Annotated in this window: 39 protein-coding genes, 4 tRNA genes, 3 rRNA genes and 1 pseudogene (2 of these 47 only partly in view); 37 read left to right on the forward strand and 10 right to left on the reverse strand. The window is 44.9% G+C overall.

The features are described 5' to 3' along the window. On the forward strand, window positions 1-263 hold the final stretch of the coding sequence (locus ONT08_RS13025) for a DUF418 domain-containing protein (protein WP_117587765.1). 877 nt of this gene lie to the left of the window's left edge; 263 of the gene's 1,140 nt are visible here — the last part of the coding sequence; the start codon falls outside the window, past its left edge; the stop codon is at window positions 261-263. A 36-nt stretch (window positions 264-299) separates the two neighbouring features. Here ONT08_RS13025 and ONT08_RS13030 read toward each other — a convergent pair whose 3' ends face one another. From ONT08_RS13030 to ONT08_RS13050, 5 genes are all read right to left on the reverse strand, one after another. Continuing rightward, window positions 300-1,226 (reverse strand): LysR substrate-binding domain-containing protein, encoded by a 927-nt coding sequence (locus ONT08_RS13030; RefSeq protein WP_264960147.1) that lies wholly within the window; start codon window positions 1,224-1,226, stop codon window positions 300-302. Window positions 1,227-1,267: 41 nt separating this feature from the next. Then, window positions 1,268-1,846: a 4Fe-4S binding protein gene (locus ONT08_RS13035; protein ID WP_118086052.1), complete on the reverse strand. Its 579-nt coding sequence runs from the start codon at window positions 1,844-1,846 to the stop codon at window positions 1,268-1,270. A 19-nt stretch (window positions 1,847-1,865) separates the two neighbouring features. After that, window positions 1,866-2,066 carry a 4Fe-4S binding protein gene (locus ONT08_RS13040; protein ID WP_117587763.1) on the reverse strand — a complete coding sequence of 67 codons (201 nt, stop codon included), beginning with the start codon at window positions 2,064-2,066 and terminating at the stop codon, window positions 1,866-1,868. 8 nt (window positions 2,067-2,074) lie between these two features. Beyond that, window positions 2,075-2,476: a C-GCAxxG-C-C family protein gene (locus ONT08_RS13045; RefSeq protein ID WP_264960148.1), complete on the reverse strand. Its 402-nt coding sequence runs from the start codon at window positions 2,474-2,476 to the stop codon at window positions 2,075-2,077. Window positions 2,477-2,654: 178 nt separating this feature from the next. Then, window positions 2,655-3,815: a dicarboxylate/amino acid:cation symporter gene (locus ONT08_RS13050; RefSeq protein WP_264960149.1), complete on the reverse strand. Its 1,161-nt coding sequence runs from the start codon at window positions 3,813-3,815 to the stop codon at window positions 2,655-2,657. A 479-nt stretch (window positions 3,816-4,294) separates the two neighbouring features. Here ONT08_RS13050 and ONT08_RS13055 point away from each other — a divergent pair, with 479 nt between their 5' ends. From ONT08_RS13055 to ONT08_RS13150, 20 genes and pseudogenes are all read left to right on the forward strand, one after another. Beyond that, window positions 4,295-6,286 (forward strand): glucosamine-6-phosphate deaminase, encoded by a 1,992-nt coding sequence (locus ONT08_RS13055; protein WP_264960150.1) that lies wholly within the window; start codon window positions 4,295-4,297, stop codon window positions 6,284-6,286. Between the two features lie 341 nt (window positions 6,287-6,627). Then, a complete protein-coding gene (locus ONT08_RS13060) occupies window positions 6,628-6,984 on the forward strand; it encodes a P-II family nitrogen regulator (RefSeq protein WP_264960151.1) in 357 nt (118 codons plus the stop codon). A gap of 166 nt (window positions 6,985-7,150) precedes the next feature. Then, window positions 7,151-8,413: an ammonium transporter gene (locus ONT08_RS13065; RefSeq protein WP_264960152.1), complete on the forward strand. Its 1,263-nt coding sequence runs from the start codon at window positions 7,151-7,153 to the stop codon at window positions 8,411-8,413. Window positions 8,414-8,614: 201 nt separating this feature from the next. Next, window positions 8,615-9,334, forward strand: coding sequence for a hypothetical protein (locus ONT08_RS13070; protein ID WP_264960153.1), 720 nt, complete (start codon window positions 8,615-8,617; stop codon window positions 9,332-9,334). A gap of 495 nt (window positions 9,335-9,829) precedes the next feature. Beyond that, window positions 9,830-11,617 (forward strand): asparagine synthase B, encoded by a 1,788-nt coding sequence (gene asnB, locus ONT08_RS13075; protein ID WP_118201470.1) that lies wholly within the window; start codon window positions 9,830-9,832, stop codon window positions 11,615-11,617. 81 nt (window positions 11,618-11,698) lie between these two features. Then, on the forward strand, window positions 11,699-16,222 hold the full coding sequence (gltB, locus tag ONT08_RS13080; protein WP_118191395.1) for a glutamate synthase large subunit: 4,524 nt from the start codon (window positions 11,699-11,701) through the stop codon (window positions 16,220-16,222). 92 nt (window positions 16,223-16,314) lie between these two features. Next, complete coding sequence (locus ONT08_RS13085) at window positions 16,315-17,658, forward strand: glutamate synthase subunit beta (protein WP_119236225.1); 1,344 nt, start codon at window positions 16,315-16,317, stop codon at window positions 17,656-17,658. Window positions 17,659-17,940: 282 nt separating this feature from the next. Next, a pseudogene (locus ONT08_RS13090) lies at window positions 17,941-18,554 on the forward strand (glycoside hydrolase family 43 protein); the annotation flags it as partial. 637 nt (window positions 18,555-19,191) lie between these two features. Beyond that, a 16S ribosomal RNA gene (locus ONT08_RS13095) occupies window positions 19,192-20,723 on the forward strand. A gap of 134 nt (window positions 20,724-20,857) precedes the next feature. After that, window positions 20,858-20,931: transfer RNA gene (locus tag ONT08_RS13100), tRNA-Ile, on the forward strand. A gap of 19 nt (window positions 20,932-20,950) precedes the next feature. After that, window positions 20,951-21,024, forward strand: a tRNA-Ala gene (locus ONT08_RS13105). A 219-nt stretch (window positions 21,025-21,243) separates the two neighbouring features. Beyond that, window positions 21,244-24,141: ribosomal RNA gene (locus ONT08_RS13110) — 23S ribosomal RNA — on the forward strand. Between the two features lie 107 nt (window positions 24,142-24,248). Continuing rightward, window positions 24,249-24,361: ribosomal RNA gene (rrf, locus tag ONT08_RS13115) — 5S ribosomal RNA — on the forward strand. The 16S, 23S and 5S rRNA genes sit together here with 2 tRNA genes alongside, the layout of an rRNA operon. Window positions 24,362-24,494: 133 nt before the next feature. Then, entirely contained in the window at window positions 24,495-25,661 is a 1,167-nt protein-coding gene (locus ONT08_RS13120) for a sensor histidine kinase (protein ID WP_117588050.1), read from the forward strand. Between the two features lie 104 nt (window positions 25,662-25,765). After that, window positions 25,766-26,284 (forward strand): YceD family protein, encoded by a 519-nt coding sequence (locus ONT08_RS13125; protein ID WP_118190142.1) that lies wholly within the window; start codon window positions 25,766-25,768, stop codon window positions 26,282-26,284. A gap of 28 nt (window positions 26,285-26,312) precedes the next feature. Further along, on the forward strand, window positions 26,313-26,498 hold the full coding sequence (gene rpmF, locus ONT08_RS13130; RefSeq protein ID WP_006848356.1) for a 50S ribosomal protein L32: 186 nt from the start codon (window positions 26,313-26,315) through the stop codon (window positions 26,496-26,498). Then, window positions 26,498-27,511 (forward strand): beta-ketoacyl-ACP synthase III, encoded by a 1,014-nt coding sequence (locus ONT08_RS13135; RefSeq protein ID WP_254974337.1) that lies wholly within the window; start codon window positions 26,498-26,500, stop codon window positions 27,509-27,511. The genes rpmF and ONT08_RS13135 overlap by 1 nt, the downstream gene beginning before the upstream one ends. A 146-nt stretch (window positions 27,512-27,657) precedes the next feature. After that, the gene (era, locus tag ONT08_RS13140; RefSeq protein ID WP_006848354.1) at window positions 27,658-28,539 is read left to right on the forward strand and encodes a GTPase Era; all 882 of its coding nucleotides are present in this window, start codon (window positions 27,658-27,660) and stop codon (window positions 28,537-28,539) included. Window positions 28,540-28,759: 220 nt separating this feature from the next. Continuing rightward, window positions 28,760-30,073 (forward strand): ribosome biogenesis GTPase Der, encoded by a 1,314-nt coding sequence (gene der / locus ONT08_RS13145; RefSeq protein ID WP_117588047.1) that lies wholly within the window; start codon window positions 28,760-28,762, stop codon window positions 30,071-30,073. Window positions 30,074-30,112: 39 nt separating this feature from the next. Continuing rightward, complete coding sequence (locus ONT08_RS13150; protein WP_117588046.1) at window positions 30,113-30,511, forward strand: hypothetical protein; 399 nt, start codon at window positions 30,113-30,115, stop codon at window positions 30,509-30,511. A 71-nt stretch (window positions 30,512-30,582) separates the two neighbouring features. Here the strand turns inward: ONT08_RS13150 and ONT08_RS13155 are convergent, their stop codons facing one another. Both ONT08_RS13155 and ONT08_RS13160 read right to left on the reverse strand, forming a co-directional pair. After that, the gene (locus ONT08_RS13155) at window positions 30,583-31,356 is read right to left on the reverse strand and encodes an ABC transporter ATP-binding protein (RefSeq protein WP_022121318.1); all 774 of its coding nucleotides are present in this window, start codon (window positions 31,354-31,356) and stop codon (window positions 30,583-30,585) included. Window positions 31,357-31,359: 3 nt separating this feature from the next. After that, window positions 31,360-32,106, reverse strand: a complete 747-nt coding sequence (locus ONT08_RS13160; protein ID WP_118085747.1) for an MlaE family ABC transporter permease — start codon at window positions 32,104-32,106, stop codon at window positions 31,360-31,362. 133 nt (window positions 32,107-32,239) lie between these two features. On the opposite strand from ONT08_RS13160, the gene lptB reads away from it, so the two are divergent. From lptB to asnS, 16 genes are all read left to right on the forward strand, one after another. Then, complete coding sequence (gene lptB / locus ONT08_RS13165; RefSeq protein ID WP_117587385.1) at window positions 32,240-33,064, forward strand: LPS export ABC transporter ATP-binding protein; 825 nt, start codon at window positions 32,240-32,242, stop codon at window positions 33,062-33,064. Window positions 33,065-33,196: 132 nt separating this feature from the next. Next, complete coding sequence (gene tig / locus ONT08_RS13170) at window positions 33,197-34,555, forward strand: trigger factor (protein ID WP_117587386.1); 1,359 nt, start codon at window positions 33,197-33,199, stop codon at window positions 34,553-34,555. 134 nt (window positions 34,556-34,689) lie between these two features. Next, window positions 34,690-35,352, forward strand: coding sequence for an ATP-dependent Clp endopeptidase proteolytic subunit ClpP (gene clpP / locus ONT08_RS13175; protein WP_117587387.1), 663 nt, complete (start codon window positions 34,690-34,692; stop codon window positions 35,350-35,352). Between the two features lie 65 nt (window positions 35,353-35,417). Next, window positions 35,418-36,647: an ATP-dependent Clp protease ATP-binding subunit ClpX gene (clpX, locus tag ONT08_RS13180; RefSeq protein ID WP_117587388.1), complete on the forward strand. Its 1,230-nt coding sequence runs from the start codon at window positions 35,418-35,420 to the stop codon at window positions 36,645-36,647. 71 nt (window positions 36,648-36,718) lie between these two features. Continuing rightward, window positions 36,719-38,899, forward strand: coding sequence for a DNA helicase RecQ (gene recQ / locus ONT08_RS13185; protein ID WP_117728554.1), 2,181 nt, complete (start codon window positions 36,719-36,721; stop codon window positions 38,897-38,899). Window positions 38,900-39,002: 103 nt separating this feature from the next. Further along, window positions 39,003-40,487 (forward strand): IMP dehydrogenase, encoded by a 1,485-nt coding sequence (gene guaB / locus ONT08_RS13190; protein ID WP_118085748.1) that lies wholly within the window; start codon window positions 39,003-39,005, stop codon window positions 40,485-40,487. Between the two features lie 14 nt (window positions 40,488-40,501). After that, window positions 40,502-41,488 (forward strand): peptidylprolyl isomerase, encoded by a 987-nt coding sequence (locus ONT08_RS13195; protein ID WP_254974341.1) that lies wholly within the window; start codon window positions 40,502-40,504, stop codon window positions 41,486-41,488. A 19-nt stretch (window positions 41,489-41,507) separates the two neighbouring features. Beyond that, window positions 41,508-42,962, forward strand: a complete 1,455-nt coding sequence (locus ONT08_RS13200; protein WP_006848341.1) for a peptidylprolyl isomerase — start codon at window positions 41,508-41,510, stop codon at window positions 42,960-42,962. A 50-nt stretch (window positions 42,963-43,012) separates the two neighbouring features. Further along, on the forward strand, window positions 43,013-44,614 hold the full coding sequence (locus tag ONT08_RS13205) for an OstA-like protein (protein WP_437181598.1): 1,602 nt from the start codon (window positions 43,013-43,015) through the stop codon (window positions 44,612-44,614). Between the two features lie 42 nt (window positions 44,615-44,656). Next, window positions 44,657-46,528 carry a DNA mismatch repair endonuclease MutL gene (mutL, locus tag ONT08_RS13210; protein ID WP_119237906.1) on the forward strand — a complete coding sequence of 624 codons (1,872 nt, stop codon included), beginning with the start codon at window positions 44,657-44,659 and terminating at the stop codon, window positions 46,526-46,528. 149 nt (window positions 46,529-46,677) lie between these two features. Next, window positions 46,678-47,850, forward strand: coding sequence for an OmpA family protein (locus ONT08_RS13215; protein ID WP_264960154.1), 1,173 nt, complete (start codon window positions 46,678-46,680; stop codon window positions 47,848-47,850). Window positions 47,851-48,186: 336 nt separating this feature from the next. Continuing rightward, a tRNA-Val gene (locus ONT08_RS13220) sits at window positions 48,187-48,261 on the forward strand. Between the two features lie 49 nt (window positions 48,262-48,310). Continuing rightward, window positions 48,311-48,385: transfer RNA gene (locus tag ONT08_RS13225), tRNA-Val, on the forward strand. A 129-nt stretch (window positions 48,386-48,514) separates the two neighbouring features. Beyond that, a complete protein-coding gene (gene purB, locus ONT08_RS13230) occupies window positions 48,515-49,861 on the forward strand; it encodes an adenylosuccinate lyase (RefSeq protein WP_117587393.1) in 1,347 nt (448 codons plus the stop codon). A 96-nt stretch (window positions 49,862-49,957) separates the two neighbouring features. Next, window positions 49,958-51,388: a pseudouridine synthase gene (locus tag ONT08_RS13235; protein WP_118085750.1), complete on the forward strand. Its 1,431-nt coding sequence runs from the start codon at window positions 49,958-49,960 to the stop codon at window positions 51,386-51,388. A gap of 18 nt (window positions 51,389-51,406) precedes the next feature. Beyond that, on the forward strand, window positions 51,407-52,834 hold the full coding sequence (gene asnS / locus ONT08_RS13240; RefSeq protein WP_117587394.1) for an asparagine--tRNA ligase: 1,428 nt from the start codon (window positions 51,407-51,409) through the stop codon (window positions 52,832-52,834). A gap of 83 nt (window positions 52,835-52,917) precedes the next feature. On the opposite strand, the gene ONT08_RS13245 is transcribed toward asnS, so the two are convergent. The 3 genes from ONT08_RS13245 to ONT08_RS13255 all read right to left on the reverse strand — a co-directional run. Next, entirely contained in the window at window positions 52,918-54,474 is a 1,557-nt protein-coding gene (locus ONT08_RS13245) for an ATP-binding protein (RefSeq protein ID WP_264960155.1), read from the reverse strand. 113 nt (window positions 54,475-54,587) lie between these two features. Next, window positions 54,588-56,339 carry an ATP-binding protein gene (locus tag ONT08_RS13250; protein WP_264960156.1) on the reverse strand — a complete coding sequence of 584 codons (1,752 nt, stop codon included), beginning with the start codon at window positions 56,337-56,339 and terminating at the stop codon, window positions 54,588-54,590. Window positions 56,340-56,521: 182 nt separating this feature from the next. Next, window positions 56,522-57,671, reverse strand: the 3' portion of a protein-coding gene (locus tag ONT08_RS13255) for an OmpA family protein (RefSeq protein WP_264960157.1). 2 nt of this gene lie beyond the right edge of the window; the window shows 1,150 of its 1,152 coding nt (coding positions 3-1,152); the start codon is cut by the window's right edge — 1 of its three bases falls inside, at window position 57,671; it ends in the stop codon at window positions 56,522-56,524.

The following is a 57,671-nucleotide window of genomic DNA, read 5'->3' on the forward strand; positions in this document are numbered from 1 at the left end:
AATGGTTCAGAAAGGGATTGTCGTTCCTGCGCCAGTTTGGCAAGATGAGTTTGACCAACTACTTTCTCCAGTCTATCATCGGTTGTGGACTGTTTGCTTATTATGGCTTCAATCTCCAGACGAAACTCGGCATCACCTATGCCTTCTTTGTGGGTATTGCCATGGTGGTAGTGCAATGCCTCTTCTCCAACCTCTGGCTCAAGTATCACTCCCATGGTCCTTTCGAGGGAATTTGGAAGAAGCTGACCTGGATTAAGTTCTAAATTTTCAAGTTTACTGTAAAACTGGAGTCTCCAGTTTTACAGTCTTATCCCATATTTCCAGTTGCCTTCATTCATCATCTGCGCTGGCATAAATTCTTTCATGCTGTTGATGATGGTGTTAAGCATCCGTTCTTTGATATAGTCTTCCCTAATGTATAGGGAGATGCGTCTCTGGGAAAGATAATCTCCTTCTATCTTTCTTACATTCTTGCGTTGTGCTTCATTTAGGAATTCGAGGTGCATCTCTGGAATGATGGTGAACCCGCCGTTCTCATCCACGATGCGAATTAAAGTTTCTATGCTGCCTGACTCATAGATGTGGTGCCCTTTGCTCCTTGCTTTACAGAAGGAGAAGGCACTATCGCGAAGGCATTGTGCTTCTTTCATAATCCACATGTTCTCATGTTCCAGATTCTCTGGCTTGAACACGGGCAGCTTGCGCCAGCAGTCTTCCGATAAATATACATAAAAGCGTTCTGTGTAAAGCGGAATCTCAAGTATTCCTTTACGAGGCAGGTCTGAAATGGCAATGCCAGCATCTATTTCTCCATCTTGCAAAACATGAAACATTTCTTCTGATTTCATCTCTTGAATAGAGAGGTTTACTTCAGGATAATCTTTTCTGTAATGCTTGATGAATTTGGGAAGAATGTAAGGAGCAATGGAGGGACCTACGGAGAGAGACAGAGATTTGCCAATCTGGTTCTTTTCTTCAGCCACGAGTTCTGTGATTTTCTCTAGCTCCAAAAGTGTCTTTTTAGCTTGAAGGATGATTTTCTCTCCTGCACTCGTTGGTGTTACCTGTTTGTTGGTGCGGTCGAAGATGCGCACATCGAGTTCTTCTTCTAACTTCAGCAGCATGGCGCTGAGTGTGGGTTGGGAAATATTGCACGAGTCTGCCGCCTTCGCAAAGTTGCGAAAGCGGTTGATTGCTGCGATATATTTGAGTTGTTGCAGATTCATTTTGCTTTGAGTTATCTTGCTTTAATTTATCTTGCTTTAATTTATCTTGCTTTGAGTTTACATATCAGCTGTGTCATGTTGCCCATAGGACAGAACACGCACCAGGTTCTTGGACGATAGATAATGGTGAGCAGAACGCCCACAATCAGCGAGGTGAGCATGATGCCGTAGAGACCGAAGGCAAACTGCGCCTTCCATGGCTCAATCTCTACCGGGTAAGCCCAATGCCATGGCACGTTGAAGGTCCATAGCAGGTGGATGGTCTGATGGAGATCTTCTGTGCCCTTTGCCACCATTGTGGTGAGGATGATCATCTGTATGAAGAAGAACATGAAGAACAGGAGGAAGCCATGGCGGAACCATTTAGACGAGAACCATCTTGGTGCCGCCTTCTTGCGCGACCATCCCAGGGTGTTTCCTATTTGCAGGAAGAGTTGTCCTCGTCCACAATAGTTGTTGCAATATCCCTTTCCACCTCCGAATATGGCCATGAGCAGCGGAATCAGAAAACAGATGACTCCGAGCCATGCGAACACGATATTGAAGAATCCGAGGATGAAATAGGTGGCAGATACGAGCCACAGGTAATCACTCCATTTCTTATTTTTCTGTTTTGCCATGCGAATCAATTTGATGAAATTAAACGGGTTGTCTTAAAACTTTATGGATTACTCCTGCCGGACAGTTTTTCTCGCAGATGCCGCAGCCTATGCACTTCTCCTCATCTATCTGGGCATAGCATCCCTTGTAGATGCTGATGGCATCCTTAGGACATACTTTCACGCAAACACCACATGCCACGCAGCGGTTTTGCTCGTTAATTGCTTTATACTTAGCCATATTGTTACTTACTTCTGAATACCTTCTTTTTCCAGTATCTCTTCCAGAAATTCAGATGCATCAGCCACGCAGAGCGGACACTCGCGAAGCACCTTGCCTGTGCCCACACCTTTCAGCAGTTTGCATTGTGTGGCACCATTGTGTTGCTTAAACTTATCCATTATCATTCTCATGCCCTTGATAGACTTCGCCTTGTCTTGTGTTGCGAGTCCAAGTACGATGCCAGCGCCAACGAGGGCTCCGCAGGTTCCCTCCATGTTACCCATACCTGCAGCAAAGGCATTGCCAGCGTTCTTGATGGTTTCCTCGTCCATACCGGTGAAGTCGTGGTAGGTGCAGAGCACAGCCTGTGTGCAATTATGTGAGCCACAACGTTTCTTTTCTGCTGCTATTTCTTTTCTTGTTTCCATTGTCATTTTTCTCTTTGTTTTTTTATTTTCTTATTTGTAATTTTGATTTCGGCTGCAAAGATAATACTTTTATTATAGATAAACGAAAGATTCTGGCTATAAGTTGATAGATGGTATCTATTGTGGCTTTTTGAAAAAAAAAGGTGTGTCATGGACTTATGACACACCTCTTTATTTTTTATTTATCCTTTCTGAATATCTTATCCACGACTATAGCAATGGCGCCATCGCCGGTTACATTGCAGGCGGTGCCGAAACTGTCCATCGCAATATAGAGGGCTATCATAAGTGCTTGCATATCAGCATTGAAACCTAAAACTGAGGCTAGCGGACCTAGCGCTGCCATGACGGCTCCTCCCGGAACTCCCGGAGCTGCTACCATGCAGATGGCAAGCACGAAGATGAAGTTGAGGAAGAGGGGGAGATTGCACGGCATACCATTGATGAGACAGATGGTGAGCGCACAACAGGTAATCTTCATCATTGATCCCGAGAGATGGATGGTGGCACAGAGCGGAATGGTGAATCCGGCAATGCCATCGGTGACGCCGTTTTTCAAGGTCTGCTTCAGAGTTACCGGAATGGTGGCTGCTGATGATGATGTGCCAAGTGCCGTGAAGTAGGATGGCAACATGTTGAATAACAGCTTAAAAGGATTCTTGTGGGACAAGCCGCCAGCCAACAGATATTCGTAAAGTAAGATGACGATATGAAGTACGAGAATCACGAGGATAATCTGTGCGAAGACCAGCAGAATGTGGTAGGCTTCGCCGGAGAAAGTCATGCCCAGGAAGATGCCGAAGATATAAAGGGGCAGTAGGGGAATGATGACTTTGGCAATGATACCTGATACGATTTCCTTGAATTCCTGAAAAACGTTCTGCATGGTGCGGCTGCCTTTGTGGGCAATGCCCAGTCCGGCAATGAACGAGAAAACGAGGGCACTCATCACATCTACCATGGCAGGTATCTTGATTTCGAAGAAGGGTTTGAGTTCTTCCACTTTATCTACTGCCACATGGGTAGAATTGGCAATCATGTTAGGAAAGAGTGCCGAGCCTGTGCCATAGGCAAGAAGACCCGCCAGGATGGTGTCGGCAAAGGCGATGCCCACAGTGCCAAGGAGGAGTTTTCCGGCTCCGTGACCGATGTCGGCAATGGCTGGCGTAACGAGACCGATGATGATGAGCGGTATCATAAAGCCCAGAAACTGGCTGAAGATGCCGTTGAAGGTGAGAAACGCTCTGACGGCCGCTTCATTGAAGAAATTGCCGAAGATTACACCCAACAGGATGGCAATGATGATTCTTGCCAAGAGTGGCATTTTGATTCTTTTCATATTCGTAAAATTGCTTTTTGCCTGCAAAGGTACGATATTTCTGACTTTTTTCCAAGTATTTTGGTTATAGATTATACTTTTTCTAACGAATAACCAGGAAAAAGCCCACTTTAAAAAGTAAGGCCTGTTTAAAATGTTTATATTTCACGAAAATAATCTCTGATTTATGCCGTAATCTGGAATATTTTTCGTATCTTTACACCATCAAACAGAATGACTATGTTTAAAAAGAAAGATCCGAATCCTCAGTTAGATATATTCACGGCTCCCTCAATGCAGTTAGGAAGTCGTGCTTCAAAGATCGATATTTGCCCTTTTCGGGTCTGTCAGAGAAGCTTTCGGCTCTTTCAAAGCGATTTCTCGAAAGATATTCACCTGCGGAGCCAATTGCTATGTTTCACTCAGAATGACCACACTGGTCATGCTGGATTCAAAATATGCCCCTTTTTAAAGTGGGCTCAGTAAATATAGATAAAGATATGAGACTCAATCTTAGTTCACAAATCGTACTCAATAAAGTACCTGTAGAGTTCTACAAGCCAAAGACGACTGTAGAATACTCTGAAATCTCCAGAATGGAGAAGATTCATACAGATATCTTTGCCTCTATGGCAGAAGGTGCCAGTCATGTAGCTAATAAAATAGAAACTGGTATCAAGACGGCACAGCAGGAAGGCAAATTCTATGTGATGGCGCTGGGCACCGGTTCTTCTCTCTATTCTGTATACGATGAACTCGTTCGCCGTTACAACGAGAAGACCCTGAGCTTCCGCAATGTTGTTGTATTCAATGCATACGAATATTATCCGCTCCAGAAGGACAGCTCTCTCCGTACCATCAACCAGTTGAAGGATCGTTTCCTTAATCATGTGGATGTGGCTGAGCAGAACATCTTTACACTGGATGGTTTTGTGGCACAGGATGCCGTACAGGACAGTTGCCGTCTTTATGAGCAGCGTATCAAGACCTTTGGTGGTCTCGATGTAGCCCTCATCGGTGTAGGCCGTTCGGGTAATATTGCAGCCAACGAGCCAGGTTCGGGCATCCAGTCGATGACCCGTATCATCCTCATCGGCAATACCTCTCGCGAAGAGATGGAGAACAGTGAGCAGACCAAGGAAACCATTCCTCCATGTTCGCTCACCATGGGTATCGCTACCTTACTCTCAGCCAAGAGCATCTATCTGACAGCCTGGGGCGAAGAGAAGGCAGAGATTATGCAGAAGGTGGTAGAGAACTCTATCACAGATACTCTGCCGGCATCATTCCTTCAGACTCATCCGAATGCTCATGTTGTCATCGACCTGGGTGCTGCTCACCATCTGACGCGTATCGAGCATCCATGGCTCGTAACTTCATGCCAGTGGAGTGATAAACTGGTGCGTTCGGCACTGGTATGGCTCTGCCAGAAACTCGGTAAGCCTATCCTGAAGTTGATCAATAAGGATTATAATGAGAACGGACTGAGCGAACTTCTGGCACTCTATGGTTCTGCCTACAATGCCAATATCAAGATTTTCAATGATTTGCAGCATACTATTACCGGATGGCCAGGTGGTAAGCCGAATGCCGATGATACCTATCGCCCAGAGCGTGCAACACCATTCCCTAAGAAGGTTATCGTATTCTCTCCACACCCAGATGATGATGTTATCTCTATGGGAGGAACCATCCGCCGACTGGTACAGCAGAACCACGATGTGCATGTAGCTTACGAAACATCAGGAAACATTGCTGTGGGTGATGAGGAAGTAACAAGATTCATGCACTTTATCAATGGCTTCAACCAGCTTTTTGCAGACTCAAAAGACAGCATCATCTCTAATAAATATAAGGAAATCAAGACCTTCTTTGCCAAGAAGAAGGAAAGTGACTTCGATACGAGAGATATCCTGACCATCAAGGGACTGATCCGGCGTGGTGAGGCTCGTATCGCTTGTACCTATAATGAAATTCCGCTTGACCATGTCCACTTCCTCGACCTGCCATTCTATGAGAGCGGCAAGATAGAAAAGTTGCCAATGACCGAGAAGGATGTGGAGATAGTGAGAGCGCTGTTGCAGAAGGTGCAGCCGCATCAGATTTATGTTGCCGGCGACCTTGCTGACCCTCACGGAACCCACAAGAAGTGTACTGATGCCGTTCTGGCAGCTATCGACGAAGAGAAGAAAGCGGGTGCAGAATGGTTGAAGGACTGTCGCATCTGGATGTATCGTGGTGCCTGGGCAGAATGGGAGATTGAGAATATCGAAATGTGTGTTCCTTTGAGCCCTGAGGAGTTGCGGGCAAAGCGTAACTCTATCCTCAAGCATCAGTCGCAGATGGAGAGTGCTCCTTTCTTGGGTAATGATGAGCGCCTGTTCTGGCAGAGAGCCGAGGACCGTAACCGTGCTACAGCATCGCTCTACGACCAGTTGGGTCTGGCATGCTATGAGGCCATGGAGGCTTTCGTGGAGTACAAGCCATTGTAATACCTTATTAATATATTTAACTGAACTTCCTGGTATGCGAAAGTTCAGTAAATAATAAAGTGACCCTAGTTTTAGGGTTGAGAGTTTGTTTTTAGGTTTGCCGCTTGAGGGGTCATTTAGGCCTTTCAAGCGTTTTTTTTATGGCTTGTTTCAAAATGAAACGAATAATGCGTAATTTGCTTTCATTTTGTTCTGTATTTCAAAAAGAACTATACAAAACAATAAGCAAATTAAAATATTAACATCAAAAAGCAAGTAATATTTTGAAATATTGAGCAAAATGTCGTACCTTTGCACCAGAAAATAAACAAAATGTAAATTAATTAATAGGAGAGATTGACATGAAAAAGATTGAAGCAATCATCCGTAAGACTAAGTTTGAGGATGTAAAAGAAGCTTTGCTTGCCGCCGACATCGAGTGGTTCTCTTACTACGATGTAAGAGGAGAGGGCAAGATGAGACAGGCTCGAATCTATCGTGGTGTTATGTATGATACCAGTAGTATCGAGCGAGTGTTGCTGAATGTTGTCGTGCGCGACAAGAACGTAGAGAAAACGATTAATGCCATCCAGAAGGCTGCCCGTACAGGCGAGATTGGTGATGGTCGAATCTTTGTAATTCCTGTAGAGGATACCGTAAGAATCCGTACAGGTGAAAGAGGCGATATCGCTCTCTATAATGCTGAGCAGGAGAAATAATATTTAATGTTAAGTGTTTAATGTTAAATGTTAACTGAATTGGATGAATTAATAGTAAAATCGGAATGTTTGGGAGTTAGGTGAGAGTATCGAGTGCTAAGTGGACGTATGCTAACTTAACATTTAACACTTAACATTTAACATTCCTTCTTAAAAGGTAAAGATTATGAGTGTACAGGATTTAGGAATTTCAGTAGATACCGTATGGATGCTCTTGGCAGCCATGTTGGTCTTTTTTATGCAGCCGGGATTTGCCCTCTGCGAGGCGGGCTTTACCCGTAGTAAAAATACAGCGAACATCTTGTTTAAGAACTTTGTCGACTTCATGGTCGGTTCTGTTCTCTTCTGGTTCGTAGGTTTCGGATTTATGTTTGGTAGCGATGGCGCCGGTTTCATCGGTATGCCTAACTTCGGCGATTTGTCTTTCTATACAAATGCAGCCGGTCTTCCTACTGAAGGCTTCCTGATGTTTGAAACCGTATTCTGCGCTACTAGTGCTACCATCGTTTCAGGTGCTATGGCAGAACGTACCAAGTTCTCCATGTACTGCATTTACTCATTCTTCATTTCATTGATTATCTACCCTGTAGAGGGTCATTGGACATGGGGTGGCGGTTGGCTTTGCAACAGCGAGGCAGGCTCATTCATGATGAACACCTTCGGTGCAGCCTTCCATGATTTCGCAGGTTCTGCCATCGTACATAGTGTTGGTGGTGTACTTGCCTTGGTTGGTGCTATCTGCTTAGGTCCTCGTCTTGGTAAGTATCGCAATGGTAAGAGTACTGCTATCCCAGGTCACAATCTGATGGCTGCTGCTCTTGGTGTATTCATCCTCTGGTTCGGATGGTTCGGATTCAACCCTGGTTCTCAGCTCGCTGCTTCTGGTGAGGTTAACCGTGTTGCTATCAGTCACGTATTCCTTACCACCAACCTGGCTGCAGTCTGCGGTGGTTTGGGTACCATGTTCACATCTTGGATCAAGTATGGCAAGCCATCATTCTCATTGACATTGAATGGTATCTTGGCTGGTTTGGTAGCCATTACTGCTGGTTGCGACTTGGTTAGTCCATTGGGTTCAGCCATCATCGGTCTCTTGGCAGGTATCATCTTGGTATTCTCTATCGAGTTCATTGATACCGTACTTCATATTGATGATCCTGTTGGCGCAAGTTCAGTACATGGTGTATGCGGTATCTTCGGTACCTTGATGACTGGTCTCTTCGCCCTTGATGGTGGCGCCTTCTATGGTGGTGGCTTCGGATTCTTCGGTGCTCAGTGCTTCGGTATCCTCTGCATCGACCTTTGGGCAGCCGTAACAGGTATCATCCTCTTCTGGGGTGTCAAGAAGATTGCTGGTCTCCGTGTTGATAAGCGAATCGAGGAAGAAGGTCTCGATATCTACGAGCATGGTGAGAGTTGCTACAACTAAAGATGCTTTCATATAACGAGCGAGAAAGATTTTTCAGCAGAAGTTTTGGCGAGCAGAGTTTTATTAGTGCCATTGAATAATGTACGCTGCATCTCAACAATATAAATAAATCGCAATTTATTTTGTGTTGTCTTCGATTTGCAGTACCTTTGCTGCCGAAACTTTAAAAAACAAAGAAGTATCACATTAAAAAGAGAGAATATGAAGAAGATTTTTGATATAAAGAAGATGGGTGCCCTTGCACTCGGTTTGGTTGCTTTTGCTCCTGCAGCTTCTGCTCAGGATGAGGTTGAAACTACCATCGCTGCAGATGTTGTAAACCAGTATTATTGGCGTGGTCAGTCACTGGGAGAAGTCTCTTTGCAGCCAACACTCTGTATTGGTTACAAGGGTTTGTCTCTGACAGCTTGGGGAAGTGTAGGTGTCTCTAAACCAGACGACACTAAGGAATTTGACCTTACCTTGGCTTATGAAACCGGTGGCTTCCATATCGGTGTAACCGATTACTGGTTCAACTCTCCTAACGAGAAGTATTTCGCCTATAAGGCACATGAAACTTCTCATGTGTTTGAGACAAACGTAGGTTATGACTTTGGTCCAGTTGCCTTGAACTGGTACACCAACTTTGCAGGCAATGATGGATTAAATAAGGATGGTGACCGTGCTTATTCTTCATATGTTGAGGCTACAGCCCCATTCAAGTTGGGCGGTTGTGATTGGGCAGCAAGTATAGGCGCAGTTCCATTTGCAACATCTTTCTATGGTGATGCCAATGGTTTTGCAGTTACCAATGTTTCACTGAAAGCTACCAAGGATTTGAAGATTACAGATTCTTTCTCTGTTCCAGTCTTCGCTCAGGTAGCTGCTAACCCTAGCACCGAAAAAGCTTACCTGGTAGTAGGTTTTACCTTGCAGCCATAATAGGCTCTTAGGTTTTTCGATATAATCTTACGTTGGTAGGTTTCAGTTTTTATTTTAAATGCCGATAGTTCCGTCAAAGAGCTATCGGCATTTCTTTGTATGATATGGGGGTAAGAAACTGTGTATAATGCCCTGGATGTTTTACTGCATATCTATGAGCGTATAATATGCCCTGGATACGCTTTGTTTATCTTAAAAATGATTGTATTTTACAAATTGTAATTAAATAGTATATTTTTCTTTTCAGTTTATCATATGTTTTAATCTAATATGCGTTAATATGTTATTGTTGTGATAAAGTAAAGACAAAATGCTACTAATCTTTTCTTTATTCTAACAAAAAGTTGTAATTTTGCACCCGAAACATAGCAAAAAGTAATTTTAAACTTTGCTTTTGCTTGGTTTGCTCCTAAAAGAATGGATTGGACATGCCAAGGTGAATAAGAGAGAACAAGAGTTAAAAATAACCGTAAAAGAAAAGAAAGGAAAAGATTTATGTGTGGAATCGTATCTATCTTCAATATTCAGGAGCAGACTCCTGAATTGCGACAGCAAGCGCTTCGTATGAGCCAGAAGATTCGCCATCGCGGACCAGACTGGAGTGGAATCTACTGTGGTGGTTCAGCTATCCTGGCACATGAGCGTCTGAGTATTGTAGACCCTGAAAGTGGTCGCCAACCTTTGTTTGCACCAGACAAAAAACAGGTGCTTGCCGTAAACGGTGAGATTTATAATCATCAGGACATCCGTGCTCGTTTTGCCGGCAAATACCAGTATCAGACCGGTTCCGACTGTGAGGTGATTCTTTCTCTCTATCGTGAGATGCGAGCAGATTCCGACTTTGATTCCTTAATATATAAAGGTGAGGATGCGCTCCACGCCCGTATCTCCAAGATGCTTGAAGAGCTGAACGGTATTTTTGCCTTCGCCCTTTACGATGCCGAACGTGATGAGTTTCTCATCGCCCGCGACCCTATCGGTGTTATTCCTCTTTATATTGGTTATGATAAGGATGGAAAAGTGCTGGTGGCAAGCGAGTTGAAGGCTCTGGAAGGTCAGTGCGACCACTACGAGCCATTCCTCCCGGGCCATTATTATTATAGCAAGAACCCTGGCATGAAGCGTTACTATACACGCGATTGGTTTGAGTATGCTGCCATGCAGAAAAAATATCAGATAGATGATGCCAAGAAGGCTGAAGAACAGCTGAAGGATGCTGAACCTCAGGAGAAAGCTGCGGTAAAGGAAATCCATGATGCTCTCGAAGCTTCTGTCAAACGCCAGTTGATGAGCGATGTACCTTACGGTGTCCTTCTCAGTGGTGGTCTTGATTCTTCTGTCATCTCTGCTGTAGCTGAGAAGTATTCTTCTACCCGTGTAGAGAATGGGGGAGAGACCAAGGCATATTGGCCACGTCTGCACTCCTTCGCTGTTGGTTTGAAGGGTGCGCCTGATCTGGCAAAGGCACGGTTGGTAGCCGAGCACATCGGAACCGTGCATCACGAAATCAACTATACCATTCAGGAAGGTCTGGATGCTATCCGTGATGTCATTTATTTTATCGAGACCTATGATGTTACCACTGTGCGTGCATCTACCCCGATGTATCTTTTAGCGAGAGTCATCCGAAGTATGGGTATCAAGATGGTGCTTTCGGGCGAGGGTGCCGACGAGGTATTCGGAGGTTATCTCTATTTCCATAAAGCACCGGATGCCAAGGCATTCCATGAGGAAACCGTACGAAAGTTGGGTAAACTCTATCTCTACGATTGTCTGAGAGCCAACAAGAGTTTGGCTGCATGGGGCATCGAGGGCCGTGTGCCTTTCCTCGACAAGGAGTTCCTGGATGTAGCGATGGGTATGAACCCGGTTTTGAAGATGTGTCCGGATAAGACCATCGAGAAAAAGGTGGTTCGTGAGGCATTTGCCGATTTGCTTCCAGAAGAAGTGGCATGGCGACAGAAGGAACAGTTCTCCGATGGTGTGGGCTATTCATGGATTGATACCCTGAAGCAGATTACCGCATCTGCCGTCAGCGATGAGCAGATGGCGCATGCTGCTGAGCGATTCCCTATCAACCCTCCACAGAATAAGGAGGAGTATTATTATCGTTCTATCTTCGCCGAGCATTTCCCAAGCGACAGCGCTGCCAAGAGCGTACCTAGTGTGCCTAGCGTAGCATGTTCTACAGCCGAAGCCCTTGCCTGGGATGCCTCATTCAAGAACCAGAACGACCCTAGCGGCAGAGCCGTGGCGGGAGTTCACGAACAGGCGTATAAATAAGTGAAGAGTGAAGAATCACTTTGTACTTCATATTTAAGTAATAAAAATAGTTAGAAATAACCGATATAAAACGAACAAGAAATGGAAAAAGGATTGTACAGTTCAGCCTATGAGCACGATGCGTGTGGCGTAGGTATGGTGGTGAATATCCACGGTAACAAGAGTCATGAGCTGGTCGATAACGCCTTGAAGGTACTCGAGAACATGCGTCATCGTGGTGCAGAGGGTGCCGATAACAAGACGGGTGATGGTGCCGGTATCATGCTCCAGATTCCACATGAGTTTATTCTTCTTCAGGGTATCCCAGTGCCAGAAAAAGGTAAATATGGTACGGGTCTCGTCTTCTTGCCTAAGGATGAGAAGAAACAGCAGGATATTCTCTCTATCATGATTGAGGAAATTGAACGCGAGGGATTGCAGCTGATGCATCTCCGCAATGTGCCTACTAACCCTGATTGTTTGGGTGAGGCTGCTTTGAGTAACGAACCAGCTATCAAACAGGTGTTTATCACAGGTGTTACAGATGATAAGGTGCCTGTCTTTGAGCGCACCCTCTATCTTATCCGTAAACGTATTGAGAAACGTGTCAGTGATCCTGATTTCTATATTTGTTCGTTGTCTAATTCGAACATCGTATATAAGGGTATGTTGAGCAGCCTCCAGTTGCGCCAATATTATCCTGACTTGACCAATAATTATTTCACAAGCGGTCTGGCTCTGGTTCACTCCCGCTTCTCTACCAACACCTTCCCAACATGGAGTCTGGCTCAGCCATTCCGTCTCCTTGCCCACAATGGTGAGATTAACACCATCCGTGGTAACCGTGCCTGGATGAAGGCTCGTGAGAGTGTGTTGAGCAGCGAGGCTTTGGGCGATATCCGTGAGATTTCTCCTATCGTCCAGCCTGATATGAGTGATTCGGCAAGTCTCGACAATGTCTTCGAGTTCTTCGTGATGAGCGGCCTGTCATTGCCTCATGCCATGGCTGTGATGGTGCCTGAGAGCTTCAACGACAAGAACCCTATCTCTGAGGATCTGAAGGCATTCTATGAGTACCACTCTATCCTGATGGAGCCATGGGATGGTCCTGCCGCCCTGCTCTTCAGCGATGGCCGTTATGCCGGTGGTATGCTCGATAGAAATGGTCTGCGCCCTGCACGCTATACCATCACCAAGAACGATATGATGGTAGTCGCATCTGAAGTAGGTGTGATGGATTTCGATCCTACTGAGATTGCCGAGAAGGGTCGTCTGCAGCCTGGTAAGATCCTCTTGATTGATACCCAGGAAGGCAAAATCTATTATGATGGTGAAATCAAGGAGCGACTGGCTGCCCAGCATCCATATCGCCAGTGGTTGAACACCAACCGTATTGAACTGGAGAAACTTCGCAGTGGTCGAAAGGTGGAAAATGGTGTGGACAACCTCACTCGCAAGGAATTGGAATTCGGTTTTGGCGAGGAAGATATCGACGGTACTATCATCCCAATGGCTACCAAGGGTCAGGAACCTACTGCTTCTATGGGTAATGATACTCCGCTTGCTGTGCTTTCTGACCAGCCACAGATTTTCTTCAACTACTTCCGTCAGCAGTTTGCTCAGGTTACCAACCCTGCTATCGACTCTATCCGTGAGAACCTCGTGATGAGTCTTACCGAGTATATCGGCCGTGTAGGTTCCGGCATTCTGAACCCAGACGAGAGCAACTGCAAGATGGTTCGTCTGCCACATCCTATCCTGACCAATACCCAGCTGGATATCCTTCAGAATATCCGCTACAAGGGATTTAATACAGTAAAACTCCACATGCTCTTCGAAACCGCCAAGGGCGAAGAAGGACTGCACGAGGCTTTGGATGAACTCTGCAAGCAGGCTGCCCAGAGCGTGGATGATGGCTACAACTACATCATCTTGAGCGACCGTGGCGTGGATGAAACTCATGCCGCCATTCCATCTCTGCTTGCTGTGAGTGCCGTACATCATTATCTGATTGATGCCGGCAAGCGTGTGCAGACAGCCCTCATCGTAGAGAGCGGTGAGATTCGTGAGGTAATGCATGCAGCCCTCCTGTTGGGTTACGGTGCATCAGCCCTCTGTCCATACTTGACATACGCCATCCTCGACGACCTTGTAAAGAAGGGAAAGATTCAGGAGGATTACCATACAGCCGAGCAGAACTACATCAAGGCTGTGAAGAAGGGCTTGTTCAAGATTATGGCTAAGATGGGTATCTCTACCATCCGAAGCTATCGTGGTGCCAAGATCTTCGAGAGCATCGGTTTGAGCGAGAGCCTTCTGAAGAGCTACTTCGGAACAGAGGTGAGCACCATCGGCGGTATCGGACTCGAGACCATCGCCCGTGATGCCATCCGCCTGCACGACAAGGCATTCGAGACCAAGAAGCTCGAGTTCCTGCCAAGTATGGGACAGTTCCACTACCGCAAGGACGGTATCAAGCACGCTTGGAACCCAGAGACCATCGCCACCCTGCAGCTCGCAACCCGCAAGGGCGATTATGATCTCTTCAAGAAATATACACATCTCGTTGACGATAAGCAGGAGCCTATCTTCATCCGCGACTTCTTCAGCTTCCGCAAGAATCCTATCTCTATAGATAAGGTGGAGCCGGTAGAGGAAATCGTGAAGCACTTCGTTACCGGTGCGATGAGTTTCGGTGCCCTCTCCAAAGAGGCTCACGAGGCAATGGCACTCGCCATGAACGCCCTCGGTGCCCGAAGCAATACCGGTGAAGGTGGTGAGGATAACGAGCGATTCCATTCTACACAGGATGGCATCAGCCTCTCAAGCAAGACCAAGCAGGTGGCTTCCGGTCGATTCGGTGTGACTACTGAATATTTGGTAAATGCAGAGGAAATCCAGATCAAGGTGGCACAGGGTGCTAAACCGGGTGAGGGTGGTCAGTTGCCTGGCTTCAAGGTTAACGAGGTCATCGCCAAGACCCGTCACTCTATCCCTGGCATCAGCTTGATTTCTCCTCCACCTCATCACGATATCTACAGTATCGAGGATTTGGCTCAGCTCATCTTCGACCTCAAGAACGTAAACCCTAAGGCGGCTATCTCTGTGAAGTTGGTTGCTGAGAGTGGTGTGGGTACCATCGCTGCCGGTGTGGCTAAGGCAAAGGCCGACCTCATCGTTATCTCTGGTGCTGAGGGTGGTACAGGTGCCAGCCCTGCATCAAGTATGCGTTTCGCTGGTATCTCTCCTGAAATCGGACTTTCTGAAACCCAGCAGACACTGGTGAAGAACGGTCTTCGCGGCCAGGTTCGCCTGCAGGTGGATGGTCAGTTGAAGAGCGGTCGTGACATCATCCTGATGGCTTTGCTCGGTGCTGAGGAATTCAGTTTCGGTACGGCAGCCCTCATCGTATTGGGTTGTGTCATGATGCGTAAGTGTAACTTGAATACCTGTCCTATGGGTGTTGCTACACAGGATCCTAAGCTCCGTGCGCACTTCCGTGGCAGCTACAAGTATCTTATCAACTACTTCCGCTTCCTCGCTGAGGAGGTTCGTGAGTATCTGGCAGAGATGGGTTACACCTCATTGAACGATATCATCGGTCATACCGAGCTCATCATCCGCAAGAAGGATGAGGAGATTGTTCCTACCGAGGGCTCGGATGCCGTAGAGCCAGAGGTGGCCAAGAGCATCAAGGAGAAGGCCGACTTGCTCGATTTCTCTCGTCTCTTGCATCGTGAGACAGGTCATTGCTCGCTCTATCATACTACCGAGCAGATTCATGACCTCGACAATGTACTCGACCAGCAGTTGATTCGTGGTGCACAGCGTGCCATCGAGAACCAGGAAGAGGTGAACCTCGATTTTGCCATCAAGAATACCGATCGTGCTGCCGGTGTGATGCTGAGCGGTATGATTGCCGAGAAATATGGTGAGGCTGGTCTTCCAGACAAGACCGTGAACGTGAAGTTCAAGGGTTCTGCAGGTCAGAGTTTCGGTGCCTTCTTGGTTAAGGGAGTGGATTTCAAGCTCGAAGGTGAGACCAATGACTATTTCGCCAAGGGACTTTCAGGAGGTCGTGTTTCCATCCTTCCTCCTATCCGCAGCAACTTCTCTGCCGAGGATAACATCATCGCCGGTAACACCGGTCTGTATGGTGCCACAAGTGGTGAGTTGTATATTAATGGTAAGGTAGGCGAGCGCTTCGGTGTTCGTAACTCCGGTGCCATCGCCGTGATTGAGGGTGCTGGCGACCACTGCTGCGAGTACATGACGGGCGGTAGAGTAGTAGTGCTCGGTGAAACCGGCCGTAACTTCGCCGCTGGTATGAGTGGTGGTGTTGCCTACGTATGGGATAAGAACCACAACTTCGATTACTTCTGTAACATGGATATGGTGGAGATTAACCTCGTGGAGGACAGCACCTATCGCAAGGAGTTGCACGAACTGATCCGTCAGCATTATCTCTACACTGGCAGTAAGCTCGCCCGTACCATGCTCGACGACTGGAACCACTACGTAGAGGATTTCATCCAGGTAGTGCCAATCGAGTACAAGCGAGTTCTCCAGGAGGAGCAGGTAAAGAAGTTGCAGCAGAAGATTGCGGATATGCAGCGAGATTATTAATAGTTAATAGTTTATAGTTGATAGGGACTTCCGTGCTCAAGGGCGTTAGCCTCTATAAACTATAAACTATAAATTATAAACTGAATATAACGATGGGAAATCCAAAAGCATTTTTGACTATACCTCGCAAGGAAGCAGGTTATAGACCAATTCACGATAGAATCCTCGACTTTAGCGAGGTAGAACAGACATTGAATAGTAACGACCGCCGACAGCAGGCTTCACGTTGCATGGATTGTGGCGTGCCTTTCTGCCACTGGGCTTGTCCGCTGGGCAACAAGGCACCGGAGTGGAATGATGCCCTCTACAAGGGCGACTGGGAGCAGGCTTACCGTCTCCTCAATTCCACCAACGACTTCCCGGAGTTCACAGGACGCATCTGTCCTGCACTCTGCGAGAAGGCTTGTGTGTTGAATCTCATGGATCATGAGCCAACCACCAACCGTGAGGATGAGTGTGCCATCGTGGAGCACGCCTTCTCTGAGGATTATGTGCATGTTGAGATTCCGGAGCGTAATGGCAAGACGGTGGCTGTCATCGGTGCCGGTCCTGCGGGACTGGTAGCTGCCAACCAGTTGAACCACAAGGGATATAAGGTAACAGTGTTCGAGGCACGTGAGAATGCCGGTGGCCTGTTGCGTTATGGTATTCCTAACTTCAAACTCAACAAGAGCATCATCGACCGCCGTCTTCGTCTTCTCGAAGAAGAGGGCATCGAATTCAAATACAATCAGCAGATTGATGTTACCAAGTTGCCAGAAGGCTTCGATGCCTACGTGGTATCTACCGGTACACCGACAGCTCGCGACCTGAAAATTCCTGGAAGAGAGTTGAAGGGTGTTTATTTCGCCCTCGAGCTGCTTTCTCAGCAGAACCGTATCCTCGCAGGTATGGAGTTCTCTAAGGACGAACTGGTTAACTGCAAGGGCAAGGATGTATTGGTAATCGGTGGTGGTGATACAGGTTCCGACTGTATCGGTACTGCTCATCGCCAGGGGTGCAAGAGCGTGACACAGATTGAGATCATGCCTAAGCCTGTAGAAGGCTCAGAGGATCCTAAGAATCCTTGGCCAAACTGGCCTCGCACTTTGAAGACCACCTCAAGTCATGAGGAAGGCTGTACTCGCCGCTGGAACATCAACTCTCTGGAGTTCCTGGGAAAGAACGGCAAGCTGACAGGTGTGAAGGTTCAGCCTATCGACTGGAAGCCAAACCCAGAGGGCGGTCGTCCATTGATGGTGCCAGCAGGTGAGCCAGAGATTATCAAGGCTGAGGCTGTGTTCTTGGCAATGGGCTTTCTAAAGCCACAGCAGCCTGAGTTTGCCGAGAATGTATTCGTGGCAGGCGATGCCGCCAGCGGCGCCTCTCTGGTAGTACGCGCCATGGCAAGCGGCAGAAAGATTGCTGCTCAGGTAGATAAGTTCCTGAACAAATAAATCGGTTATTTTTAACTATAAGTGTAGGGAGGTTGACCTCAGTGATGAGGTTTTCCTCCCTTTTTCTTTCCTCCCTCTCCTTTGTCTTCTGTTCCGCCCCCTTCTGCCCCCGTTCCAGGCGATTCCATCGCCTGTCCCATGAATAATAATCAATAAAAAAGACCATTATTTGTGAATTCTCCCCATATTTCCCTTAATAATTTGGCATTCCCAAATATAAAGTATAAATTTGCACTCAAAAACTTCAGCTAATAATAATTAAACTAAGGAAATAACAGCACAATGAAAAAGAAATTATTAGCTGTTCTCTTGGCGTTGGCAGCCTCTATGCCAATGACTGCACAGAATCTTGTAAAGGGAAATTATGGTTATCTCTATTGTCATATGAGCGATAAGGGGGGAGTGGACAGCCTACGCTATTTCCCGTGATGGTTACAACTATCAGGACATCAATGGCGGCAACCCTATCTTCAATCCAGAAGAGCATGCCCGCATTAAAGGCGGAACCCGTGATGCCTACATCACCTGTATGCATAATGGTAAAGGATACATCATGGTTACCACCGATATGTGCGTGCGCAAGAGTCACAAATGGGACAACTATGGTATCGATCTCCTGAAGAGTAAGGATTTGACGACCTGGACCAGCGTTACCTTCGATTTCCGCAAGGGCATGCAGAACTTCTGCGTTGCCGCCACAGCTACATCTCCTTATAAGGATTGGAGCACCATCAACCGGGTATGGGCACCTCAGATCTTTTAAGACATTCACCAAACTCACCACTCCAAAGCTACTCTTCGACTGGGGCTATGCTACCATCGATGCCGATATCAATTTTTTTAAGAGCGATGGTCTCTACCACATGCTCATCAAGAAAGAGGGTGGAAAGAGTGGTAAAAACTATTGAAATGGAATCAAGAATTAAAAAATATAGAAAAATAAGTGGATTTATTGTTAAGTGCATAGCTGGATAGAATGTTTAGGGGGGATGCTTGTGTAGGTTTAGGTAAGATAAAAAATATGTTATTGCGCGCGTACATTATGATAAAGAAGGAAAATTCGTATGCATGTCTCTCTATTCTACATGCTCCTAGTTAAATCTATCACAGGTGTATTTCCTAATTTGATATGTAGTTTTTATTTAGTCCTTTAAAATAGGCAGAAATAGCTTCTGAAACGGGTTCATTTGTTTATAGATGTTAAAATATAGCTAAAATCTCAACTTTTTTGCGAAAAGATTTGGTGGAATGAAAAATAGTTAGTACTTTTGCACTCGCTTTTGAGAAATACACTTTCTCTTAGCAACAAAAGAAAGAGTTCTTTGAAAGATTTTACATAAACAGACAAGTAGTACAAGAAGCGGTTAACTTCTTAGAAACAAGAAAGTTGACTGGGTAAAAGAAACGAACCGTCAAGCAATTGACAAGTCAGGTTTACTAAGCTTCAATAAACGAAAAAGGATATTCGTCCTAAGTACAGACAACAAACACCGACTTTCTTCTTCGGAAGAAATGAAGTAAAAATGATATTTTACAATGGAGAGTTTGATCCTGGCTCAGGATGAACGCTAGCTACAGGCTTAACACATGCAAGTCGAGGGGAAACGATATTGGAAGCTTGCTTCCGATAGGCGTCGACCGGCGCACGGGTGAGTAACGCGTATCCAACCTGCCCATCACTTGGGGATAACCTTGCGAAAGTAAGACTAATACCCAATGACGTCTCTAGAAGACATCTGAAAGAGATTAAAGATTTATCGGTGATGGATGGGGATGCGTCTGATTAGCTTGTTGGCGGGGTAACGGCCCACCAAGGCGACGATCAGTAGGGGTTCTGAGAGGAAGGTCCCCCACATTGGAACTGAGACACGGTCCAAACTCCTACGGGAGGCAGCAGTGAGGAATATTGGTCAATGGACGAGAGTCTGAACCAGCCAAGTAGCGTGCAGGAAGACGGCCCTATGGGTTGTAAACTGCTTTTATAAGGGAATAAAGTGAGTCTCGTGAGACTTTTTGCATGTACCTTATGAATAAGGACCGGCTAATTCCGTGCCAGCAGCCGCGGTAATACGGAAGGTCCGGGCGTTATCCGGATTTATTGGGTTTAAAGGGAGCGTAGGCCGGAGATTAAGCGTGTTGTGAAATGTAGACGCTCAACGTCTGCACTGCAGCGCGAACTGGTTTCCTTGAGTACGCACAAAGTGGGCGGAATTCGTGGTGTAGCGGTGAAATGCTTAGATATCACGAAGAACTCCGATTGCGAAGGCAGCTCACTGGAGCGCAACTGACGCTGAAGCTCGAAAGTGCGGGTATCGAACAGGATTAGATACCCTGGTAGTCCGCACGGTAAACGATGGATGCCCGCTGTTGGCCTGAATAGGTCAGCGGCCAAGCGAAAGCATTAAGCATCCCACCTGGGGAGTACGCCGGCAACGGTGAAACTCAAAGGAATTGACGGGGGCCCGCACAAGCGGAGGAACATGTGGTTTAATTCGATGATACGCGAGGAACCTTACCCGGGCTTGAATTGCAGAGGAAGGATTTGGAGACAATGACGCCCTTCGGGGCCTCTGTGAAGGTGCTGCATGGTTGTCGTCAGCTCGTGCCGTGAGGTGTCGGCTTAAGTGCCATAACGAGCGCAACCCCTCTCCTTAGTTGCCATCAGGTTAAGCTGGGCACTCTGGGGACACTGCCACCGTAAGGTGTGAGGAAGGTGGGGATGACGTCAAATCAGCACGGCCCTTACGTCCGGGGCTACACACGTGTTACAATGGCAGGTACAGAGAGACGGTCCCTTGCAAAACGGATCAAATCCTTAAAGCCTGTCTCAGTTCGGACTGGGGTCTGCAACCCGACCCCACGAAGCTGGATTCGCTAGTAATCGCGCATCAGCCATGGCGCGGTGAATACGTTCCCGGGCCTTGTACACACCGCCCGTCAAGCCATGAAAGCCGGGGGCGCCTAAAGTCCGTGACCGTAAGGAGCGGCCTAGGGCGAAACTGGTAATTGGGGCTAAGTCGTAACAAGGTAGCCGTACCGGAAGGTGCGGCTGGAACACCTCCTTTCTGGAGAGACGAATTTCCTATAGAAGATTTAGGAACATGACTTAAAAAGTTCGCTTCTCTTCTTGTACGCACCATCTGTTTAATTAAATAAGAGATAGAGAATGTTTGGCAGAGATGCTACTCTTTACCAACACAGTCCTATAGCTCAGTTGGTTAGAGCGCCACACTGATAATGTGGAGGTCGGCAGTTCAAATCTGCCTGGGACTACTTCTTTACTTCTCGATTTGGGGGATTAGCTCAGTTGGCTAGAGCACCTGCTTTGCAAGCAGGGGGTCAACGGTTCGAATCCGTTATTCTCCACTCCAAAGGAAAAGGCTGGTATGAAGTATTTTACTTTTTTACTCTTTTACCTTTAAAAGATCTTTGACATATTGACACAAGCAAAACTGTAAGTAATGAACTTTAGTTCAGACTAAAGTAAATCAAATCGCAAGATGAGATTTCACTTTGTTAGAATACAGCTGAAAGTATGAGCTACTTATTCGTTATTCGGAAACGAGTAACAAGAATACAGTCGTAAAGAAAGTAAGAAAGGGCGTATGGCGGATGCCTAGGCTCACGGAGGCGATGAAGGACGTGATAAGCTGCGATAAGCTTCGGGTAGGTGCAAATAACCCTTGATCCGGAGATTTCCGAATGGGACAACCTAGCCGTCTGAAGGACGGTTACTCTTACCAGTGTAAGAGAGCTAACGCAGGGAACTGAAACATCTTAGTACCTGCAGGAAGAGAAAATAAATGAATGATTCCCCCAGTAGTGGCGAGCGAACGGGGAACAGCCCAAACCAGTGGCGTCGCAAGGCGTGGCTGGGGTTGTAGGACCGCGACATTGTACTGAAATGGTGAGTGGAAGTATCTGGAAAGTTACATCACAGAAGGTGATAATCCTGTACACGAAGCCAGATCAGGCATAGCGGTATCCTGAGTAACGCGGGACACGAGGAATCCTGCGCGAATCTGCCGGGACCATCCGGTAAGGCTAAATACTCCCGTGAGACCGATAGCGAACGAGTACTGTGAAGGAAAGGTGAAAAGAACCCCGAGCAGGGGAGTGAAATAGTTCCTGAAACCATACGCCTACAAGCGGTCGGAGCACAGCAATGTGTGACGGCGTGCCTTTTGCATAATGATCCTACGAGTTACCGTCACTGGCGAGGTTGAGTGTCATGAGACACGTAGCCGCAGTGAAAGCGAGCCTGAAGAGGGCGCACAGTCAGTGGGGGTAGACGCGAAACCAAGTGATCTACACTTGGCCAGGATGAAGTCCCGGTAACACGGGATGGAGGTCCGCACCAATAAGCGTTGAAAAGCTTCTGGATGAGCCGAGTGTAGGAGTGAAAGGCCAATCAAACTTGGAGATAGCTCGTACTCCCCGAAAGGCATTTAGGTGCCGCGTCGGATGGTCACCGTGAGAGGTAGAGCGACCGATAGGACAAGAGGGCTTCACCGCCTATCGAGTCCTGACGAACTCCGAATGCTCACGGTCTGCAGTCCGGCAGTAAGGGGGCGGGTGCTAAGGTCCGTCCCCGAGAGGAGAAGAATCCAGACCGCCGTCTAAGGTCCCGGAGTTCTGCCTGAGTTAGTCTAACGAAGTCTGGTCCCTATGACAGCTAGGATGTTGGCTTGGAAGCAGCCATTCATTCAAAGAGTGCGTAACAGCTCACTAGTCGAGGGTCCGGGCATGGATAATAATCGGGTATAAGGCAGACACCGAAGGCGCGGGATAGCAATTTTAAAAGTATCGGTAGGGGAGCATACTCACAGCGTCGAATGGTGTACGTAAGTTATCCTGGAGCGGTGAGTAAAGCAAATGTAGGAATAAGTAACGATAAGGAGGGTTAGATTCCCTCCCGCTGTAAGACCAAGGTTTCCCGGGCAATGCCAATCAGCCCGGGGTCAGTCGGGTCCTAAGTCTAAGCCGAACGGCGATGGCGATGGCAGAGACGGTTAATATTCCGTCACTGCCGCATGGGGCGACGTGGAGACGGAGCAGTGAAACCACCGCGGGGCGACGGAAGTCCCCGTTGAAGGGTGTAGGCGTTGAGGATGGCAGGCAAATCCACCATCCGAGCTGAACCTGACAGTACGGAGTCCTCCTCGGAGGAATCTGATAGTGTGGGTAATCATACTCCCGAGAAAATCCGCTAAGCTTAACCCATGCGGCACCCGTACCGCAAACGGACACACGTGGTCGGGTAGAACATACTAAGGCGTTGAGAGATTCATGGTTAAGGAACTAGGCAAATTGACCCTGTAACTTCGGGATAAAGGGTCCTCGTGATGAGCGAGGCGCAGAGAATAGGTCCAGGCAACTGTTTAACAAAAACACAGGGCTGTGCAAACTCGAAAGATGACGTATACAGCCTGACACCTGCCCGGTGCCGGAAGGTTAAGAGGAGATGTCACTCGCAAGAGGAAGCATTGAATTGAAGCCCCGGTAAACGGCGGCCGTAACTATAACGGTCCTAAGGTAGCGAAATTCCTTGTCGGGTAAGTTCCGACCTGCACGAATGGTGTAATGATCCGGACGCTGTCTCAACCATGAGCTCAGTGAAATTGTAGTATCGGTGAAGATGCCGATTACCCGCGATGGGACGAAAAGACCCCGTGAACCTTTACTACAGCTTAGCATTGACCTTGGTCATCCGATGTGTAGGATAGGCCGGAGGCTTCGAAGCGGGAGCGCCAGCTTTCGTGGAGCCATCCTTGAAATACGGCCCTTTGGCTGTCTGAGGTCTAACGCGCAGTTGCGCGGACACTGCTTGGTGGGTAGTTTGACTGGGGTGGTCGCCTCCAAAAGCGTAACGGAGGCTTCCAAAGGTGCCCTCGGGTCGATTGGTAACCGACCTCAAAGAGTGCAATGGCATAAGGGCGCTTGACTGGGAGGCAGACATGCCGAGCAGGCAGGAAACTGGGGCATAGTGATCCGGCGGATGTGTATGGAAACTCCGTCGCTCAAAGGATAAAAGGTACTCCGGGGATAACAGGCTGATCCCCCCCAAGAGCTCATATCGACGGGGTGGTTTGGCACCTCGATGTCGGCTCGTCACATCCTGGGGCTGGAGAAGGTCCCAAGGGTTGGGCTGTTCGCCCATTAAAGTGGCACGCGAGCTGGGTTCAGAACGTCGTGAGACAGTTCGGTCTCTATCTATCGTGGGCGTGGGAGTTTTGAGTGGTGCCGTCACTAGTACGAGAGGACCGTGATGGACAGACCTCCGGTTTACCAGTTGTGCCGCCAGGCGCACCGCTGGGTATCTGAGTCTGGATTGGATAAGCGCTGAAAGCATCTAAGTGCGAAGCCAGCCGCAAGATGAGAACTCCATTGAGGGTCGTCAGAGACGATGACGTTGATAGGATGCAGGTGTAAAGACAGCGATGTCAAAGCCGAGCATTACTAATTGCCCGAACACTTTCTGTAAATAAGTTCATAGTTTCAGCTGTTGACTCTCGATAAAATCGAGAGGGACGGTGGTTCTTTACTGATAAATACAGTTTGCTTGTGTGCAAATACGTCATAACCCATTATCAGGTGGTTATTGCGGTGAGGTCCCACCTCTTCCCATTCCGAACAGAGAAGTTAAGCTCACTTGCGCCGATGGTACTGCAATGCAATGCGGGAGAGTAGGTAGCCGCCTCCTTTCAATTTCAGAAGCCTCGATTACGAAAGTAGTCGGGGCTTTTTTTTGTCTGCTCAAGATGTTTTTTATCTGCTCAAGATGTTTTTTATCAGCAGATGACGTTGATTACACAGATTTTTATTATCTTTGCAGCATGATTTGGACCGATAGAATACGACAGGTGAAGATTTTTTTGGTGATAGCGGCAGTGTTTATTGCTGTCGCCTCTCTTGTTGTGTCTCATTTTCTTGTTCGTGATCTAGCAGAAGAGGAACGCAACCGTATGGCGGTTTGGGCTGAAGCTATGCGTACGCTCAATAATGCCGATGAGAATACTGACTTGAACTTGGTATTGAAGGTTATCAATGAAAATAATTCCATTCCGGTTATCGTAATGGATTCTGAAAAACATGCTCAGACTTTTCGTAATGTTGATGTGGAAGGGAAAGATTATGCAGCTTCCCTTGCTTATGCTTCTGCCATCGGTCAGCGGCTCTTGAAACAAGGCAAGAATATTAAAATTGAACTAGATGATTCAACGCATGACTATATTCAGGTTTGCTATGATGAATCCCTCATGATACGACGTCTGTCAGCTTATCCTTATATTCAGTTGGGGGTAGTCATGCTCTTTGTGGTTATTGCCATCTTTGCTTTGCTTACTTCCAAAAGAGCGGAACAGAATAAGGTGTGGGTGGGCTTGTCTAAAGAAACTGCTCATCAGTTGGGTACTCCAATTTCCAGTCTGATGGCTTGGATTGAAATTCTGAAGATGAATTATCCGGATGACGAACTCATTCCTGAAATGAACAAGGATATCCAGCGTTTGCAACTGATAGCAGACCGCTTCTCAAAGATAGGTGCCCTGCCAGAACCTGTTCCTGCAAGTTTGAACGAAGTGATGAATCATGTTATAGACTACATGGATCGTCGAACATCGAAGAATGTTAAACTGGTGAAGGAAATACCTGAACAGGATGTTATCGTTAAGATGAATGCCTCTCTCTTTGAATGGGTGATAGAAAATCTGTCGAAGAATGCTGTTGATGCTATGGGAGCAAATGGTGGACAGATTACGCTCCATGTGGAAGAAATAGATGATAAAGCTATTATAGAAGTTTCAGATACAGGAAATGGTATAAGAAAAAAGGATTTGAAGAATGTATTCCGTCCCGGTTTTACTACCAAAAAGCGAGGCTGGGGCTTAGGTTTATCACTAGCTAAACGAATCGTAGAAGAATACCATCATGGTAAAATATGGGTGAAAAGTACAGAAATTGGGCATGGAACCACCTTCAGAATCGAGTTAAAGAAAGAATAATCAATTAATAATGAGTGATTTTAGTGATTTTTACATAAAAAATTATTTTATCTCAAAAATTATTTGTAACTTTGCAGCCCGAAACAATATAGTATATATTGAATATGTGTAACATAGATTCTTTTAAGATTGATTTGAAAGCTTTACCTCAAGGTATAACCGAAAAGGAATTTAAGCTTACCAATGAATATTTTGAGGCAATCGATGCTCCTGATGTTCAGAGAGGCGAGTTGTCAAGTAGTCTGTCTATCAATAGGACGGATGACTTCTTCGAACTCAATTTCCATACTGAGGGAGTGGTTCACATACCATGCGACATCTGTCTGGACGATATGGATCAAACCATTGAGACTAATGACAGGCTAGTCGTAAAATTCGGAGAAGAGTACTCAGAGGATGATGATCTGGTGACTGTGGCCGAGAACGAAGGAATACTCGATGTCGCCTGGTTTATCTATGAATTTATAGATCTCAATATTCCCATCAAGCATGTGCATGCACCTGGAAAATGCAACCCTGCTATGATTGAAAAGCTCAATGAGCATTCTGCCGCCCGAAGCGGTGAGGAAGAAGAGGAAACTGTAGATCCACGCTGGGAAGCTCTATTGAAATTGAAAAAATAAAAATTAAAATTTTAAACATTTAAAAATTATGGCACATCCTAAAAGAAGACAGTCAAAGACACGTACACTTAAGAGAAGAACTCATGATAAGGCAGTAGCTCCTACATTGGCAGTTTGCCCTAACTGTGGTGCATACTATGTATACCACACTGTTTGCCCTACTTGCGGTTACTATCGTGGTAAGGTTGCAATCGTTAAGGAAGCAGCTGAATAATGGGTAAAATTAATGCTGTAATTACAGGTGTCGGCGGCTACGTGCCAGACTATATCCTCAACAACGAGGAATTGTCTCGCATGGTAGATACTACAGATGAGTGGATTACCACCCGTGTGGGTATCAAAGAGCGCCGCATCCTTACAGAGGAAGGCCTCGGAACCAGCTATCTGGCGCGTAAAGCTGCCAAGCAGTTGATTCAGAAGACTGGCGTTGATCCAGATACAATCGATGCACTGATTGTAACAACCACGACACCTGACTACAAGTTCCCTTCTACAGCATCTATCGTCCTCGGTAAGCTGGGCTTGAAGAATGCTTTCGCATTTGACTTCTCTGCAGCTTGCTGTGGATTCTTGTATACCCTTGATGTTGCTGCAAGCATGATTCAGAGTGGTAGATACAAGAAGATTATTGTGATTGGTGCTGACAAGATGTCTTCATTGGTAGATTACACAGACCGTGCTACTTGTGTTCTCTTCGGAGATGGAGCAGGTGCGGTTTTGGTGGAGGCAACTGAAGAGGAGAACGTTGGTGTTCAGAACTCATACCTTCGTACAGATGGACAAGGTTTGCCTTTCCTTCACATGAAGGCTGGTGGTTCTGTTTGCCCTCCATCACATTTTACAGTTGATCATCGCCTGCACTATCTTTATCAGGAAGGTCGTACTGTATTCCGTTACGCAGTAACAGATATGAGCAACGACGTGATGAAGATCATGGAAATGAACAATCTGAAGGCTGATGATGTGAACTGGGTAATTCCTCACGAGGCTAATCTCCGTATTATCGAGGCAGTAACCAAGCGTGCTGGAATTCCATTTGATAAGGTGGTTGTAAACATCGATCATTATGGAAATACTAGTGCAGCAACAATTCCATTGGCACTCTGGGATGCTGAAAGTCAATTGAAGAAGGGCGATAACGTCATCTTCACAGCATTTGGTGCAGGATTTGTACATGGCGCTTCTTTCTATAAGTGGGCGTATGATGGCGCTGCTTACGGAAAGTAATCTATAAAAATAGGATAGAATAATAATCTATATAAGGAAACGCATCTTTCTTATTTCTCTATAAATAAGTAAGGATGCGTTTCTTTAGCTTAAAAACAATAGAGCTTAACTTCTTGATAGTAAAATTTTGCTAAATTCAATTTTTTATGCATAAAGCTGGTTTCGTTAATATAGTAGGTAACCCTAATGTGGGAAAAAGTACCTTGATGAATCAATTGGTGGGTGAACGTATTAGTATTGCAACTTTTAAGGCTCAGACAACCCGTCATCGTATCATGGGTATTGTGAATACTGATGATATGCAGATTGTATTTTCTGATACTCCTGGTGTTTTGAAGCCAAATTACAAGATGCAGGAGATGATGCTTGCCTTCTCTGAGAGTGCATTGGCGGATGCTGATGTGCTGCTTTATGTGACTGATGTGATAGAAAATCCTGAAAAGAACATGGAATTCTTGGAAAAGGTTAAGAAAATGCAGATTCCTGTACTCTTGCTTATCAACAAGATTGATCAGAGTGATCCGAAGAAGTTGGGTGATATTGTTGAAAAATGGCACTCTTTGTTGCCTAATGCAGAGATTCTTCCTATCTCAGCGAAGAATAAATTCGGAACGGATATGCTCTTGAAGCGCATTAAGGAACTCTTGCCGGAATCTCCTGCTTTCTTTGATAAGGATCAGCTGACAGACAAGCCTGCCCGTTTCTTCGTTTCAGAGATTATCCGAGAAAAGATTTTGCTCTATTATGATAAGGAGATACCTTATTCTGTAGAGGTAAGAGTGGAGCGATTTAAGGAAGATGAAAAACGTATCCACATTAATGCAGTGATTTATGTTGAACGTGATTCCCAAAAGGGTATCATCATCGGGCACCAGGGTATCGCATTGAAAAAGGTGAATACCGAGAGTCGTAAGGCTTTGGAAAAGTTCTTCGACAAGAAAATCTTCTTGGAGACTTTCGTAAAAGTTGATAAGGATTGGCGCAGCTCTCAGAGAGAACTTGATGCCTTTGGATATAATCCGGAATAATTGATAGTTAAGAGTTAATAGTTTAAAGACGCCTTAATAACTATAAACTATCAACTGTAAACTATCAACTAAAATAACTCCTCCCTGAATGTAATCGAGGGAGTGACTCTCGCCAAAAGAGCGAGGGCTGGAGCAAGGTCAGCTTCGGCAAATTATTAACTTGGATGCAGGGACCACATCCTTGAATACCTCCTAAAAGGAAGGAGGATAATGACTGTTTATGGCAAATTTAGTAGCTATTGTAGGACGCCCTAATGTGGGTAAGTCTACTTTATTTAATCGTTTGACTCAATCACGTCGCGCTATCGTTAGTGATACTGCCGGTACTACTCGTGACCGTCAGTATGGTAAGTGCAGTTGGAATGGTAGAGAATTTTCGGTTGTTGATACCGGTGGTTGGGTTGTAAAATCTGATGATATTTTTGAAGATGCTATCCGCAAGCAGGTACTTGTTGCTACAGAAGAGGCTGACCTGGTTCTCTTCCTGGTAGACGTTAACACTGGCCTTACTGATTGGGATGAAGATGTGGCGCTAATTTTGCGTCGTGCCAAATTGCCTGTTATCCTTGTTGCTAACAAGGTTGATAACAGCGCAGAGTATTATCAGGCTGCTGAGTTCTACAAGTTAGGCTTGGGGGATCCTCAGTGTATCAGTGCTGCTACAGGTGGTGGCACTGGTGATTTGCTTGATATGATTCTGGACAAACTTCAGGATAATCCTGAGGAGGCAATCGAAGAAGATATTCCTCGTTTTGCGGTAGTAGGTCGTCCGAATGCTGGTAAGAGTAGCATTATCAATGCTTTTATCGGTGAGAATCGTAATATCGTGACAGAAATTGCTGGTACTACACGTGATAGTATCTATACCAGATACGATAAGTTTGGTTTCGATTTTTACCTGGTTGATACAGCTGGTATCCGTCGTAAAAACAAGGTAAGCGAAGACTTGGAATTCTATTCTGTGATGCGTTCTATCCGTGCCATCGAGAATAGTGATGTCTGCATCCTGATGCTTGATGCTACCCGTGGTATCGAGACCCAGGATATGAACATCTTCCAGTTGATTCAGAAGAACAACAAGAGTCTGGTGGTTGTCGTAAACAAATGGGATTTGGTTGAGGAGAAGAATCAGAAGGTAATTGATACTTTTGAAAATGCTATCCGCAAGCGTATGGCTCCATTCGTAGACTTTCCTATCATCTTTGCTTCAGCCTTGACTAAGCAGCGTATTTTCCGAGTATTGGAAACTGCCAAGGAAGTTTACCAGAACCGTAAGGCTCATATTGGAACTTCTAAGTTGAATGAGGTGATGTTGCCTATTATCGAGGCATATCCTCCACAGAGCATAAAGGGTAAGTATATCAAAATTAAGTATTGCACCCAGTTGCCTAATACAACGATTCCTTCGTTTGTGTTCTATGCAAACTTGCCTCAGTATGTCAAGGAGAACTATCGCCGTTTCCTGGAGAATAAGATTCGTGAGAACTGGTCATTACATGGCTGTCCTATCAACGTCTTCATTCGTCAGAAGTAAATAAATGAAGCGAAGAATGCAGAATCAAAGTGTATAAAAATGAAGAAACTTTTGATTTTTATGATATTCATGGTGGGATTGGTATTTTCTTCCTGTAGGGAGGAGAAACCTGATCCTGGCTATCTTGCAGGTATTGCTGCCAAGGGATATTATGATTTGCTTTTAGAGGGCAAGTATAAGGAGTTTGTAGACGGCTACAATCAACCTTATCGGTTGCCAAATGGCTATCAGGATCAATTGCTGATGAATGCCAAAATGTTTGTTGAGCAGCAGCAAGATGAACATAAAGGTATGGTTAAGGTGAATGTTCTGAATGCAAAAGCTGATACAGCGCATCATGTTGCTGATGTTTTTTTGCAAGTGGTGTATGGTGACAGTACTAAAGAACAGATTGTGGTACCTATGGTAGAGGTAAAGGATGCCTGGAAAATGAGATAGTATTTAATTTGTAATAAAAAAGCCATCAGCCAGTTTTTGGTCTGATGGCTTTTTTTTTGAACGATACTGTTTTATTTGTTTTTAGCTTCTTCCAGCTCCACCTCCTTTACTTTGCGGAATAGATCGGAAGCAAAGACTAAATCGTTGAGTTTCTCGTTTGTTGAGGTCATCACTTCATCTTTGTTGCCTTGCCATTCTTTATGACCCTGGTAGATAAAGCAGATGTTTTCACCAATGCCCATCACCGAATTCATGTCGTGGGTATTGATGATGGTAGTCATATTATAGTCTTTGGTGATGCCTGAAAGCAGTTCATCTATCACAAGTGAGGTCTTTGGATCCAAACCTGAGTTTGGCTCATCGCAGAACAAGTATTTCGGATTCATTACGATGGCACGTGCAATAGCTACTCGTTTCTGCATACCACCCGAGATTTCTCCAGGATATTTCTGCTGAGCCTCTATCAGATTGACGCGGTCAAGACATTCCTGAGCCCGTTTTACGCGCTCCCTGTAATTCATGGTAGAGAACATATCAAGTGGAAACATGACATTCTCAAGTACATTCAAAGAGTCGAACAGGGCTGCGCTTTGGAAAATCATTCCCATCTCGCGGCGCATCAGAACTTTTTCTTTTTTCGACATCCGGGTGAAGTCACGGTCATCGTAGAGAACTTCGCCACTTGTAGGCTGAAGTAATCCTACGAGATTCTTCATGAGTACGGTCTTTCCGGAACCGCTCTGTCCGATTATCAAATTAGTCTTTCCTGTTTCAAAGGTGACGTTTATATTGTCTAATACAACCTTGTCGCCAAACGACTTGGTGAGATTTCTAACTTCTATCATAGTTTACGAGAGAATTTGAGTGAGGAAAACATCTGAAAACAGAATCAAAACACTAGAACAGACAACAGCATCGGTTGATGATTTTCCAACCTCAACAGATCCACCTTCTACGGTATAACCGAAATAAGAAGATACGCTGGAAATGATGAATGCAAAGAAAAGACTCTTGATGATGCTCATCCATACAAACCATTGGTTAAATGAATGTTGCAAGCCGAGTGTCAGATCATCTGGTGGTAGGATATGCCCAATATACGCTGTTCCGTAGGCGCCGATGATACCCATGCCAGAACTGAAGATAACCAGGAATGGCATGATGGTGACCAAGCCGATGATTTTAGGCAGAATGAGGTAACATGCTGAATTTACTCCCATGATATCAAGGGCATCAATCTGTTGGGTGACACGCATAGTTCCCAACTCCGAAGCGATATTAGAACCCACTTTACCTGCGAGAATCAGACACATGATACTTGATGAGAACTCCAGAAGCATGATTTCTCGAGTGGTGTAACCTGAAACCCATCGTGGCATCCATGGACTCTGAATGTTCAATTTCATCTGGATGCAGATAACTGCTCCAATGAAGAAGGATATCAGTAAAACGATACCAATAGAGTCAATACCCAATTGCGACATCTCCTTGATGTATTGTTTCAAGAACATGCGCATGCGCTCAGGACGGGAAAAAGAACGTCCCATCAATATGAGATATTTACCGAAGGTGGTAAGCCATTTTTCTATTAACATGCTATTATAAAACTGAATTTTGCTGCAAAATTAACCAAAATCCTCTAAAAAACTGCAATATTATGAATAGTTTTTGATTTTATAAGCGATATTTCCTTTATTTTTAGTATTTTTGCAGCCAAATTAGCTAATTATGGACGAAATTAACAATAACGAACAGCAAAATCAGAATTCTCTGGTTTTGCGAACAGAGGGATTGGTGAAGCGCTATGGTAAACGAACGGTTGCCAATGGAGTTTCTATCAATGTGAAGCAAGGAGAAATTGTGGGATTACTTGGACCTAATGGTGCTGGTAAGACAACTTCTTTCTATATGACAACTGGACTTGTTGTGCCTAATGAGGGACATGTCTTTCTGGGAGATCAGGAAATTACTAATTTTCCTGTATACAAACGTGCCCGTGCGGGAATCGGATACCTGCCTCAGGAGGCCAGTGTTTTCCGCAAGATGAGTGTTGAGGACAATATACTTTCAGTCTTGGAAATGACAGGAAAACCACGTAGTTATCAGTTGCAGAAGTTAGAGAGTCTTATTAGCGAGTTTCGTCTCAATAAGGTTCGTAAGAATAAGGGTGACCAGCTTTCCGGAGGTGAGCGCCGCCGTACAGAGATTGCCCGTTGCCTGGCTATTGACCCAAAGTTTATCATGCTCGATGAGCCATTTGCTGGTGTTGACCCTATTGCGGTAGAAGATATTCAGCATATTGTATGGCAGTTGAAGTATCGCAATATCGGTATTTTGATTACCGACCATAATGTACAGGAGACTCTGACCATTACAGACAGAGCCTATCTGCTGTTCGAAGGAAAGATTCTTTTCCAGGGCAAACCTGAGGAATTGGCAGAGAATAAGATTGTGCGCGAAAAGTATCTGAGTAATAGTTTTGTGCTCAGAAAGAAGGACTTTCAGCTCATAGATGAGCAAAAAAGAGCCAAAGAAGCAGCGTCTGATGGTTAAAAAATCATTTTTTTCTCTTATATATTAGGTATATCCATTAAAAATGTGTAATTTTGCAAGCCAATTGCGGTTATACACGAAAACTGTAGAATTAAAGAAAATATTAACAATAATAAAATAACAAATATCAAGATGAAAATTTCATTTGAAAATCCTGACAAGATTAATGGTCTTTTGACCCTCGTTGTCGAAGAGGAAGATTACAAGAATGATGTCGAGAAGACATTGAAAGATTATCGTAAGAAGGCTAATGTTCCAGGTTTCCGTCCTGGTCAGGCTCCTATGGGTATGATTAAGCGTCAGTTCGGTCCATCTGTAAAAATGGAAGCTATCAACAAGCTCGTTGGTCAGCAGATTTACAAGTATGTACAGGACAACAATATCCAGATGCTCGGTGAGCCTCTCCCATCAGAGAAGCAGGAGCCAGCTGACTTGGAGAATGGTACTTCTTTCACATTTATGTTTGATATCGCTGTTGCTCCAGAGTTCAAGGTAACTCTCAATGGTCGCGACAAGGTTGATTATTATAACATCACAGTTGATGATAAGATTCTCGATCAGCAGATTGATATGTACGCTCAGCGTGCAGGTAGCTATGAGAAGGGTGAGAAGTACGAGGAGAATGACCTTTTGAAGGGTGACTTGCGTGAGCTTGATGAAAATGGCAATACCAAGGAAGGTGGTATCACTGTAGAGGGTGCTATCCTGATGCCTAGCTACATCAAGGTTGACGAGCAGAAGAATCTCTTCAACGATGCTAAGCTCGGTGATGTAATTACATTCAACCCTAAGAAGGCTTATCCAGAGAACGATACTGAGGTTTCTTCACTCCTGAAGATTGAGCGTGAAGCTGTTAAGGACTTGGAGTCAGAGTTCAGCTTCCAGATTACAGAAATCCAGCGTTTCAAGAAGCATGAAATCAACGAAGAGCTCTTTAAGCAGGTTCTCGGTGAGGATACTGACGTGAAGGACGAGGCTGCTTTCCGTGCTAAGATTGCAGAGGGCTTGCAGGCACAGCTCGTTAACGACTCAGATTATAAGTTCATCCTCGATGTTCGCGAGCACTGCGAGAAGAAGGTTGGTGAATTGCAGTTCCCAGATGCACTCTTGAAGCGTATCATGTTGGCTAACAACAAGGATAAGGGCGAGGAGTTCGTAGAGAAAAACTATGCTGAGAGCATCAAGGAGTTGACATGGCATCTTATCAAGGAGCAGCTTATCAAGGCTCAGAATATCAAGGTTGATGACAATGACCTGATGGAGACAGCTAAGGAGGCAGCTCGTGCTCAGTTCGCTCAGTATGGTATGAACAACATTCCTGAGGAGTACATTGAGAACTATGCTAAGGAAATCCTCAAGAAGGGTGACGCTACAGATGCACTTGTAGATCGCTCTATCGATCGTAAGTTGGCTGCATCTCTGAAAACAGCAGTAAAGCTTAACGAAAAGGAGATTTCTGTAGAAGATTTCAACAAGATGATGCAGGAATAACATTTTTTTGAAAAAAAACTTCAAATAAATACGAGGTTATCGACTTTTTTTATTATCTTTGTTCCACCGAACGAGAAATAAGGGTCGATAACCTCTTTTTTCGTATGGTTTAAGACGTAAAATACTATATAGATATGAATGATTTTAGAAAATATGCAACCAAGCATCTTGGTATGAATGGTATGGTGCTTGATGATGTAATTAAGGCACAGGCTCAGTATATGAACCCTTACATCTTGGAGGAGCGTCAGTTGAACGTTACTCAGATGGATGTATTCTCTCGCTTGATGATGGATCGTATCATCTTCCTGGGTACACAGATTGATGACTACACAGCAAATACATTGCAGGCGCAATTGCTGTATCTTGATTCTGTAGATAGTGGTAAGGATATTTCTATCTATTTAAACAGCCCTGGTGGTAGCGTTACTGCTGGTTTGGGTATTTATGATACCATGCAGTTTATCTCTAGCGATGTAGCTACTATCTGTACAGGTATGGCTGCTTCTATGGCTGCCGTGCTGCTCGTTTCTGGCCAGGAGGGTAAACGCTCTGCTTTGCCACATAGCCGTGTCATGATTCACCAGCCATTAGGTGGCGTTCAGGGTCAGGCTTCTGATATTGAGATTGAGGCTCGCGAAATCTTGAAGATGAAAAAGGAATTGTATACTATCATTTCAGACCATTCTCATACTCCTTATGATAAGGTTTATACTGATAGCGACCGTAACTATTGGATGACAGCTGAAGAAGCCAAGGAATATGGAATGATAGATAATGTGTTGATTCGTAAATAACGAATTGTTTTAAGTAAATATGCGTATATATAATAAGGTGCGCAAGAAGAGATAATAATTATAATATGCCAAAGAAAGTATGTAGCTTCTGTGGAAGATCAGAAAAAGAAGTCAGATTACTCATCACGGGTATCAATGGCTTCATTTGCGAAGATTGTGCTAAGCAGGCTTATGATATTATACAGTCTACAGGAGTCTTAGCTCCTAAAGCTGGAGAGGGTAAGTTTGTTCTCAAAGAGGTGCCAAAGCCTGTAGAGATCAAAAAATACCTGGATGAATATATCATCGGTCAGGATCAGGCTAAGCGCAATTTGGCTGTCGCTGTATATAACCACTACAAGCGTTTGCAGCAGCCAAAGGATGAAGATGGTGTAGAAATCGAAAAGAGTAATATCATCATGGTTGGTAGTACCGGTACAGGTAAAACCTTGTTGGCGCGTACAATAGCTAAGATGTTGGATGTTCCTTTCACCATTGTTGATGCCACTGTATTTACTGAAGCAGGTTATGTGGGTGAAGACGTTGAAAGCATCTTGTCGCGTCTGTTGCAGGTTGCTGATTATGATGTGGCTGCAGCAGAAAGGGGAATTGTGTTCATTGATGAGATTGATAAGATAGCCCGCAAGAGCGATAATCCTTCTATCACGCGTGATGTGAGTGGCGAAGGTGTACAGCAGGGATTGTTGAAACTCTTGGAAGGTACCATGGTTAATGTTCCGCCTAAGGGCGGACGCAAGCATCCTGATCAGGATTATATCCATGTAGATACCAAGAATATCCTGTTTATCTGTGGTGGTGCTTTTGACGGTATTGAGCGTAAAATAGCTCAGCGTATGAATACGCACGTAGTAGGCTATAATTCGGTTCAGAATGTAGCTAAGATAGATAAGAAGGATTTGATGCAGTATATCCTTCCACAGGATTTGAAGTCTTTTGGCTTGATACCTGAAATTATCGGCCGTTTGCCTGTGCTTACTTATCTCAATCCGTTGGATAGGGAGGCTTTGCGCAAAATCTTGGTTGAACCTAAGAATTCAATTGTCAAGCAGTATCAGAAATTGTTTGAGATGGATGGCATCAAGTTGAAGTTTGATGAGGAAGCACTCGATTATATCGTAGATAAGGCGGTAGAGTATAAATTGGGTGCTCGCGGGCTTCGTTCAATTGTTGAAGCTGTGATGATGGATGCTATGTTTGAGATTCCATCAGAGAAGGTTAAATCATTCACTGTTACGCTGGAGTATACCAAGCAACAGTTGGATAAATCTCATCTCGGACAGTTGGAAACAGCATAAATCAGTTGGGCTTTTCGCCCAATTGAATGCTATTTAATCGTATATATAGACATATATAATAATAGGTGGATATGACAGAACAGGTTAATCTTACAGGACAGTTGAAGCATTATTTCGGCTTCGATTCGTTTAAGGGTGATCAAGAGGCAATCATCAGAAATTTGATGAGTGGCAATGATACTTTTGTATTGATGCCTACAGGTGGCGGTAAGAGTTTGTGTTACCAGTTGCCTTCGCTCATTATGGAGGGCACTGCTATTGTAATTTCTCCTCTGATTGCTTTGATGAAGAACCAGGTAGATGTTATTAATGGTTTGAGTGAAAGTGATGGCGTGGCTCATTATCTCAATTCATCATTGAATAAGTCGGCTATTGAGAAGGTGAAGAATGATATTCTCAATGGTACGACCAAACTCCTGTATGTTGCACCTGAATCTTTGACGAAAGAAGATAATGTTGAGTTCCTTAAAACTGTAAAGATTTCGTTCTATGCCATTGATGAGGCTCACTGTATCTCTGAGTGGGGACACGATTTCAGACCAGAGTATCGTCGTATTCGCCCTATTATTAACGAAATAGGTGTTGCACCTGTGATAGCGCTTACAGCTACTGCAACAGATAAGGTACGTACTGATATCAAGAAAAACTTAGGCATCATGGATGCCAAAGAATTCAAGAGTTCTTTTAACCGCCCTAACTTGTATTATGAGGTGCGCCCGAAGAACAAGGATATCGATCGTCAGATCATCATGTTTATTCGTCAACACAAAGGAAAGAGTGGTATTATCTATTGTCTCTCCCGTAAGAAAGTAGAGGAATTGGCAGAGGTGTTGAAAGCCAATGAAATCAAAGCGGCTCCTTATCATGCCGGTCTTGATTCGGCTACCCGTTCTCAAACCCAGGATGATTTTCTGATGGAGCGTATTGATGTCATTGTTGCTACTATCGCCTTCGGAATGGGTATCGATAAACCTGATGTCCGTTTTGTTATTCATTATGATATACCCAAGAGCTTGGAAGGTTATTATCAGGAAACGGGTAGAGCCGGACGTGATGGAGGCGAGGGTATATGTATCGCCTTCTATGCCCGTAAAGACCTCAGAAAACTGGAGAAGTTTATGGAGAACAAACCTGTAGCAGAACAGGATATCGGCAGACAGTTGTTGCAGGAAACGGCTGCCTATGCAGAATCGTCTGTCTGTCGCAGAAAAATGTTGCTTCATTATTTTGGTGAGGAATATCATGAAGAAAACTGCCATAACTGCGACAACTGCCTGCATCCTACAGAAAAATTCGAGGCTAAGGATGCGCTGCTCGTTGTTTTGGAGTCTGTTGCTGCGGTGAAGGAGAATTTCCGCCAGGAATATATCATCGATTTTGTAAAGGGACGTGCTACTGATGATATTGTTTCTCACAAGCATGATGAACTGGAGGAGTTTGGAGCAGGAGAAGATATGGATGCCAAAGTTTGGAATCCTGTTATCCGTCAGGCGTTGATAGCCGGTTATCTCAAAAAAGATGTAGAGAACTATGGCCTTTTGAAGTTGACAGCTGCGGGTAAGCGTTTCATTAAGAATCCTGAATCATTCATGATCGTTGCCGATAAGGAATTCTCTGATGATTTTGATGGAGCGCCTCTGAGCGAGCATAATACAGGTGCTTTGGATCAGACACTTTTCTCCATGTTGAAAGACTTGCGTAAGACAGTAGCAAAGAAGCATAAATTGCCGCCTTATGTTATTTTCCAGGATATTTCTCTGGAACAGATGGCAACGATGTATCCTGTAGATATGCAGGAATTGCAGAACATACAGGGAGTTGGAGCCGGTAAGGCAAAGAGGTATGGTAAGGAGTTCTGTAAATTGATCAATCAGTATTGTGAAGAGAATCTGATAGAGCGTCCTGAGGAATTACGTGTCAGGACAGTTGCCAAGAAATCAGTCTTGAAGGTAAGCATCATTCAGAGCATTGACCGCCAGATAGATCTTGATGATTTGGCAGAAGCAAAAGGTTTGGATTTCTCAGAATTGCTTGACGAAATAGAGGCAATCGTTTACAGCGGTACCAAGCTGAATATCGATTATTTCATAGAGGAAGTTGTGGATGATGACCATGTAGATGACATCTACGATTACTTCATGGAGAGCGATACTGATGATTTGAATGCGGCTCAAGATGAATTGGGTGAAGACTACAATGAAGACGAAATTCGACTCGTCAGAATCAAGTTTTTGTCCGAACAAGCCAACTAATCACGTTAAATAGCATTAATAAGGTAAGATTTTCGTGAAAAGCGAACTCTATCTGAGAAATTATTGCTAAATTTGCACGCAATAAATTTTTAAAGGTTACAATATGTCATCATTTGTTGCAGATAAAATTGTAATGGACGGTCTCACTTACGACGACGTCCTTCTTATCCCTGCGTATTCAGAGGTACTACCAAAACAGGTAGAGTTGAAAACCAAGTTCTCTCGTAACATCGAGTTGAACGTTCCATTCGTTACAGCAGCGATGGACACCGTTACCGAGGCTTCAATGGCGATAGCTATCGCTCGTGAAGGTGGTATCGGTGTAATTCACAAGAACATGACCATTGAGGAGCAAGCTCGTCAGGTTGCTATTGTGAAGCGTGCTGAGAATGGTATGATTTATGACCCTGTCACCATCCGTCGTGGCAGTACAGTGAAGGATGCTCTTGATATGATGCACGATTATCATATCGGTGGTATTCCTGTGGTAGATGATGAAAATCATCTTGTAGGTATTGTTACCAACCGTGATCTTCGTTTTGAGCGCCACATGGACAAGAAGATTGATGAGGTAATGACCAGCGAGAATTTGGTTACCACTCACATCCAGACCGACTTGGTTGCAGCTGCTGCCATCTTGCAGGAGAATAAGATTGAGAAACTCCCTGTAGTTGACAACGAGAATCACCTGGTAGGTTTGATTACTTACAAGGATATCACAAAGGCTAAGGATAAACCTATGGCTTGCAAGGATGCCAAAGGCCGTCTTCGTGTGGCTGCCGGTGTGGGTGTTACCATAGATACATTGGATCGTGCCAAGGCTTTGGTTGAGGCTGGTGCTGATGCTATCGTTATCGATACTGCTCATGGTCACTCTAAGGGTGTAGTTGAGAAACTCAAGCAGGTTAAGGCTGCCTTCCCACAGGTAGATGTTGTAGTAGGTAATGTGGCTACAGGTGAGGCTGCCAAGTATTTGGTAGAGAATGGTGCTGATGGCGTTAAGGTAGGTATCGGTCCTGGTTCTATCTGTACTACTCGTGTGGTTGCCGGTGTTGGCGTTCCACAGTTGAGTGCTGTTTATGATGTATATTCAGCTCTTAAGGGTACTGGTGTGCCTTTGATAGCTGATGGCGGTCTTCGTTACTCAGGTGATGTTGTGAAGGCTTTGGCTGCCGGTGGTAGCTGCGTCATGATCGGTTCTTTGGTTGCTGGTACCGAGGAGAGTCCTGGTGATACCATTATCTTCAATGGCCGTAAGTTTAAGAGCTATCGTGGTATGGGTTCTTTGGAGGCTATGGAACAGAAGAATGGTTCTAAGGACCGTTACTTCCAGGGTGATACCAAGGATGTCAAGAAATTGGTTCCAGAGGGTATCGCTGGTCGTGTGCCTTATAAGGGAACTGTCCAGGAGGTCATCTACCAGCTGATTGGTGGCTTGCGTTCTGGTATGGGATATTGTGGTGCTGCTACCATCGAGAACTTGCACAATGCCAAGTTCGCTCGTATCACAAATGCAGGTGTGTTGGAGAGTCATCCACATGATATCACTATCACTAGTGAGGCTCCTAACTATAGCCGTCCTGAATAATATAATTAGGAAATATGAAGTTTTATGCACTTATAGCGGCAATGCTCCTTTCGGGGAGCATTGCTTTTGCTCATACCGACCCAATTGTTATGATTATTGATGGTCAATCTGTCAAGAAGTCGGAATTTGAGTACTTTTATCAGAAAAATCATTTGGGAAATACGGTTGATTCTAAAAGTGTCAAGGTGTTTGCCGATGGCTTTGTTAATTATAAGCTGAAAGTGCAAGCTGCTAAGGATGCTCATCTCGATACTTTGCCTAATATCAGGCGTGTGTTGAAACGATATGATGATGTCGAGTCATGCGAGTTGATGCCCGATAAAGGCAGTGTTCATGTTGCACATATCCTCTTGAGATTGGGACAGAAAGCATCTTACCATGAACAGGAGGTGGTGGAAAGAAGAATCGATTCTATTTATCAGGCTCTTTGCAAAGGTGCAGATTTTGCAGACCTGGCAAAAAAGTGTTCTGATGATAAAGGGTCTGCGGTCAATGGGGGTACTTTGGCATGGTTTACAAAAGGTCAGACTGTGCAGGCTTTTGAAAAAGTAGCTTTCTCTCTGCGAAAGGGTGAGATTAGTAGACCGTTTATGTCTGAGTTTGGTTATCACATCGTCAAGTTGCTGGATAAACATGATGATGGTAATCAGAAAAAATATGTTGCTGATGCTAAGGTAGAAAATTGGCGGGGAACCTACCGGCAGCAGGAGGAAGTAGAAAACCTTTTGCTGAATGAAATCTGCCAGCGTAATATTTGGGATAAGGCTGCTGCTGATAAAAAAGGTCTGGCTGCCTTCTATGCCAAGAATAAGAAAAAATACAAATGGGAAATGAAGCGCCTGAAGAAGATGAAGGTTAATCTGCCCCGGAATGGTGAATACCCGGATGTGGTACTTGCTGACTATCAAGACTCGTTAGAGAAACAATGGGTCGCACAATTGAAGAAGAAATATAAAGTGGTGGTTTTCCATAGCATGTTGACCACTCTCAATATACATTAATATATTATAGAAACAATACATGAATACTGGATATAAAATGACAATGGCATTTATAGCCCTGCTGATGATAGTAGGAATAAGTGCTAGTGCAACTAGAGCAAGCCGTAGTGCTTTGGCTCATGAGGCTGATTCTGCAAATATCAAGCAACAAGCTGCTGCTGATTCTCAGAAAATCAATGAGGGTAGTGTGGTTGATGAGGTAATTTGGGTTGTCGGCGATGAGGCTATCCTGAAGTCAGACGTCGAGGTAACCCGTTTGCAGGCTGAGGCTGAAGGTATTAAATATACTGGTGACCCAGACTGTTCTATTCCTGAGCAGATTGCCGTTCAGAAACTGTTTCTCCATCAGGCAGCTATCGATAGTATCGAAGTATCTGAGTCAGAAGTCATGAATGGTATCGACGAACAGATCAACAGTTGGGTTTCCATGATTGGTTCTCGTGAAAAACTGGAGGAGTATCGCAAGCAAAGTATCACCCAGATGCGCCAGCAGATGCATGATGATTTCAAAAACCAACAGCTGATTCAGAAGATGAAGCAGGAACTGGTGAAGGATATCAAGGTGTCTCCAGCTCAGGTACGTAAATACTTTAAGGATTTACCTGCCGACAGTATCCCTTTTGTTCCTACAGAGGTAGAGGTTGAGATTCTTACCATGCAGCCACGCATTCCTCTTGAGGAGATTAACCGTGTGAAAAATCAGTTGCGTGAGTTTACTGACCGTGTGAATAAGGGTGAGACTTCTTTTGCTACTTTGGCTCGTCTTTATTCTGAGGATCCGGGTTCAGCCCGTATGGGTGGCGAGATGGATTATATCGGTAGAGGTATGTTGGATCCTGCGTTTGCAAATGTAGCATTCAATCTTACCGATCCTAAGAAAATCTCAAAGATTGTTGAGTCTGAGTTTGGTTATCATATCATCCAGTTGATTGATAAGCGTGGTGATAAGATTAAGTGTCGCCATATCCTGCTTAAGCCTCAGGTTTCTCAGGATGCTATTGATAAGTCTATCGGCCGTCTGGATTCTATCGGTAATGATATCCGTGCCGCTAAGTTTACCTTTGAGCAGGCTGTTGAAGCATTGTCTGATGATAAGGATACCCGCAACAACAAGGGTTTGATGGCCAATGTTACTCCTGACCAGTCAAGAACTTCTCGCTTCCAGATGAAGGATCTGCCTACCGAGGTTGCCCGTACGGTAGATACAATGAAGGTAGGTGAGGTTTCTGCACCTTTCACGATGGTGAATTCCAAGGGTAAAACCACTTGTGCTTTGGTAAAACTGGTAAGCCGTGTTGACGGACATAGAGCTACTATTACCGAAGATTTTCAGGTGATGAAGGATGTAGTGTTGGCTAAGGAGCGTGCCCAGACCTTGCACGATTGGGTAGTCAATAAAATCAAGCAGACTTATGTTCGTATGAACGATCGCTATAAGGATTGTAAGTTTGAATATCAAGGTTGGATTAAATGATAAATAAAAGATTAAATAATCATATCAGAGGGCATAGAATCATATCGGTTATGGTTCTATGCCTGTTTGGGTTTTGTCTGATGCAAGCCATGCAGGCTCCAAAGAAGCATGCCAGAAAACGCCCTCATGGTGACCGCGTATATCTTTTGCATGCAGATGAATTGTACTATGATATGTTCGGTAATAATCCTGATGCCCAAATATTAAAAGGTAAGGTCTCTTTCTTGCATCAGGGCAGTCATCTTACCTGTGACAGCGCGTATTTCTATCAGGCTTCTAATTCCGTGAAAGCTTTCGGACATGTTCATTACCGGCAGGGAGACACCTTGTCACTCACTTGTGATAGAGCAGAGTATGATGGGCAGATGCAGATGATGAGAGCACGCAAGAATGTGGTCTTGCATCATCGTCGGCAGACTTTGCGTACTGATAGCTTGGATTTCGACCGCTTGTATAATATGGCAAACTTCTTTGACGGCGGAACGCTGATTGATGGTAAGGATAAGCTGGTTGCCGATTGGGGTGAGTATCATACCGAAACGCGTGAGGCTAAGTTTGTCTATAATGTCAAGTTGCGCAGCGGCAAGGATGTTGTTACCACCGATACTTTGTATTACGATGTCCGTAAGTCAAAGGCTCACATGGTAGGACCTTCTAAGATTGTTTCCGGTGCAAGTGTTGTCAAGACAGAAGACGGATATTATGATACCAAGACCGATAGAGCACAGCTTTACGGCCGTTCTACGGTTATGGATAAAGACAAGACACTTACGGGTGATACGCTCTATTATGTAAAGGATGGAGAGAGTACCGGATATGGCAATGTGGTTTATGTAGACAAGAAAAATAAAAATTCCCTGACTTGCAATTATCTGCGTTACAACGAGAAAACCGGTAATGGCTTTGCCACCCGCAATCCTGTAGCGATCGACTATTCGCAGAAAGATACCCTTTGGGTTCATTCTGATACCATGCGTATCAATACCTTCCATATCAATACCGATTCGGTATACCGTAAGGTGCATGCTTATCCTAAGGTCCGTGCCTATCGTCTGGATATGCAGGCCATCTGCGATTCCCTGGTTTTCAATTCTCAGGATTCCTGCATGACCATGTATAAGGATCCTATCGTCTGGAATGGAAACCGTCAGTTGCTGGGCGAGAAGATTCTGGTCTTCATGAACGACTCTACCGTTCGTTTTGCCCATGTCATCGGACAGGCGCTGTCTGTAGAGCAGATGCCGGATAGTGTTCATTTCAATCAGATCAGTTCTTCTGAGATGAAATCTTACTTTGAAAAAGGTGAGATTAAACAAGGAGAGTCTATCGGTAATGTGCAGACCATCTATTATATGACGGATGATAAGGACAGTTCGCTCATTGGCTTGAATTATCTGGAGACCGATACCATGCGTATGTATATGGGACCGGGCAGGAAGATGGAGAAAATCTGGACCAATAAGTTTACATCTACCATGTATCCTATGACGCAGATTCCGCCGGCAAAATATAAACTTAACAATTTTGCCTGGTTCGAGGACTTGCGTCCTAAAGATAAGAATGATATCTTTGTATGGCGTGGTAAATCCAAGGGCTCCGAACTCAAGAACATTAAGCGTCATGAAGCTCCACTTCAGAAACTGACTGACTGATTATAATGAAGCATCATTTTCTTATATGATTAACATTTAGAGATGAGTGATATTATTCAACTTTTACCCGATTCTGTTGCCAATCAGATAGCAGCAGGTGAGGTTATACAGCGTCCGGCTTCAGTTATCAAGGAGCTGGTCGAAAATGCAGTCGATGCGGGTGCCAGGAATATCCATGTCACAGTTACCGATGCTGGCCGTACCAACATCCAGGTGATAGATGATGGAAAAGGTATGTCTGAAACAGATGCTCGTTTGGCTTTCGAACGTCATTCTACTTCCAAAATCCGTAAGGCTGATGATTTGTTTGCACTTCGCACCATGGGCTTCCGTGGCGAAGCTTTGGCGTCTATAGCTGCTGTGGCTCAGGTAGAACTGAAGTCACGACAGGCTACCGACGAGATAGGAACCCTGATACAGATTTCTGGTTCCCGATATGAGAAACAGGAGCCATGCTCCTGTGCTGTGGGAAGCATCTTCTCTGTCAGCAATATCTTTTATAACGTACCCGCGCGAAGAAAGTTCCTGAAGTCCAATTCTACAGAGTTGAACAATATTCTGACGGCTTTCGAGCGGATTGCATTGGTAAATCCTCAAATCACCTTTACTTTACATAGCAATGGTACCGAAGTATTCAATTTGCGTGCCGCTAATTTGCGTCAGCGCATTCTCGATGTCTTCGGCAAGCGTTTCAATCAGGAACTCCTGCCGGTAAATGTAGAAACCACTATGTGTAAGGTGTCTGGATTTGTGGGCAAACCGGAATCTGCCAGAAAGAAAGGTGTGCATCAGTTCTTCTTTGTCAACGGGAGATACATGAAACATCCTTATTTCAATAAGGCTGTGATGGCTGCTTATGACCGTCTGGTTCCTCAGGGTGAACAGGTGCCTTACTTTCTGTATTTTGATGTAGATCCGAAGGATATTGATGTGAATATCCATCCTACGAAGACTGAAATCAAATTCGAGAATGAGCAGGCTATCTGGCAAATCCTCTCGGCTTCGGTCAAGGAGTCCATCGGTATGTTCAATGATGTACCTACCATTGATTTCGATACCGAGGATAAACCGGACATCCCTGTTTATAATCCAGAGATGAGTACGGCTGCTGCGGCACCGAAGATCAGTTTGAATCCTGGTTATAATCCGTTCAAGTCTTCCTCTTCCACGGGAGCAGTCCCTATGGGAGCCAGTTTCTCTGTTCCTAAGTCGAAACCTCAGGTGGATGAAAAATGGGAACAGCTTTATGAAGGACTCAAAGATCAGGATGATGTGCAGGGGATGGAACAGACCATGGTGTTTTCCGATGATTCTAGTCAGGATAATACGCCAGACAGTATCATTGCAGAGAAATCGCCAGCCCATTATCAGTATAAAGGTAAGTATATCATGACTGCGGTAAAATCGGGATTGATGATTATCGACCAGCATCGTGCCCATGTGCGTGTCTTGTTCGAACAGTATTTGCGCCAGTTGGCTGACCGGACCTTTCATTCACAGAAAGTCCTCTTTCCTGAGGTTGTGCAGTTCCCGATGTCAGAGAAGGTAATCTTTGAAAAGATCCTGCCTGAAATGGAATCGATGGGCTTTGAACTGGAAGATCTTGGAGGCGGAAGCTATGCCGTAAATTCAGTTCCTGGCGGACTTGAAGGATTGAATCCTCTTAAACTGGTACAGGACATGGTTTCTTCTGCAGTAGAAAAGGGCGTATCAGCCATTGATGAAATCAATCAGACTTTGGCTTTGAGTCTGGCTCGCCAGGCTGCAATACCTCAGGGGCAGATATTGAGTAATGAAGAGATGGAGGGGCTGGTGAATGATCTTTTTGCCTGCCAGAATGTCAATTATACGCCCGATGGAAAGTCGGTACTTTGTATCCTCCGTCAGCAGGAAATTGAGCATCTTTTAGGTTAAAAGCAGGGAAAAATCCCGTTTTTCTTTAAAAAGTTAACGAAAAATGCTATTTTTTTTAGAAAATGAAGGTTATTTCAAAAAATAGTATTATCTTTGCTCCGTCATTCAGAAGGTATATATATATAAATTGATTTTTAAATTATAAAGTTATGAAAAAGTTATTAGCAGTGCTAGCATTGGCTAGCGTAACAATGGGCAGTATGGCTCAGGATGCAGCAACTACTGAGAAGTATAGCGTTGCAACAAATTCTTTCTGGAGCAATTGGTTTGTTCAGGCAAACGTTGCTGGTTCTGCATTCTGGGGCAACCAGGAAGAGGGCAATGGTTTCTCTAAGAGCCCACTCAAGGGTTTCAGAAACAATCTCGGTTTCTCTGTTGCTGTAGGTAAGTGGTTTACACCAGGTCTCGGTCTCCGTACCAAGTTCAATGGCGCTTGGGGTCGTACAGTAGTTTCTGAGGATAAGTCAACAAATGCAAATAAGTATTGGACTTTGAATGAGCAGGTTTTGTTCAATGTTAGCAATATGTTGTGTGGTTACAACGAGGCTCGTGTTTGGGATTGCATCCCTTACGCAGGTTTTGGTATTAACCGTAACATGAGCGCTAACTGCTATGCTCCTGTAGTTGGTGTTGGTATCTTGAACGAGTTCAAGATCAATAAGAAGTGGGCTGTCAACCTCGATGTAAACTATGCATTAGGTGCTAACGACTATGATGGTTACACAGGTGTATTGGCAGGTGCTAAGCCTAGCACATCTCGCTCTATCGACAAGGTGATTGCAAGACACGACCGCTCTTTGAATGTTGAGGTCGGTGTTACATACAACTTGGGTAAGGCTACTTGGAACAAGGTTCCAGATGTTGATGCTATCAACGCTCTTCATCAGTCAGAACTCGACGCTCTCAATGCTAAGTTGAACGATGCTAATGCAGAGAACGACCGTTTGAAGAATCTCTTGAACAACCAGAAGCCTGTAGAGGAAAAGGCAGTTAAGGAGTATGTTGCTACTCCAGTTTCTGTATTCTTCAACATCGGCAAGTCTAAGGTTGCTTCTAAGAAGGATCTCGTAAACGTACAGGCTCTCGCTCAGTATGCTAAGGACAACAACGCTAAGTTGGTAGTTAACGGTTATGCTGACAGCGCTACTGGTTCTGCAGCTGTTAACCAGAAGATTTCTAAGGCTCGTGCTGAGAAGGTAGCTGATGAGCTCGTTAAGTTGGGTGTCGCTAAGGAGAACATCGTAGTTAAGGCTAACGGTGGTGTTAAGGATTTGACTCCTGCTTCTTACAACCGTCGTGCAACTGTTCAGGTTGGTGAGTAATTATACAGTATATATAATATAAGGTATAAAAATAGAATAGGGCATTCTTCCTCGTGAAGAATGCCTTTTTTGTTTCTTTGAATTTCTTAAAAAGAACTTTTCTTTCTCAATAAGTACCTTTTGGGGTTGAAAGAGGTTTTGCAGTCCCATCGTAAGTACTTTCTCTTGGTTGGCTGTTTTTGGCAATTGAAATGCAAAAACTGACCGTTTTTACCCTGAAAATTGAGGAGAAACACCAGAAAATGCACTTTTTTGAAGAAAAAACGAAAAAAGTTGCTGAAAAATTTGGTGGAACCAAAAAATAGTCGTACCTTTGCAACCGCTTACGAAAAGTAAGGGCGCTTAGCTCAGCTGGTTTAGAGCATCTGCCTTACAAGCAGAGGGTCGGCGGTTCGAATCCGTCAGCGCCCACGGGGGTGTTCCCTGTGATTCACTTTTGTGGTTGCAGGGACTTTTTTAAGGGCGTTTAGCTCAGCTGGTTTAGAGCATCTGCCTTACAAGCAGAGGGTCGGCGGTTCGAATCCGTCAACGCCCACAATGGTGAAGGTCTTTCAACAATGTTGAGAGACCTTTTTTTTATGCTTTTAAATTATTTTATCACTATTTTCTCTGTTTTCTCACGATAATTCATTAATTTTGCACCCTATATATAATACGTATTGTTATGAATTTAGATTTATTGACTGCCATATCACCAATTGATGGTCGTTATAGGGGAAAAACAGAGCAGCTCGCTAACTACTTTTCAGAGTATGCTCTCATTCGTTATCGTGTACGCGTAGAGATTGAATACTTCATTACTCTATGCGAGTTACCTTTGCCACAGCTTGCTTCTTTCGACAAGTCGCTGTTCGAACGTCTGCGTGACATTTATCGTAATTTTGACGAGAATGAAGCACAGCGCGTAAAAGACATCGAGAAGATTACCAATCACGATGTAAAGGCTGTAGAGTATTTTATCAAGGAAGAATTTGATAAAATCGGTGGCTTGGATGCTTACAAGGAGTTTATCCATTTTGGTTTGACATCCCAGGATATCAACAACACAAGTGTGCCTCTCTCTGTAAAAGAAGCTTTGGAAGAGTGCTTCAATCCACAGGTAGAAGAGCTGATAGCCCAACTTCAGACTTATGCTGATGAGTGGAAGGATGTGCCTATGCTGGCTAAGACTCACGGACAGCCTGCTTCACCTACCCGTCTGGGCAAGGAAATCATGGTTTATGTTTACCGTCTTACCGAGCAGCTCAATTCGCTCAAGGCTTGCAAGATTACAGCTAAGTTCGGTGGTGCTACCGGTAACTATAATGCTCACCATGTAGCTTATCCACAGTATGACTGGAAAGCATTCGGTAACAAGTTTGTCAGCGAAAAACTCGGTTTGGAGCGCGAGCAGTATACCACACAGATCAGTAACTATGACTACCTTGGCGCTATCTTTGACGCCATCCGTCGTATCAACACCATAATCATCGACTTAGACCGTGACTTCTGGATGTATATCTCTATGGATTACTTCAAGCAGAAGATCAAGGCAGGTGAGGTAGGCTCAAGTGCGATGCCTCACAAGGTGAACCCTATCGATTATGAGAACAGTGAAGGTAACCTGGGCATAGCCAATGCCATTCTTCAGTTCCTGGCACAGAAACTTCCGGTTAGCCGCTTGCAGCGCGACCTTACTGACAGTACCGTACTCCGTAACATCGGTGTGCCTCTCGGTCATAGCGTCATTGCTATCCAGAGTACATTGAAGGGCTTGCGTAAACTGATTCTTCACGAGGAGAAACTGCAGGAAGATTTGAATAATACATGGGCAGTTGTAGCTGAGGCTATCCAGACTATCCTTCGCCGTGAGGCATATCCACATCCTTACGAGGCATTGAAGGCGTTGACACGTACCAACCAGCACATGACTGAGGAAACTATTCATGAGTTTATCCAGGGATTGAATGTGAGTGATAGTGTTAAGGCAGAACTGATGGCAATCACACCAAGCAATTATACAGGTATCTAATATACACAAAGGAATTTTGTAGTTTTAGTACATATATAAAAAAGTAAAAATTAGATTTATTAACCCAGCCGTGAGGCTATTAAGTATTTTAAGAAAATGGATTCAGAATTTGAAAACAAACCTCAAGATCAGTCTTCTGAGAATGAGAGAACCCGTGAGGGCTACAACCCAGCAGGTGGTTATCAGAAGAGTTATCGACCAGTAGGTCGCACACAGCGTCCTCGTATCAATTCACATCGCGCATACAGCAGCGACAGAAGTAGCAGTAACAGCGAAGGCGGTTTCCGTCCTGAAGGTTTCGGTGCTGGCTTGCAGAGTACAGGCAGCAGCGAGCGTCCACAGCGCAGCAGCTATCAGAGCCGTGGTGGTTATGGTAACAGCAACCGTGGTGGCTACCAGCCACGTCAGCAGGGAGGCTATCAGTCTCGTCCTCAGCAGGGTGGCTATCGTCCTCGTTACAACAATAATGATGAGCAGGGTGGTTATCAGCCTCGTCAGCAGGGTGGCTACCAGCCACGCCAGCAGGGCGGCTACCAGTCTCGTTCTCAGCAGGGTGGTTATGGCAACAACCGTGGTGGGTATGGTCGTCCACAGGGTGGCGGCTATGGCAACAACCGTGGTGGCGGCTATGGTCGTCCTCAGCAGGGTGGTTATGGCAACAACCGTGGCGGTTATGGCCGTCCACAGGGTGGTGGCTATGGCAACAACCGTGGTGGCGGTTTCCGTCAGCACACTCCTGGTTACGATCCAAATGCTAAGTATAGCATGAAGAAGCGTATCGAATATAAGGAGGAGAACATCGACCCAACAGAGCCATTGCGCTTGAACAAGTTCCTCGCCAATGCTGGTGTTTGCTCTCGCCGTGAGGCTGATGAGTTCATCCAGGCAGGTCTGGTAACTGTCAATGGTGAGGTAGTTACCGAGTTGGGTACCAAGATTCTTCGTACCGATGAGGTGAAGTTCCACGACGCTCCTGTATCTTTGGAGAAGAAGGTATACGTATTGCTCAACAAGCCAAAGGATTATGTTACAACCAGCGATGATCCTCAGCAGCGCAAGACTGTGATGGACCTCGTAAAGGATGTTTGTCCTGAGCGTATCTATCCTGTAGGCCGTCTCGACCGTAATACAACAGGTGTACTTCTCTTGACCAACGATGGTGACCTGGCTTCTAAGCTTACTCACCCTAAGTTCCTGAAGAAGAAGGTTTATCACGTTCACCTCGATAAGAACCTGACAGCTCACGATATGGATCAGATCCGTGAGGGTATCACCTTGGAAGATGGTGAGATCAAGGCAGATGCTGTAGAGTATGCTGATGATCGCGACAAGGCACAGGTTGGCATCGAGATTCATAGTGGCAAGAACCGTATCGTGCGTCGTATCTTCGAGAGCCTCGGCTATCGTGTTACCAAGCTCGACCGTGTACAGTTCGCAGGTTTGACTAAGAAAAATCTCCGTCGCGGTGACTGGCGCTTCCTTACTGAGAAGGAGGTAGACATGCTCCGCATGGGTGCTTTTGAATAAGAAACATTAATATTAACAATGGAAAAAGTAAAAAGAACTAAAGTTGTAGACTTGCTCAAGAGTACAGCCTACGGCTCAATCGTGAATGTCAAGGGATGGGTTCGTACCCATCGTAGTAGCAAAGCAGTCGATTTTATCGCTCTTAACGATGGTTCTACTATTAATAATATTCAGATAGTAGTCGACCCATCAAAGGTCGATGAAAATCAGCTCCGTCAGATTACGACTGGTGCTTGTATCAGCGCTGTAGGTACGCTGGTAGAAAGCCAGGGTGCCGGACAGAGTGTTGAGATCCAGTGCGAGAGCATCGAGATTTACGGTCTCTGCGGCAGCGACTATCCTATGCAGAAGAAGGGACAGAGCTTCGAATACATGCGTCAGTATGCTCACCTCCGTCTCCGTACCAATACCTTTGGTGCCGTGATGCGTATCCGCCATAACATGGCAATGGCTATCCACACTTACTTCCATGAGCATGGATATTTCTATTTCAATACTCCGCTCATCACAGCCAGCGACTGCGAGGGTGCTGGTCAGATGTTCCAGGTAACTACCAAGAACCTCTACAACCTGAAGAAAACCGAGGATGGCAAGATTGACTATTCTGATGATTTCTTCGGCAAGCAGACTTCATTGACCGTTTCCGGTCAGTTGGAGGGTGAGCTCGGTGCTACAGCACTCGGCGCCATCTATACCTTCGGTCCAACCTTCCGTGCAGAGAACAGTAATACTCCTCGCCACCTGGCTGAGTTCTGGATGGTAGAGCCAGAGGTTGCTTTCCTGGATATGGACGGTTTGATGGAGTTGGAGGAAGACTTCATCAAGTATTGTATCCGTTGGGCACTGGAGCATTGCAAGGACGATCTTGCTTTCTTGAACAAGATGATTGACAAGGGTCTGATTGCCCGTCTGGAAGGCGTATTGAATTCCGACTTCGTTCATCTTCCATATACCGAGGGTATCCGCATCCTTCAGGAGGCTATTGCCAACGGCAAGAAGTTTGAGTTCCCATGCGAGTGGGGTGATGACCTGGCTTCAGAGCATGAGCGTTTCCTCGTAGAGGAGCACTTCAAGCGCCCGGTTATCATGACCAACTATCCTAAGGCTATCAAGGCATTCTATATGAAGATAGACGAGGAGGAGAGTGGTTTCGGTGGCAAGAGCGGTCAGACCGTTCAGGGTACCGACGTACTGTTCCCACAGATTGGTGAGATTATCGGTGGTTCTGTCCGTGAGGAGAGTTATGACAAGCTGATGGGTGAGATTGAGGCTCGCAACATCCCTATGAAGGATATGAACTGGTATCTCGATACCCGTAAGTACGGTTCATGCCCACACGCAGGTTTCGGTCTCGGTTTCGAGCGTCTGATTCTCTTCGTAACCGGTATGCAGAATATCCGCGACGTGATTCCATTCCCACGTACACCAAAGAACGCAGAATTCTAGAATAAAAAATGAAGCCTGTTTCGATGCCCTTCGAAACAGGCTTCATTGTTCTTCGCAAGTACTTGCGATGGCCAACGCAGCTACTACTCTATCACCCAATCCTCTATGTTTCCCTTTGAAGAGTCGAAGTTGATACCAACTTTCGTTATAGGTTTGTTGCAGAGAGCGAAACGCTGGCGATAGTTTTTGAGATTGATTTGCTGCATTGCAGCCTGAGCACTCTTATCAAGTTTCAGTTCTATGATGTATAAATCTGTTCCAGTCAACAAAACGACATCTACCCTTCCCTTTGGAGTATGCACCTCTACATCTACCAGATAATCGGTGAGGAGCGAGAAGATGATGAAAAGCATCTGCTGATAATGCCCCTCATGATTGGTGACATTGCAATAAGGCACAGTACCCAGAAAATCCTGTAGCAGATGCAAAGCTCCATCCATGTCTTGCTTATCCAAAGCCTGTGCTATGCGACGAGCCGTATTGGTAGTAGCAAGCGTATTACCAGTAACATAAGACGGAATCAAAGCCTTGGTCAACCCTATCTTCACCTCCTTGTTAGGAATATCAAGCGTATAATAGTTGTAATCTCTGTTATAATCCTTGATGGTCAAATAACCACTCTGGTAAAGCAGCGGCATCATTGTAGTCATATCCTCTGTAGGTGCATCAAATTCACTCTCGTCAGCCTCAACACGCGTAATGCTTGTAGGAAGCACATGATATTTACGCATCATATTGATAAGATAGGTTGGCGTACCAGAGGCAAACCAATAAGAACCCAACTTACCCTGAGCGAAGCAATTGAACAGGCTGTAAGGGTTGAAGACATCAGGTGAATAAGCTGAAAAATGATATCCATCATAATTCTCAGTCAACTTATCTAAGGTCTGCTCCTTGGTAAGATGCATTTTTGTAGCCAGCACTTCTATATCTTCTGATAATTGCCCGCTAAGTTCTTCCTTGGTAATCCCCAACATACCAGCATATTCATCATACATGGATACATTGGTGACGTTATTCAATTCACTGAATATACTCACTTGCGAAAACTTAGTAATACCCGTAAAAAAGACAAAACGAAGATAGGCTTCACGCGCCTTCAGCGGGCTGAAGAAATTACGCATGATGTTGCGAAGCTTAACCAACTCCTCTTTTTCGTGAGCCACGTCCAGCAAAGGGGCATCATACTCGTCAATCAGCACTACCACCTTCTTGCCTGTAGTCTGATATAAAGACATAATGAGGTCTTTCAAGCGAAGATTTATATCTATCTTCTCATTATGAAAGTTAAATTTCCGTTCCTGTTCTTCCACCAAATCTATCAGATATCGTTGTAGCTGATCTTCAGACATATACTTTCCTCCACTCATATCCAGATGGATTACAGGATATTCTATCCATTCTTTTTCAAGCTGTTCCATGGCAAGTCCTTTAAACAAGTCTTTCTTACCTTCAAAATAACTTTGCATGGTCGAAACAAGGAGCGACTTTCCAAAACGGCGTGGTCTCCCCACGAAGAAATATGTACCATCAGAATGGGTCATGCGGTAGATATATTCCGTCTTATCTATATAGAGCTTGTCCTCCTTACGGATACGCTCAAAGGTCTGTATTCCCAAAGGATATTGTTTTATAGCCATAAGCGCTTATTTTTTAATACGTTGCAAAGGTACAACAAAATAATGAGAATGAGGAAAAAAAGATGTAAAATTAACCAAAACCCAGAGTTTAAGAGACAAAATGCTTATCTTCTTTAATCAATTTCATCTATCTTCCTCAACTGATACCCCTCAAACTGCATAATTATCTTATGGAGTTTGGTACCTTGACGCAAGGCTTCTACTCTTGGAGCATCGGCATATCGGTTTATTTGTTCCACAGCTTGCTCCCATTGCTCTTCCGCCTTGGTTTGTCTGCCATTATCAGCCATAGCTCCAAAATTTTTCTTTGACAGCATCTTCAGTTCGATAATATAGCTGTGCTTGGTATCGTAATGAGTCAAGTCTGGCAACAGGAAAAAGTCACAATATCCATGATTCAATTCCAATTCGGGCATCGTATAATAGTAACTGTTCAGATTCAAATATGCCATAAAGAAACCTTGCAGATTACGTTCACCCTCTATGCTATCTCTAACGGAAGAGACCTTGGCATAAGCCTGTGCCATAAACTCCAGCGCAGGTTTCCATTGACCATCAAAAGCCATATCGGTAAACAAAGACTTAAGACTCATTTCGTCTACCGCACAGACTTCGTCATATTGCTCCAGCAGATAGGTATAGTATTGCTTGCGAACATTGTTATTTGGAATGCCAAGCACCAGCTGGTCTCCGCGTGTTCCCTTTATTGTTAACATTCCATAATAGAACAGAAGACTGATAAACATCCGTGGCTTTACCAACAATTTGGCAGGAAAACTTTCCTCAATATTACCTATTATTTCTCCATTCTCGATGATGGTACGCAGCACACCCTTACGGTCGCCATCCAGTTTATCAAGCTGCAGCAATTTTTTCATCTTGCCATAGTCTGTCTTGGTATTAGGATCCATCATATTCTCTGGACCTTCACCTGTCTCACGATAATTTCGCAAATAATAGAACACCATATCGCTGTTGAAAACCTTACTCTGAGTCTTCAACGCACTCTTAGAGAAACAATAGTTGTCATACCATGGTTTCATCTCTTCTATGATAGCCTCCACATTACTATCCGGTCGAATTTCCCCATTCTCCTTATAATAAGTGAAGAGATCTCTTACATCTTCGGTAGAGAAACCAAGCATTTGATTAAAGGCAGGCTTGGTAGAGATATGCCATCCGATGTTGAATCCACTAGTCAAATCATCCAGTGTAACAGGACTTACGCCTGTCATAAAGATTTTAGAGAACATTCCCTTAAACACCTTGAAAATCTCCCGATAAAAACCACTGGCATGGGTAAGAGCCGTATACACTTCCTCCCCCTGCTCATTGAGCACAACATTGGTAAAGTTGTCATACTCATCTACTATAAGATAAAGTGGAAGATTCTTTTTCTCTGCAGCAATCCCAATGGCATTCAACTTTCTGGCAGCAGTTTTTGCATTCAACACATTTTCCACTACTCGTTCGGGATAATACTCCTGATAAGTTTCGATAAAGCTATCAATACATTCATTGCAATAGGCATTGAAGTTTTCTTCCAATTGGTCTATCGAACCTCCTATCTTGGAGAAATCAAGAAACAAGACTTGATACTTTCCCTGATTTTCTGTAGGATGCGAACCTATCCAAAGGTTGCCAAACAACTTATCAAACTTATCTTTACGTTTGATGTCATAATAAGCCCTCAGCATACTGATAAACAAGCTCTTGCCAAAACGGCGAGGGCGAATAAAGAACAAGGCATCAGGCTCATCCTCTAACTTAGGTATATACATGGTCTTATCGACATAATATTGATTTCTCTCAATGATGTCGATGAAGTCAGACACTCCGTAAGGTATTCTTTTAGCTCGTTCCATAATCGCTTATTTTTTAATACGTTGCAAAGGTACAACAAAATATTGAGAAACTGCAAGAAATGGTGAAAAAATAACAAAATGAGCGGGAGAAGGAAGGGATAGCTGAACGAAAAACGGGGCACCCTTGAGGATGCCCCGCCACCAATTAAAATAATTGATTGTCGCATTATAAACTTACCGTACTACTTAGCGATCATGATCGTTACACGGTTCTCTGCGTTTTCCGCAAAAGGCTGCACACGTGCACCCTTAGATTCTTCTGTAATGCGCTCAGAAGGTATATTATATTTCTTTGTCAGCATCCAAACCACAGCTGCTGCTCGCTTGGCAGCGATGCGGTCGTTGATGACGTCATTGCCTGTACCCTTGTCAGCATAACCGGTTACTACAACCTTTGCCTCTGTGTTCTTGTTCAGGAAGTCAACCACCTCACGGATCTTAGCATCCTCAGCAGGAGCAATCTTGCAAGAATTGATGGTGAAGAAGATGTCACGGCGAATCTCCTCTACCTTCTTCTCTACAGGAGCCGGCTTAGGCTCTGGCTTAGGAGCTACATATTCCTGCTTAGGAGCTGGTGCCGGAGCAGGTTCCTCTACCGGCTTAGCCTTCTTGGTATAGCTCTTGCCCAGGTTGATGCGTACACCTGCCAGTGCATTGAAGTACCAGTCAGGGTTATCTGCCTTCTTAGAGTTGTACTTGTCTGAAATCATGTTGGCATTGCCTTCGAGCATGATGCTCACAGCCTTGCTTACCTTGAATTCCAGGTCGATACCGGCTCTGCCGTAAGGGCGAACCTTCTTTCCCTGCCAGAGATACTCCAGGTTGTAGTCGTTGAGGTTCTCAAGCGTGGCAGCGATGTCGTTTACTTCCTGGTTAGCTCCTGCCCAGTTGATACCACCGCCAGCGAAAGCACTTATATTGAACACACGGTTCGGGTTCCAACCACAGAAGAGGTTAGAGAGGTTGAACATGAAGTCCACACCCGGAGCTAGATATTTAAACTTATATTTGGCGTTGTAAGGCTTTTCTCCCACTTTGGAGCGGAAACCAGCCCAGCCGCCCTTGCTCCAGAGTCCGTTCATCTGAGCACGGAGTCCGAAAACTGGAGAGAATTGATAGCCAATAGCTCCCTGAATATTAGGAGAGAGTAAGTCCTTGAACTTTGCCTCGCCCAGTGTATACTGTCCACCACCCTGAATATCGAGGTAGAAGTGCTTCTTGAATTGATACTCATTGCCATCTTTGTCTGTATAGGTGGCTTGAGCCATACTTGTTGCTGTGCCAGCCATCAAGGCTGAAGCAAACAAGACATACTTAATTTTTGCTATCATC

The organism is Segatella copri, assembly GCF_026015465.1.
GTDB classification, from domain to species: domain Bacteria; phylum Bacteroidota; class Bacteroidia; order Bacteroidales; family Bacteroidaceae; genus Prevotella; species Prevotella copri_E.

What these genes read in the sequence shown, in the direction of transcription:
- ONT08_RS13030 (WP_264960147.1), bottom strand. Translation starts at nt 1,226, where the DNA reads ATGAATCTGCAACAACTCAAATATATCGCAGCAATCAACCGCTTTCGC.
- ONT08_RS13035 (WP_118086052.1), bottom strand. Translation starts at nt 1,846, where the DNA reads ATGGCAAAACAGAAAAATAAGAAATGGAGTGATTACCTGTGGCTCGTA.
- ONT08_RS13040 (WP_117587763.1), bottom strand. Translation starts at nt 2,066, where the DNA reads ATGGCTAAGTATAAAGCAATTAACGAGCAAAACCGCTGCGTGGCATGT.
- ONT08_RS13045 (WP_264960148.1), bottom strand. Translation starts at nt 2,476, where the DNA reads ATGGAAACAAGAAAAGAAATAGCAGCAGAAAAGAAACGTTGTGGCTCA.
- ONT08_RS13050 (WP_264960149.1), bottom strand. Translation starts at nt 3,815, where the DNA reads ATGAAAAGAATCAAAATGCCACTCTTGGCAAGAATCATCATTGCCATC.
- ONT08_RS13055 (WP_264960150.1), top strand. Translation starts at nt 4,295, where the DNA reads ATGAGACTCAATCTTAGTTCACAAATCGTACTCAATAAAGTACCTGTA.
- ONT08_RS13060 (WP_264960151.1), top strand. Translation starts at nt 6,628, where the DNA reads ATGAAAAAGATTGAAGCAATCATCCGTAAGACTAAGTTTGAGGATGTA.
- ONT08_RS13065 (WP_264960152.1), top strand. Translation starts at nt 7,151, where the DNA reads ATGAGTGTACAGGATTTAGGAATTTCAGTAGATACCGTATGGATGCTC.
- ONT08_RS13070 (WP_264960153.1), top strand. Translation starts at nt 8,615, where the DNA reads ATGAAGAAGATTTTTGATATAAAGAAGATGGGTGCCCTTGCACTCGGT.
- asnB (WP_118201470.1), top strand. Translation starts at nt 9,830, where the DNA reads ATGTGTGGAATCGTATCTATCTTCAATATTCAGGAGCAGACTCCTGAA.
- gltB (WP_118191395.1), top strand. Translation starts at nt 11,699, where the DNA reads ATGGAAAAAGGATTGTACAGTTCAGCCTATGAGCACGATGCGTGTGGC.
- ONT08_RS13085 (WP_119236225.1), top strand. Translation starts at nt 16,315, where the DNA reads ATGGGAAATCCAAAAGCATTTTTGACTATACCTCGCAAGGAAGCAGGT.
- ONT08_RS13120 (WP_117588050.1), top strand. Translation starts at nt 24,495, where the DNA reads ATGATTTGGACCGATAGAATACGACAGGTGAAGATTTTTTTGGTGATA.
- ONT08_RS13125 (WP_118190142.1), top strand. Translation starts at nt 25,766, where the DNA reads ATGTGTAACATAGATTCTTTTAAGATTGATTTGAAAGCTTTACCTCAA.
- rpmF (WP_006848356.1), top strand. Translation starts at nt 26,313, where the DNA reads ATGGCACATCCTAAAAGAAGACAGTCAAAGACACGTACACTTAAGAGA.
- ONT08_RS13135 (WP_254974337.1), top strand. Translation starts at nt 26,498, where the DNA reads ATGGGTAAAATTAATGCTGTAATTACAGGTGTCGGCGGCTACGTGCCA.
- era (WP_006848354.1), top strand. Translation starts at nt 27,658, where the DNA reads ATGCATAAAGCTGGTTTCGTTAATATAGTAGGTAACCCTAATGTGGGA.
- der (WP_117588047.1), top strand. Translation starts at nt 28,760, where the DNA reads ATGGCAAATTTAGTAGCTATTGTAGGACGCCCTAATGTGGGTAAGTCT.
- ONT08_RS13150 (WP_117588046.1), top strand. Translation starts at nt 30,113, where the DNA reads ATGAAGAAACTTTTGATTTTTATGATATTCATGGTGGGATTGGTATTT.
- ONT08_RS13155 (WP_022121318.1), bottom strand. Translation starts at nt 31,356, where the DNA reads ATGATAGAAGTTAGAAATCTCACCAAGTCGTTTGGCGACAAGGTTGTA.
- ONT08_RS13160 (WP_118085747.1), bottom strand. Translation starts at nt 32,106, where the DNA reads ATGTTAATAGAAAAATGGCTTACCACCTTCGGTAAATATCTCATATTG.
- lptB (WP_117587385.1), top strand. Translation starts at nt 32,240, where the DNA reads ATGGACGAAATTAACAATAACGAACAGCAAAATCAGAATTCTCTGGTT.
- tig (WP_117587386.1), top strand. Translation starts at nt 33,197, where the DNA reads ATGAAAATTTCATTTGAAAATCCTGACAAGATTAATGGTCTTTTGACC.
- clpP (WP_117587387.1), top strand. Translation starts at nt 34,690, where the DNA reads ATGAATGATTTTAGAAAATATGCAACCAAGCATCTTGGTATGAATGGT.
- clpX (WP_117587388.1), top strand. Translation starts at nt 35,418, where the DNA reads ATGCCAAAGAAAGTATGTAGCTTCTGTGGAAGATCAGAAAAAGAAGTC.
- recQ (WP_117728554.1), top strand. Translation starts at nt 36,719, where the DNA reads ATGACAGAACAGGTTAATCTTACAGGACAGTTGAAGCATTATTTCGGC.
- guaB (WP_118085748.1), top strand. Translation starts at nt 39,003, where the DNA reads ATGTCATCATTTGTTGCAGATAAAATTGTAATGGACGGTCTCACTTAC.
- ONT08_RS13195 (WP_254974341.1), top strand. Translation starts at nt 40,502, where the DNA reads ATGAAGTTTTATGCACTTATAGCGGCAATGCTCCTTTCGGGGAGCATT.
- ONT08_RS13200 (WP_006848341.1), top strand. Translation starts at nt 41,508, where the DNA reads ATGAATACTGGATATAAAATGACAATGGCATTTATAGCCCTGCTGATG.
- ONT08_RS13205 (WP_437181598.1), top strand. Translation starts at nt 43,013, where the DNA reads ATGGTTCTATGCCTGTTTGGGTTTTGTCTGATGCAAGCCATGCAGGCT.
- mutL (WP_119237906.1), top strand. Translation starts at nt 44,657, where the DNA reads ATGAGTGATATTATTCAACTTTTACCCGATTCTGTTGCCAATCAGATA.
- ONT08_RS13215 (WP_264960154.1), top strand. Translation starts at nt 46,678, where the DNA reads ATGAAAAAGTTATTAGCAGTGCTAGCATTGGCTAGCGTAACAATGGGC.
- purB (WP_117587393.1), top strand. Translation starts at nt 48,515, where the DNA reads ATGAATTTAGATTTATTGACTGCCATATCACCAATTGATGGTCGTTAT.
- ONT08_RS13235 (WP_118085750.1), top strand. Translation starts at nt 49,958, where the DNA reads ATGGATTCAGAATTTGAAAACAAACCTCAAGATCAGTCTTCTGAGAAT.
- asnS (WP_117587394.1), top strand. Translation starts at nt 51,407, where the DNA reads ATGGAAAAAGTAAAAAGAACTAAAGTTGTAGACTTGCTCAAGAGTACA.
- ONT08_RS13245 (WP_264960155.1), bottom strand. Translation starts at nt 54,474, where the DNA reads ATGGCTATAAAACAATATCCTTTGGGAATACAGACCTTTGAGCGTATC.
- ONT08_RS13250 (WP_264960156.1), bottom strand. Translation starts at nt 56,339, where the DNA reads ATGGAACGAGCTAAAAGAATACCTTACGGAGTGTCTGACTTCATCGAC.